This is a genomic window from Achromobacter dolens, assembly GCF_902859745.1.
Classification (GTDB): Bacteria; Pseudomonadota; Gammaproteobacteria; order Burkholderiales; family Burkholderiaceae_B; genus Achromobacter; species Achromobacter dolens.
Genome location: NZ_CADIJW010000004.1, coordinates 166380 through 222483, shown reverse-complemented (window position 1 = coordinate 222483; position 56104 = coordinate 166380). Strand labels below are relative to the sequence as shown.

Sequence of the window (56104 nt, the reverse complement as noted above, 5' to 3'; positions counted from 1 at the left end):
GGCTACAAGGCGGTGCGTCCCTATCTGCGCATTACGCCCCAACCGAATAAGTAAATAAGAAATCCGTGCGCAAGGCGGTGCGTCACCGCTTGCCCGGATTCTGGCGCCAGCCACCCGCAAAGCCGCGTATTCCCTGGGAATGCGCGGCTTTTTCACAGGGGGCGGCGGCCGCGCTATATGCCTGGGAGCGATGAGCAATCAAAGAATGATTCGTTCCGTTCAGAACAGGCCCCCGGCAAACTTGCTTCCACATTGCCAAACACGCGAAGGGAGCAGGGAATGTCTTTCAGGAAAGCCGGATGGTTGGCCGCCTTGGCCGCAGTGACGATGTCTCTCGCCGCGATCGCGCCGGCGCAGGCGCAGCAGAAGCAGACTCTTTTGAACGTGTCGTACGACCCGACGCGCGAACTGTATCGCGCCATCGATGACGCCTTCATCAAGCAGTACAAGGAAAAGGCCAACGTCGACCTGACCATCCGTCAGTCGCACGGCGGCTCCGGCCGCCAGGCGCGCTCGGTCATCGACGGCCTGGAAGCCGACGTGGTGACGCTGGCGCTGGCCTACGACATCGATGCCATCGCCGACCGCGGCCTCTTGCCCGAGAACTGGCAGGCGCGCCTGCCGCAGAACAGCTCGCCCTACACCTCGACCATCGTGTTCCTGGTGCGCAAGGGCAATCCCAAGCACATCAAGGACTGGGACGACCTGGTCAAGGACGGCGTGCAGGTGATCACGCCCAACCCCAAGACCTCGGGCGGCGCCCGCTGGAACTATCTGGCCGCCTGGGCCTACGCGCTGGAAAAGAACGGCGGCAGCGAAGAGAAGGCGCGCGCCTATGTCGGCGAGCTGCTCAAGCACGTGCCGGTGCTCGATACCGGCGCCCGCGGCGCCACCACCACCTTCGTCGAGCGCGGCGTGGGTGACGTGCTGCTGGCCTGGGAAAACGAAGCCTTCCTGGCGCTGGAGGAACTGGGTCCGGACAAGTTCGACATCGTGGTGCCGTCGCTGTCGATCCTGGCCGAGCCGCCCGTGGCCATCGTCGACAAGATCGTCGACAAGAAGGGCACCCGTGCCGCGGCCCAGGCCTACCTGGAATTCCTCTACACCCCGGCGGCCCAGGAAATCATCGCCAAGAACTACTACCGGCCGATCGACAAGACCGTGGCCGCCAAGTACGAAAGCAAGTTCCCCAAGGTCAAGCTGGTGACCATCGACGACAAGATCTTCGGCGGCTGGCGCAAGGCGCAGAAGGACCACTTCAGCGACGGCGGCACCTTCGACCAGATCTACCAGCCGCAGAAGAAGTAAGCGGACAACCAGCGGACGACGGCCATGACTTCAGCCTCGATTCCGACGGCAAAGGGCGCGCAGGCGCCTTTTGCCGTTCGGCGCAACAGCCCGGGCGTGCTGCCCGGTTTCGGCATTTCCATGGGCTACGCGGTGCTGTACCTGAGCGTGCTCGTGTTGATTCCCCTGGCGGCGCTGCCGATCAAGAGCGCCTCGCTGGGCTGGCAGGGCTTCTGGGACGCGGTTACGGCGCCACGGGTGCTGGCCTCCTATCAGCTCACCTTCGGCGCCTCGCTGCTGGCGGCGCTGGTGAACCTGGTGTTCGGCACCATCGTGGCCTGGGTGCTGGTGCGCTACCGCTTTCCCGGCAAGAAGATCCTGGATGCGCTGGTGGATCTGCCGTTCGCGCTGCCCACCGCCGTGGCCGGCATCGCCCTGACCGCGCTGTACGCCGAAAAGGGCTGGCTGGGCGCGCCGCTGGCCAACTGGTTCGGCCTGAAGGTGGCGTTCACGCCGCTGGGCATCGTGATCGCGCTGATCTTCATCGGCGTGCCGTTCGTGGTGCGCACGGTGCAGCCGGTGCTGGAAGACATCGAGCGCGAAATCGAGGAGGCCGCCGCCAGCCTTGGCGCAGATCGCTGGCAGACCATCCGCCGCGTGCTGCTGCCGACCCTGTTGCCGGCGCTGATGACCGGCTTCGCGCTGGCGTTCGCCCGCGCCGTCGGGGAGTATGGCTCGGTGGTTTTCATCGCTGGCAACATGCCGATGGTGTCCGAGATCACGCCGCTGCTGATCATCGCCAAGCTGGAGCAGTTCGACTACGCCGGCGCCGCCGCCATCGCCACCGTGATGCTGGTGCTGTCGTTCGTGCTGCTTTTCGTCATCAATCTGCTGCAGGGCTGGCAGGCCCGTCGCGGCCTGGGGAGACAGGCATGAGCTTTGTTGACCGTCCCGCCCACCTGACCGAGCCGCGCTGGGTGCGCGGCATTCTGCTGTTCCTGGCGCTGGGCTTTCTGGCGCTGTTTCTGCTGGTGCCGCTGGCCGCGGTGTTCTACGAAGCATTCCGCAAAGGCTGGGCGCTCTACCTGGAAGCGATCGTCGAGCCGGACGCCCTGGCCGCGATCCGCCTGACCTTGCTGGTGGCGGCGATCGCCTTGCCCGTCAATCTGGTGTTCGGGGTGGCCGCCGCCTGGGCCATCACCAAGTTCCAGTTCCGCGGCAAGCAGTTCCTCATCACGCTGATCGACCTGCCGTTCTCGGTGTCGCCGGTGGTGGCCGGCCTGGTGTTCGTGCTGCTGTTCGGCACCCAGGGCTGGTTCGGCGGCTGGTTGCAGGCGCACGACCTGAAGATCGTCTACGCCGTGCCCGGCATCATCCTGGCCTCGCTGTTCGTGACCTTTCCCTTCGTCGCGCGCGAGCTGATTCCGCTGATGCAGGCGCAGGGCAGCGAGGAAGAACAGGCCGCGCTGACGCTGGGCGCGAACGGCTGGCAGATCTTCTGGCGGGTGACGCTGCCGAACATCAAGTGGGGCCTGCTGTACGGCGCCATCCTGTGCAACGCGCGCGCCATGGGGGAGTTCGGCGCGGTGTCGGTGGTGTCGGGCCAGATCCGCGGCCTGACCAACACCATGACCCTGCATGTGGAGATTCTCTACAACGAATACCAGTATTCGGCGGCGTTCGCGGTGGCCTCGCTGTTGGCGCTATTGGCGTTGGTGACGCTGGTGGCCAAGAACGTGGTCGAGTGGCGCAACGCGCGCTACCTGAAGGCGGCGGAGCTGCCGGTCGAGTATCCCGGGCCGGCGACGGCCATCAAGCCGGCCGTCGCCTGACGCGGCCGGCCAGACGGAGACAAGCATGAGTATCGAGGTTCGCAATCTATCCAAGCGCTTCGGCCAGTTCCGCGCGCTCAATGACGTATCGCTGCACATCGAGACGGGCGAACTGGTGGCGCTGCTGGGGCCTTCGGGCTGCGGCAAGACCACGCTGTTGCGCATCATCGCCGGGCTGGAATCGGCCGACACGGGCAGCGTGCTGTTCGCCGGCGAGGACGCCACCGCGGTGGACGTGCGCCAGCGCCAGGTCGGTTTCGTGTTCCAGCACTACGCGCTGTTCAAGCACATGACGGTGTTCGAGAACGTTGCCTTCGGCCTGCGCGTCAAGCATCGCTCGCAGCGGCCGCCGGAAGACCAGATCCGGCGCAAGGTGCATGACCTGCTCAACCTGGTGCAGCTCGATTGGCTGGCCGACCGCTACCCGGCGCAGCTGTCGGGCGGCCAGCGCCAGCGTATCGCCCTGGCGCGCGCGCTGGCGGTGGAGCCGCGCGTGTTGCTGCTGGACGAGCCGTTCGGCGCGCTCGACGCCAAGGTGCGCAAGGAGCTGCGCCGCTGGCTGCGCCGCCTGCACGATGAGCTGAACGTGGCCAGCGTGTTCGTCACCCACGACCAGGAAGAAGCGCTGGAAGTGGCCGACCGCGTGGTGCTGATGAACGCCGGCAGGATCGAACAGGTCGGCACCCCGCGCGAGGTCTGGGAAGGACCGGCCACGCCGTTCGTCTACGGTTTCCTGGGCGACGTCAATCAATTGCAGGGCGTGGCGAGCCGCGGCGTCTGGGAAGGCGCCGGGCTGTCGTTGCCGGCGCCTGAACTGGCGCAGGCCGAGTCGCAACGCGCCACCGCCTACGTGCGGCCGCACGAATTCGATATCGAACGCTATCACGCTGGCGGCGCCGGCATCCCGGTGCGCCTGTCGCATGCCTACCTGGCCGGCCCCAGCGCCTACCTGGAATTGGCCAGCCAGGATTCCGACGCCGTCATCGAGGCCGAGGTGCCCGAGCATCTCTATCGCGAACTGGCGCTGCGCGATGGCGACATCCTGCTGGCCCGCCCGCGCCGGGCGCGTGTCTTCGCGGTGCAAGCATGACGGCCGTCGATCTCGCCGCCGGCCTGGCGCCGGCCCTTGCGGTTCGCTGGCACGAACTGATCGCGCGGCTGACGGACGCGCGCCAGCGCTATCCCGACGCGGCGCTGGCCTCGTCGCTGGCGGCCGAGGACATGGTGCTGACGCACGCAATCTACAGCGCCGGCCTGGACCTGGAGGTCTTCACGCTGGACACCGGCCGGCTGCACGCGGAAACGCTGGGCGTGCTGGACGCGGTGCGCGAACGCTACGGACGCGAGATCACCGTGTATCGACCCGAGGCCGGCGCGGTCGAGCGCCATGTGGCCGAGCACGGCGCCTACGCCTTCTACGAGAGCGTCGAGCTGCGCAAGGCCTGTTGCCAGATCCGCAAGGTCGAGCCGCTCAAGCGCGCGCTGGCTGGACGCGGCGCCTGGATCACCGGGCAGCGGCGCGCGCAATCGACCACGCGCGGTGAACTGCACCTGGAAGAGGGCGACGCCACCTTCGGCCTCTACAAGTTCAACCCGCTGGCCGAATGGAGCGAAGAGGATGTCTGGGGCGTGATCCGCGGCCTGGGCATTCCCTACAACCCGCTGCACGACCAGGGCTATCCGTCCATCGGCTGTGAGCCCTGTACCCGCGCCATCCGCCCGGGCGAAGACCTGCGGGCCGGGCGCTGGTGGTGGGAGTCGTCGGACTCCAAGGAATGCGGCCTGCACGCAGGCAACCGGGTCATTGGCATCGTCGCGGAAAACACGCGCGCCTGACGCCCATCACGTATCAAGAATTCGTTTTAGGGGAATACCTATGTCCGCAGTGATTCAACGCAGCCACCTGGACTGGCTGGAATCGGAAGCCATTTTCATCATGCGCGAGGTGGCGGCCGAGAGCGAGAAGCCCGTGCTGCTGTTCTCGGGCGGCAAGGATTCGGTGGTGCTGCTGCGCCTGGCCGAAAAGGCGTTCCGGCCGGGGCGCTTTCCGTTCCCGCTGATGCACATCGACACCGGCCACAACTTCGACGAGGTCATCGCCTTCCGCGATGCTCGCGCGGCCGAGTTGGGCGAGACCCTGATCGTGCGCAGCGTGGAAGACTCGATCAAGCGCGGCAGCGTGGTGCTGCGGCGCGAGACCGATTCGCGCAACGCGGCGCAGGCCGTGACGCTGCTAGAGGCGATCGACGAGTTCGGCTTCGACGCCTGCATCGGCGGCGCCCGCCGCGACGAGGAAAAGGCGCGCGCCAAGGAGCGCATCTTCTCGTTCCGCGACGAGTTCGGCCAGTGGGACCCCAAGGCCCAGCGCCCGGAACTGTGGAACCTGTTCAACACCAAGGTGCACCGCGGCGAGAACATGCGGGTGTTCCCGATCTCCAACTGGACCGAGCTGGACGTCTGGCAGTACATCCAGCGCGAACGGCTGGCGCTGCCGTCGATCTACTTCAGCCACGAGCGCGAGGTGGTGCGGCGCAAGGGCCTGCTGGTGCCGGTCACGCGCCTTACGCCGCCGCAGGACGGCGACACGGTCGAGCGCCTGTCGGTGCGTTTCCGCACCGTGGGCGATATCTCCTGCACCTGCCCGGTGGCGTCGGATGCCGCCGATACCGCCGCCATCATCGCCGAGACGGCGGTGACCGATATCACCGAGCGCGGCGCCACGCGCATGGACGACCAGACTTCCGAGGCCTCGATGGAGCGCCGCAAGAAGGAAGGCTATTTCTGATCGCACGAATGGCCGGCGCCACGCTGGCCGACAGGGGACGCATATGAACGCAGTAAACGACTCTTTTCTTTCGGGCGCCGGCACGGGCGTGCTGCGCCTGATCACCGCGGGTTCGGTGGACGACGGCAAGTCGACGCTGATCGGCCGCCTGCTGTATGACAGCAAGGGCGTGTTCGCCGACCAGCTCGACGCCATCTCGCGCGCCAAGTACAAGCGCGTGGCCGAGGGCGGCATCGACTTCTCCCTGCTCACGGATGGCCTGGAGGCCGAGCGCGAGCAGGGCATCACCATCGACGTGGCCTATCGCTATTTCTCGACCCCGGCGCGCAAGTTCATCATCGCCGACGCGCCCGGCCACGAGCAGTACACCCGCAACATGGTGACCGGCGCATCGACCGCCGACGTGGCCGTGATCCTGATCGACGCCACCCGCGCCGCCGATGGCAAGCTGCTGCCGCAGACCAAGCGCCACAGCACCATCGCCCGCCTGCTGGGCATCCGCCACATCGTGGTGGCCGTCAACAAGATGGACCTGGTGGATTGGGACCCGGCCGTGTTCGAGCGTATCCGCGCCGCCTATGCCGACCTGGCGGGCAAGCTCGGCATCGCTCACTTCGACGCGCTGCCGTTGTCGGCGCTGAACGGCGACAACGTGGTGACGCGGTCGGACAAGACGCCTTGGTACTCGGGGCAACCGCTGCTGACGTTGCTGGAGTCGCTGGATCTGAGCGGCGACGGCGGCGCGGGTCCGCTGCGCTTTCCGGTGCAGTGGGTGGCGCGCCACGATGGCAATCGCAAGGACGATTTCCGCGGCTATGCCGGCCGCATCGCCAGCGGCGTGCTGCGTCCCGGCGACGAGATCGCGGTGCAGCCGTCGGGCGTGACCGCGCGCGTGCAGGAAGTGCGGTTGTTCGATCGGGCACTCGATGAAGCGGTGGCGGGCGACTCGGTCACGCTGGTGCTGGACCGCGACGTCGATGTCTCGCGCGGCGACGTGATCGTGCACGCGGCGGCGCCGGCGCAGGTCGCGCGCGAATTCGAGGCGGAGCTGTGCTGGCTCGATGCGCAGGCGCTCAACCCCGCGCGCAAGTATCTGCTCAAGCATGGCACGCGACTGACGTCGGCGAAGATCCGCACGGTGCTCTCGCATCGCGACATCCACGAACTGCAGGAAGTGGAGAACACCGAAGGCACGCTGCGCATGAACGACATCGGTCGCGTTGCATTCACCACGCGCGAGTCGTTGGCGGTCGATCGATACGCCGATGTGCCCGCCACCGGCGCCTTCATCCTGATCGACGAAGCCACGCATCAGACCGCGGCGGCAGGCATGCTTCGGTAAACCGCAAGTCGGGGCGGGAAGGGCCCGCCCCGCACCGGTTTTTGGGTGTTGTTTTTATTCCAAACCCAATGCCGGCGCGGATTTCCGGGCGATATCGCAACATGAAATCGAATTGTCCGGACGCCGTCTTCGTCTTGCGGTAAAGTGGGGCTGTCTTACGAAAAGGCTTTTGGTGCTTGTCAAAACCACTGTGTTTTTGTACAGTTGTTTTCATGGCACGCACCGATCATTCTTTTCCCGCCGGTTCTGGGTCCCCGGCTGCCGCCCCCGCCGCCTTGCGCGGTCGGGGTGCGGTTACTAATGTTCGGCATCGCTTCCAGAAAGACGATCGCGTGCAGGTCGACGATGGCTGGTCCGCTTCGGGCCTCCCGGCCGATTTCGTTGATGCCGTCCCCAATACTTCCGTCATCCCCATCCTGCCCGACATCCGCCGGGCGCCCGCAGCCCCCAAGACCACCGTCACCGCCGAAGAAGCCCGCAAGATCCTGTCGCGCAACGATTCGCCCGACATCCCCTTCGACGTGGCCGTCAATCCCTACCGTGGCTGCGAGCATGGCTGCGTCTATTGCTACGCCCGTCCCACCCATTCCTACCTGGGCTACTCCCCCGGCCTCGATTTCGAGACGCGGCTGGTGGCCAAGGCCAACGCCGTAGAGGCGCTGCGGGCGGAAATCAGCCGTCCCGGCTACAAGCCGTCGCCCATCAACATCGGATCGGCCACCGACGCCTACCAGCCTATCGAGCGCGACTGGCGCCTGACGCGCGGCATGCTCGAGCTGATGCTCGAGACCCGCCACCCCCTCACCATCGTCACCAAGAACGCCCTGGTGGCGCGCGACCTCGACCTCCTGGCGGCGTTGGCCGAACAGAACCTCGTGGTCGTCTACATGAGCATCACCACGCTGGACGCCGACATGGCCCGCACGCTCGAGCCGCGCGCCGCGGCGCCGTGGCGCCGCCTGGAGGCCGTGCGCAGCCTGACCGCCGCCGGCGTGCCGGTCGGCGTGCTGGTGGCGCCCGTGATCCCGTTCATCAACGATGACGCCATGGAACACATCCTGCAGGAGTCCAAGGCGGCCGGTGCGCACTACGCCAGCTACACCGTCATCCGCCTGCCCTGGGAAGTCAAAACGCTGTTCGAGGACTGGCTCAACGCCCATTTCCCCGACCGTGCGCAGCGCGTGCTCCACCGTATCGAAGACCTGCGCAACGGCCGCCGCAACGATCCCAACTTCGGTTCGCGCATGCGGGGCACCGGCATCTGGGCCGACCTGCTGCGCCAGCGCTTCGCCGTGGCCACCCGCAAGCTTGGCCTGAACCGCCACCGGCTTGCCCTCGACTGCGACCGTTTCCTGGCCCCGGCGCCCGCCGGTGGTTCGGCCGCCTTGTTCCCGCCAGCCGCTGCCGGCGCTCCCGTTTTCCCATCCCCGGCTGACGCGAAAGCGTCTTCAGGGGTCCCTTTTGCCAGTGCCTTGCCGGTTGCCGGCGCCTACGGGCGCGGCGCGCGCCAGTTGCGCGCGATGGTCGCCGGGCAGTTGTCGTTGTTCGATTGACCCACGGCCCAGCCTTGGGTCGCCGCCGCGGCGTGTCGCCGCGGTTCTTGATCGCGTTATTAGGAGTTCCTCATGAACACCGCTCAGCTTTCCGTCCTGCCGGATGATCTCGCCGTTGTTTCCCTGACGCCGCTGCGCCGTGCGGCGCAACGCGCCCGCGCCATCTATGCGCGCTTCGCGGGGCTGGCCATGCCCGGGTCGGCCACGCCGGCGAGCAGCCATGCGAGGGGCGCCGTATCCATCGATCTTGCGGTGCCCGCCGCTGACGGTGTGGCGACGCCCGCGGAAGTCGAGCCGCGCAAGCGGGCGGGCACGCTGCCCGGCCGGTGGCCGTTTCCGCCGGCGGCGGTCGACGCCCTGCCGGTCGGCAACGTCGTCCAGGCGCCCCGCGAGCGCAGCCTGGGCAACGCCACGGTCGAACCGGTGTCGGATCAGGTCAGCGTGAAAAGCATGGTCGTGGACGTGGTGCTGGTGCTGGCGTGGGGCGCGATGATTCCCGCCCTCATGTGGTTGGGCGTGGCCGGCGGCTTTTGAGAGCAGGCCGGCGCCGGAGTCCGAAACCGGCAGGATGGCTGCACGGAAGGTGGCGCCGGTTCCAGCACCGGGCCGGGGCTTTTCAGGTCGAGCCCAGCAGCACGACGCCCGCCAGGATCGACAGGCAGCCCGCAAGACGGCCGGGGCCGACTTTCTCGCGCAGCAGGAACATGCCTGCCAGCGTGCCCAGCATCATCGACATTTCCCGCGCCGGCGCCACCAGGCTCAGCGGCGCGCCATTGCGCAGCGCATACAGCACCAGGATGTAGCCCAGTGGCGACAGCAGTCCCACCGCCAGGGCCAGATGCCAGTGGCCGCGCATCAGTTCCCACGCCTGCGCGCGGCGCTTTACCATGTGCGGGGTCATCATCGCGGTGCGGGTGACACAGGTGAACCAGTCGAACAGCACCGGGCTGATCAGCAGCACCTTGACGCCATAGGCATCCACCACGGTGTAGGCGGCGATGAACAGGCCGATCACCATGCCCCAGCGCACGCCCACCCAGGCCTGCGCGTTGCGGAAGATCGCCAGCCGTCCCTGGGTGGCGATCAGCAGCACCCCGATCACCACGCAGAGCATGCCGGCAATGCCGGTGGCGGTGGCCGGTTCGCGCAGCAGCAGGAAGGCGCCAGTCGTGGAGAGCAGGGGGCCGGTGCCCCGGGCGATCGGGTACACCACAGACAGGTCGGCCACCTGATAGCCGCGCTGCAGGCACAGGCTGTAGCCCAGATGCAACAGGCTGGATGTCAGGATCGCCCCCACCACGGGCCAGGTCCAGGTCATGCCGTCGTGCAGCAGCACCCAGATCACCCACGGCGCATACAGTACCGAAGCGCACAGGCCGTAGGCGAACACGAACGGAGCGCCCACCATGGCCGCGCGCTTGGCAAGCAGATTCCACGTTGCGTGGGCCATCGCCGCCAGGACGACCAATAACAGGGACGAGTACGACATGAGGGGAACAGCGTCTTATGACGTGTTTGTTACAGAAACCGCTAGGGTACCGCAAACCTGCGGGCAGGGCGCCATGTTACCTGAGGCATCCGCCAATTTTTGGTGTAGAATCATTGGTTTGCCAAATCTCATCCTCTGCTTGCGGTACATGGCCTGGCCTTTTTGGCAGGCGTGAACAACATCGAACGGCAAAGCGCTTTAGTCCGCAAAGGCATGATGATCTAGGAGTTCTCAATGAACCTTATCGCTATCCTGGAACAGGAAGAGATTGCCCGCCTGACCGGCGGCCAAGCCAAGCCTGAATTTGCTCCCGGTGACACCGTCATCGTGAGCGTGAACGTCGTTGAAGGCACCCGCAAGCGCGTGCAGGCTTTCGAAGGCGTCGTGATCGCCAAGCGCAACCGCGGCCTGAACTCCGCGTTCACCGTGCGCAAGATTTCGTCGGGTGAAGCCGTGGAACGTACGTTCCAGCTCTACTCGCCGCAAATCGCCGGCATCGAAGTCAAGCGCCGCGGCGACGTGCGCCGCGCCAAGCTGTACTACCTGCGCAACCGCTCGGGCAAGTCGGCGCGTATCAAGGAAAAGCTGGTCAGCAAGCAAGCCTCGGCGGCTTGATCGCTTATCGGCACACGGCCCCACCAGTGTCGGACGCACACGCCATCCAGCGTTTTCGTTCGGCACGGGTTTCCGGGTTAAAAAGGCACCTGCGAGGGTGCCTTTTTCTTTTTTGAAAAGCCGTATGTCTGATTCCTCGTCTTCCGCTCGGCCGCGACGGCCATTGGCGCGCCCCGGATTTGATCCGGCGTCGCAACCCTGGGTCGTCGCCAACGATTCCCTGCCGGCGGTGCCGTCCGGCCTGCTCACGCCCGACCAGCTGCGCGGCACGCTCAGCCAGCCTTCCACCTGGACGCTTGAGCTCTCGCGCGACAACGATCTGCGCTATCCCGGCCGCGAAGGCGCGCCGGTGCCGGCGGCCGTGCTGATTCCGCTGGTGACCCGTGATGACGGCGTGCACATCATGCTGACTCAGCGCGCGGCGCATTTGCATGATCACGCCGGCCAGATCAGCTTTCCGGGTGGCCGCATCGAGACCAGCGACGCCACCCCGATCGCCGCGGCGTTGCGCGAGGCACAGGAGGAAACCGGGCTGCCGGCCAACCACGTCGAGGTGTTGGGCAGCATGCCGCCGTACCTGACGGCCACCGGTTTCTCGATCATTCCCGTGGTGTCGCTGGTGACCCCGGGCTTCCAGTTGGCGCCGGACGCGTTCGAAGTGGCCGAGGTGTTCGAGGTGCCGCTGTCTTTCCTGATGGACCCGGCCAATCACCGCCTGTACGAGGCGCGGCTCGAGGATGGTCGGGTGCGCCACTATTACGGCATGCCCTATGGCCGCCACTTCATCTGGGGCGCCACCGCCGGCATGCTGCGCAACCTCTATCACCTGCTGCGCAACGGCTTGCAGCCGCGTTGACAAGGCGGGCGCGCGATTGCTGCGCCCCTCGTGCGCCGCCTCGCGGGTCGCTCAATACCGCTGTTGTCCCGCCAGGTTCTCGTCCAGGATGCGCAGATATAGCGCGTAGCGGGCCGGATCGATCGCGCCCGCGTCCAGCGCCGCGACCACGCCGCAGCCCGGCTCATGGCGATGGGTGCAGTTGTAGAAGCGGCAGGATTCGATCGGCTGGGTGAACTCCGGAAAGCCGCGGATGATGTCCTCGCGGCTCAGGTGTTGCAGGCCGAAGGCCTGGAACCCCGGCGAGTCGATCAGGTCGCCGCCCGGTGCGGGCAGGTGATAGAGGCGGGTGCTGGTGGTGGTGTGCTTGCCCATGTCCAGCGCGGTCGAGTGCTCGCGGGTGGGCGCGGCGGCGTCCGGCACCAGCGCGTTCAGCAGCGTCGACTTGCCCATGCCGCTCTGTCCCAGCAGCAGGTTGGTGCGGCCGGCCAGGCGCGGCGCCAGCAGCGTGTGGACCTTTTCGGGTTCGAGCGCGCTCAGTTCGATGATGTCCACGCCGAGCGCGGCGATTGGCGCCAGGCGGGCGCGGGCCGCGGGCAGGGCGTCGACGATGTCGGTCTTGTTCAGGATGATCAACGGCGCGATGCCGGCGCTCCAGGCGCCGGCCAGCGCGCGGCCGGTGAGATCGTCGGAGAAGGTCGGCTGCACCGCCACCACGATCAGCAACTGGTCGACGTTGGAGGCGAACTGCTTGGACCGCATTTCGTCGGAGCGGTACAGCAGATTGCGCCGCGGCAGGATCGCATCGATGGCGCCCTCGTCCAGACCCTGGGGCGTGATGCGGACGCGGTCGCCGACTGTCGCGCCGGCTTTCTTGCCGCGGGGGAAGCACTTGCGCAGGCTGCCATCGGCCAGCTCGACGGTGTAGTGACGGCCATGCGCCGCGATGATGCGGCCTTCGTTGGCGGCGTCGCCGCGCCCGCCCGCCTGGGGCGCGTCCTGGAAGGCGGTCTTGTTCCGGTCGTTCATGCTCATGCCGCGGGCGCCGTCAGGTGGCGGATGCGCACGGCGGCGGGGGGGTGGCTGTCGTAGAAGGCGGAGTGCACGGGATCGGGCGTCAGGGTGGCGGCGTTGTCGTCGTAGAGTTTGACCAGGGCGGAGACAAGGCGATCGGGCGAGCTCTGCTCGGCCGCGTAGCGGTCGGCCTCGAACTCGTCGCGGCGCGAATACCAGCTGGCCAGCGGCGTGAAGACGAAGGTGAAAACGGGGATGGCCAGGAAGAACAGCAGCAGCGCCATGGCGTCGTTGCGGCCGCCCAGTTGGGGCAGTACCCCCAGGCCGACGTAGAACCAGGGTTGCTGGGCGACCCAGCCCAGGATGGCGAAAAAGCCCAGCGCGGCAGCGAAGCTGAAGACGATGCGCTTGATGATGTGGCGCTTGGCGAAATGGCCCAGTTCGTGGGCCAGCACGGCCTCGATCTCGTCGGCGTTCAGGCGCGCCAGCAGCGTGTCGAAGAACACGATGCGGCGCGAGCGGCCGAAGCCGGTGAAATAGGCGTTGCCGTGGGCGGAACGGCGCGAGCCGTCCATCACGAACAGGCCGTTGAGCGCAAAGCCGCAGCGCTGCGCCAGGCGCTGGATACGGCCGGCCAGCTCCGGATCGGACAGTGGGGTGAATTTGTTGAACAGCGGCGCGATGAACATCGGATAGATGATGAGCAGCGCCAGGTTGAACACCGTCCACAGCGCCCAGGCCCAGATCCACCAGTACTGCCCCGCGCTGCCCATCAGCCACAGCACCGCGGCCGCCAGCGGCAGCCCCAGCACCGCCGCCACCAGCAGCCCCTTGGCCGCGTCGGAGATGAACAGCTCGGGCGTCATGCGGTTGAAACCGAAGCGGGCTTCCAGCTTGAATTGCCGCCACAGCGTGAAGGGCAGCCCCAGCAGGCCCAGCAGCAGCGCCACGGCCACCAGCAGCAACATCTGGCGCAGGAAGTCGTTGCTGGTAAGCTGGCCTACCCACAGGTCGATGACCTGCAGGCCGCCCATCAGCGTCAGGCAGATCAGCAGGATGGCATCATAGGTGCGTTCGAACATGCCCAGCCTGACCCTGGCGACCGTGTAATCGGCGGCGCGCTGATGGCTCGCCAGGCCGATCCGGTGGGAGAATTCCGGCGGCACCTGGTCGCGATGGCGCGCCACGTGGCGGATCTGGCGACTGGCCAGCCACATGCGCACGGCAATATCGGTCAGCAGGAAGGCAACGAACAGCAATGTGAACATGGGCGATGCGGCCGGCTCAAATGGGTATGTGCGAAAATCGCGGGTTTGAAAATCGCGTCTTTTATAGGCAAATTATATGGCTGTGAACGAAAACCGCCTGGTCTGGCTCGACATGGAAATGACCGGCCTGGACCCTGAAAAAGAACGCATCATCGAGGTCGCCGTGGTGGTGACCGAGGCCGACCTGACCGTGGTCGCCGAAGGCCCCGTGCTGGTTGTGCACCAGTCCGACAGCCTGCTCGACGCCATGGACAACTGGAACAAATCCACTCATGGCAAGAGCGGCCTGATCGACAAGGTCCGCGCATCGACGATTTCCGAGGCGCAGGCAGAGGATACGCTGTTGGCGTTTCTTGCGCAGCACGTGCCGGCCGGCAAGTCGCCGCTGTGCGGCAACACCATCAGCCAGGACCGCCGATTCATGTTTGCTTACATGCCGCGCCTGGAACAGTTCTTCCACTACCGCAACCTGGATGTCAGCACGCTCAAGGAACTGGCGCGCCGCTGGGCGCCAGCCGTGTACAAGGGTTTCGAGAAGAAGAGCCGTCACGAGGCGTTGGCCGACATCTATGAATCGATCGACGAACTGAAGTATTACCGCGAACACTTCCTGAAGGTGTAAACCGCCCCGACGTGGCGGCCTCGCCCGCCAATCGCCATGCCAAGCTCCCATCCCGTCGCCCGGATCCGGGCCGCCGAGCGCCAGGCATTGGCCGAGGGCCGGCGCCTGATGCCGCTGGCGGGCGCCGCCGCGGCCCGCTTCGTGGCCGCGCGCGTGCCGCCCGGCGCCTCGGTGCTGGCGCTGGCCGGGCCCGGCAACAATGGCGGCGATGCCCTGGTGGCGGCGACGGACCTGCGGCACATGGGGTTTGAGGTGCGGGTCGTGATGCCCAAGGGCGCGCAGGGCCTGCCCGCCGACGCCGCCCGCGCCTACGCGGGCTGGATCGCCGCAGGCGGTTCGACCGAAATCGCCCTCGACTCGCAGCGGGCGCCGGATCTGGTCATCGATGGGCTGTTTGGTATCGGCCTGAACCGTCCCCTGGGGGCTGATTGGCAGGCGCTGGTCGATCAGGTCAATGGCTGGGGAGTGCCGATCCTGGCGCTTGACGTGCCCAGCGGCCTGGATGCCGACACCGGGGCGAGGCTGGGGCGCCCGATCCTTGCTCGTTGGACACTATCTTTCATCGCCCGGGCCAGGGGCCTCATCCAGCCCGGCGCGGCGCTTGCCGTTGGCGAATCCCATGTTGACGCGTTGGGCGTGGCGATACCGCAAGCCGGCGACGGCGGCTGAGCCGCTGTCTTACGCCGGACGTCCGCCGAAGCGCGTGGCGATGTCGGCGGCCAGTGGCGCGTAGCGTTCGTTGTCGCGGCCGGCCAGGGCGCCCAGGTGGGCTTCCGAGGCGTCGAACACCTGCCAGTAGATGCGGCCGCAGAGTTCGCGCGCCGCGTGGCCGGGCCAGTTATCCGGCAGCATCGGGCCGGGTAGCTGCGGATCGTGCAACACGATCCGGCGCCAATTGTGCAGCAGCATGACCCGCGCGATGAACGCGTCGGAAGGCGTTGGCGGCGTTTCCAGCAGTTTTTCCAGTGGCCCGAAATTCCGGCTGAACTGCCGGTATTGCTCGGCCACGTCTTCCAGGTTCCAGCATTGCGACGCGAGGCTCGCGATCGGCAGGCCGCCGGCGCCCGCCAGATCGCGCGCCGACAGCACCAGCGCCTTGTCCGGAATGCCCAGCTTTTCGAGGATGTCGTGCGCCGCGCGCGCCTCGGTGTGCGGATGGGCGAACAGCCCGGGCGCGACCATGCCGAATCCTTCCCACACCAGCTCGCGACGCAGTTCCGCGCGCTCGGCCAGGCCATTGCCAGTGCGCGGTAGCGCCACCAGCGTCCATTCTCCGCTCCACTCCCGCGGCGCGCCTTCGTAAATGCGCTGCGACGCATGCGCCGTGTGGCGCAGGCCCTGCTCGGAGATCAGATACAGGCTGCGGCGGCCATGCCGTTCGGATTGCAGCCAGTTCTGCGCGACCAGCCGGAACACGCTGGTGCGCAGCAGGCGCTCGTTGATGCCCAGGGGCGCCAGCAATTCGATCAGGTCGCCGAGCCAGATGGCGCCGCCATGGGGCGCCAGGGCGTCCCCCAGCAAGCTGACACAAAGCGATTTGGCGCGCGGCGGATCACTCTTGATGAGGCGTGACAGGTAACGGTCCAGGGGCGACTGAGGGTTTGCCATAAGGGGGGCCGCAAGGGGCCGATATCGGGATCCTCAATATGATACATAAATCCAATGTGATACAGATTTGAGTTTGACAATGGATTTTTTGTATTAAATAATCCGCCTATGACATGACGGCCCTGCGCGGCGTTTGCTTTGCGCTATCGCAAACCGTCTCAAGGAGACAAAACATGTACGCTCAACTCGTCGAAACCGGCGTCAAGCAGGTCAAGACCGCGGACCAGCTCGAAGGCCGTGAACAGACGTTCCAGCGCCGCATCGACGAAGGCGTGCGGATCGAGGCCAAGGACTGGATGCCCGAGGCCTACCGCAAGACCCTGGTGCGCCAGATCTCGCAGCACGCCCACTCCGAAATCGTGGGCATGCTGCCCGAAGGCAACTGGATCACGCGCGCCCCGTCGCTCAAGCGCAAGGCCATCCTGCTGGCCAAGGTGCAGGACGAAGCCGGCCACGGCCTCTACCTGTACAGCGCCGCCGAGACCCTGGGCGTGTCGCGCGACGACCTGATCGACGACCTGCATGCCGGCCGCGCCAAGTACTCCAGCATCTTCAATTACCCCACGCTCAGTTGGGCCGATATCGGCATGATCGGCTGGCTGGTCGACGGCTCGGCCATCATCAACCAGATCCCGCTGTGCCGTTGCTCCTACGGTCCCTACGCCCGCGCCATGGTGCGCGTCTGTAAGGAGGAGTCCTTCCACCAGCGCCAGGGCTACGACCTGCTGATGCAGATGTGCCTGCACGGCACGCCCGAACAGAAGGCCATGGTGCAGGACTCGCTGAACCGCTGGTGGTGGCCGGCGCTGATGATGTTCGGCCCCTCCGACGCCGACTCCCCCAACAGCGCCCAGTCGATGGCCTGGAAGATCAAGCTGTTCTCCAACGACGAACTGCGCCAGAAGATGGTCGACCAGACCGTGCCGCAGGCCGAATACCTGGGCCTGACCATTCCCGATCCCGAACTGAAGTGGAACGCCGAGCGCGGCCACTACGACTTCGGCGAAATCGACTGGGCCGAGTTCTACGCCGTGCTCAAGGGCAATGGCCCTTGCAACCGCGAGCGCCTGGCGGCGCGCGTCAAGGCGCACGAAGACGGCGCCTGGGTGCGCGAGGCGCTGGTCGCCTACGCCGACAAGCAGGCCGAGCGCAAGGCGGCCTGAGCCTTGGCCGGGCGGCGCCCGGCCTTCCAACTCCTTACCCATCCAATACCCGGGGCGCCACGCGCGCCCGGAATCCGAGGATATCCATCATGAGCAAAGACTGGCCTCTGTGGGAAGTGTTCATCCGCAGCCAGCACGGCCTGGCGCACAAGCACGTCGGCAGCCTGCACGCGCCCGACGCCGAAATGGCGATCAACCACGCCCGCGACGTCTACACCCGCCGCAACGAAGGCCTGAGCATCTGGGTGGTGCGGGCTTCCGACATTTCCGCCAGCAGCCCGGGCGACAAGGATCCCTTGTTCGAGCCGGCCAACAGCAAGGTCTACCGGCATCCCACGTTCTTTCCGATGCCTGAAGAAATCAAGCACATGTAAGGCGGCGGGGGAGACATGGACAAGACTTTCTTCGAATACCTGCTGCGCCTGGGCGACACCACGCTGATCCTGTCGCAACGCCTGGGCGCCTGGACCGGCCACGGCCCGATCCTGGAAGAGGACCTGGCGCTGACCAACACCGCGCTCGACCTGCTGGGCCAGGCCCGCATGTGGCTGACGCTGGCCGGCGAGGTGGAAGGCGCCGGCCGCGACGAGGACGCGCTGGCCTATCTGCGCGATGCCCATCAGTTCCACAATGCGCTGCTGGTCGAACGGCCCAACGGCAACTATGCCGACACCATGGCGCGCCAGTTCCTGTTCGACGTCTGGCACTACTTCCTCTTGCAGCGCCTGGCGCAATCGTCGGACGAGCGCGTGGCCGGCATCGCCGCCAAGTCGCTCAAGGAAGTGACCTACCACGTGCGCCGTTCGTCGGACATGGTGGTGCGCCTGGGCGATGGCACCGAGACCAGCCACGCCAGGATGCAGGCGGCGATCGACGACGCCTGGCGCTTCACCGGCGAGCTGTTCACCGACGACGCGATCGACCAGGACATGGCGGCGCGCGGCATCGGCTGTGAGCTGGCCGCGCTGCGCGCGCCGTGGGAACAGCATGTGCGCGAAGTGCTCGAGGAAGCCACGCTGACCGTGCCGGACTCCGCGGCCGCAAACCATCCGGCCCACCGTGGCGGCCGCCAGGGCCGGCACACCGAGGAACTGGGCTACGTGCTGGCGGAAATGCAGTACCTGCCGCGCGCCTATCCGGGAGCCAAGTGGTGAACGCCGTCGCGCCCGCGTCCATCGAGCAGGTCTACGCCTGGCTGCAGGAGGTCCCCGATCCGGAGATCCCCGTGCTGTCGGTGGTGGACCTGGGCGTGGTGCGGGACGTCGCGTTCGAGGGCGACGCCTGCGTCGTCGTCATCACGCCGACCTACTCCGGCTGCCCCGCGATGCGCGAGATCACCGAAGACATCCGCCAGGTGCTGGCGCGCCACGGCATCGGCGAGGTGCGCGTCGAGACGCGCCTGTCGCCCGCCTGGACCACCGACTGGATGAGCGAGAAGGGCCGCGCCGCGCTCAAGGACTATGGCATCGCCGCGCCCGCGCAACAGGCCATCGACATCTCGGGCATCAGCCGGCGCAATGCCGGGCCCGCCATCGAGTGCCCGCGCTGCGGTTCGCGCGACACGCGCCTGGTCAGCAATTTCGGATCGACCTCGTGCAAGGCGCTGTACCGCTGCGTAAGCTGCCGCGAGCCGTTCGATTACTTCAAGACTCACTGAGAGTGGTTTCGAGAATGAGCCTGAACCAATTTCACCCCCTGAAAGTGGCCTCGGTGGCGCGCAACACGCGCGACGCGGTGGTCGTGACATTCGACCTGCCCGACACGCTGGCCGATGAATTCGCCTTCCTGCCGGGCCAATATTTGACGCTGCGCACGCAGCTCAACGGCGAGGAACTGCGCCGCTCCTATTCGATCTGTTCGGCGCCGCGCGACAAGCTGCTGCGCGTGGCGATCAAGAAGGTCGACGAGGGCGTCTTCTCCAGCTGGGCCAACCACGAGCTGCAACCGGGCCAGACGCTGGAAGTGATGGCGCCGGCCGGCAACTTCACCGTCGACTTTGCGCCGGAAAACCAGCGCCACTACGTGGCATTCGCGGTGGGCAGCGGCATCACGCCGGTGTTCTCGCTGGTCAAGACCGCGCTGTCGACCGAGCCGAACAGCAAGTTCACGCTGTTCTTCGGCAACCGCGCCTCGTCGGCCGTGCTGTTCCGCGAAGAGATCGAGGACCTGAAGAACCTGTACATGGACCGCTTCTCGCTGGTCTACGTCATGAGCCGCGAAACCCAGGACATCGAGCTGTTCAACGGCCGCCTGGACGGCGACAAGGTCGACCAGCTGATGTCGGCCTGGATGAGTCCCGAGGATATCGACTACGCTTTTGTCTGCGGTCCGCAGACCATGACCGAGAGCGTGGTCGAGCGGCTGCAGGCCCGCGGCATCCCGAAGGCGAACATCAAGTTCGAACTGTTCGGCGCCCCGAAGGGGCCGCGCGCGTTGCGCACGGGGCAGGACGCCCGCCAGGCGCCCGGCAAGGGTCAGTGCGAGGTGACCGTGGTGCAGGACGGCCACAGCCGCAAGTTCGTGATCGACAAGAACAAAGACAGCGTGCTGGATTCGGCGCTGGCGCAGGGCATCGAGCTGCCGTATTCGTGCAAGGGCGGAGTGTGTTCCACCTGCCGCTGCAAGGTGGTCGAGGGCGAAGTGGACATGGACGCCAATTTCGCCCTGGAAGACTACGAAGTGGCTCGAGGCTTTATCCTGAGCTGCCAGAGCTTTCCGGTCAGCGACCGCCTGGTGATCGACTTCGACCAGGAAACCTGACCCGGCGCGCGCCAGTCAGACCCCCATTCCATTTGGAGAGACGCAGTGTCCCAGAAATTCTTCGAACGCCATCAGCCCCTGCTGGAACAAGCCCTGGCCGCCGCCGCGCTGCGCGGCTACTGGAGCCCGTTCGCCGAGTCGCCCAGCCCCCGCAACTATGGCGAGACCGCCAATGACGACGGCCGCGCCGCCTTCGAGGCGCTGCGCGGCAAGCCGTTCCCGCTGAACCTGCATGACGCCGACGGCACCGTCGGCGGCGAAAAGTCGCCCTACGGCTTCGACCTGGGCATCACCTATCCGCACGTGCCCGCCGCCAAGCTGGTGGCCGCATCCAAGCGCGCGCTGCAGGACTGGCGCCGCGCCGGCCCGCAGGCGTGGGTGGGCGTGTCGCTGGAAATCCTGGCGCGCCTGAACAAGCTGAGCTTCGAGATGGCCTACGCCGTGCAGCACACCACCGGCCAGGGCTTCATGATGGCCTTCCAGGCCGGCGGCCCGCACGCGCAGGACCGCGGCTTCGAGGCCGTGGCCTACGCCTGGCAGGAAATGTCGCGCATCCCCGGCGTCGCCATCTGGGAAAAGCCGCAGGGCAAGAACGATCCCATCCGCATGGAAAAGCACTTCACCGTGGTGCCGCGCGGCGTGGCGCTGGTAATCGGCTGCTCGACCTTCCCGACCTGGAACGGCTACCCCGGCCTGTTCGCCAGCCTGGCCACGGGCAACACCGTCATCGTCAAGCCGCACCCGGGCGCGATCCTGCCGCTGGCGCTGACCGTCAAGGTGGCGCGCGAAGTGCTGCAGGAAGCCGGCTTCGATCCGGATGTGGTGCTGCTGGCCGCGCACACCGCCGAGGAAGACACCGCGCGCCAGCTGGCGCTGGATCCCGCGGTCAAGATCATCGACTTCACCGGCAGCACCGCCAACGGCGACTGGCTGGAAAACAATGCCCGCCAGGCGCTGGTCTACACCGAGAAGGCCGGCGTCAACCAGGTCATCATCGATTCGGCCGCCGACCTGAAGGGCGTGGCGCGCAACCTGGCGTTCTCGCTGGCGTTGTATTCGGGCCAGATGTGCACGGCGCCGCAGAACATCTACGTGCCGCGCGACGGCATCCGGACGCCGGAAGGCCGTGTCAGCTTCGATGAGGTGGCCGCCGCCCTGGGCGCCGCGGTCGACAAGCTCGGCGCCGACGCCGCCAAGGCCGTCGAACTGACCGGCGCGATCCAGAACGAAGGCATCGTCGAACGCATCGAGAAGGCCCGCGCGCTGGGCCTGCCGGTGGTGGCCGACAGCAAGACGCTGACGCATCCGCAGTTCGAGAATGCCCGCGTGCGCACGCCGCTGCTGCTGCGCGCCGAGGCCGGCAATCCCGCCATCAGCCAGGAATGGTTCGGCCCGATCGCCTTCGTGGTCGCCACCGATTCCACCGCGCACAGCATCCAGATCGCGCGCGACAGCGTGATCGAGCACGGCGCGCTGTCGCTGTCGGCCTACACCACCAGCAACGAGGTGGCCGAGCAGGTGCAGGAAGCGGCGGAAGAGTCCGGCGTGTCGCTGTCGCTGAACCTGACCGGCGCGGTGTTCGTCAACCAGACCGCGGCATTCAGCGACTTCCACGGCACCGGCGCCAATCCGGCGGCCAATGCGGCGCTGTCCGACTCGGCCTACGTGTCCAACCGCTTCCGCGTGGTGCAGACGCGCCGCCATATTTGAACGGTGGAACGGGACATGACCTATCAAGACATCCAATTCGAACTGGCCGACGGCATCGCCCGCCTGACGCTGAACCGTCCGGACAAGCTCAACAGCTTCACCGCCAACATGCACGCTGAAGTGGCGGATGCGCTGACCCGCGTCGAGACCGAGGGCGCGCGCGTGCTGGTGCTTACCGGCGCCGGCCGCGGCTTCTGCGCCGGCCAGGACCTGAGCGAGCGCAAACCCGCGCCCGACGGCACGCCGCCCGACCTGGGCGAGACCGTCGACAAGTTCTACGCGCCGCTGGTGCGGCGCCTGAACGCGCTGCCGATGCCGGTGGTGGTCGGGGTCAATGGCGTGGCGGCGGGGGCGGGCGCCAACCTGGCCTTCGCCGGCGACATCGTCATCGCCAAGGAATCGGCCAACTTCATCCAGTCGTTCTGCAAGCTAGGCCTGATCCCAGACACGGGTGGCACCTTCGTGCTGCCGCGCCTGGTCGGCCGTGCCCGCGCCATGGGGCTGGCGATGCTGGGCGACAAGCTCAGCGCGCGCCAGGCCGAGGCCTGGGGCCTGATCTGGCAATGCGTGGCCGACGACGCGTTCGACACGACCCTGGAAAACCTGGCGCAACATTTCTCGCGCGCGCCGACCAAGGGCCTGGCCTTCACCAAGCGCGCCTTGCAGGCCAGCCTGGGCAATGACCTGGCGACCCAGTTGGACCTGGAGCGCGACATGATGCGCGAACTGGGCCGCAGCGCCGACTACGCCGAAGGCGTGGCCGCGTTCCTGGGCAAGCGTGAACCGCAGTTCAAGGGGCAATGATGAGCAGCACGCACGTTCCGCCCGTGGAGGCGCCGACCGATCCGCAGGAACTGGCGCAGGCCGTGGGCACGGTGATGTATGCCGGCGACGCGGCCTCGCAAGGCCTGGACATGAAGGTCGAGGAAATGGCGCCCGGCTATGCGCGCCTGACCATGCGGGTCCGTCCCGACATGCTCAACGGCCACAAGACCTGCCATGGCGGCTTCATCTTCGCGCTGGCCGACAGCGCCTTCGCCTTTTCCTGCAATTCGCGCAACGTCAGCACCGTGGCGTCGGGCTGCACCATCGATTACCTGGCCCCCGGCTTCGAGGGCGACCTGCTGACCGCGGTGGCGCAGGAGCGCTCGCTGGCCGGGCGCACCGGGGTGTACGACGTGACGGTCACCAACCAGGATGGCCGCAATGTCGCCCTGTTCCGTGGCCGATCCTATCGCATCAAGGGGCAGATCGTCGGCACGCCGGCCGAGGCTTGAACGCGTCAACCAACCAGAGACAAGACCACCGGCCGAGGCGGGCGCGCGGCGCGCCCCCCGGATCGGAGGATGCATTCCAGGAGAGAGATAACCATGTCCAACACCATGAGCAAGCCGGGGCTGGACCCCATCGAGCATGCCAGCCAGGATGAGCTGCGCGCGCTGCAGCTCGAGCGCCTGAAGTGGTCGCTCAAGCACGCCTACGAGAACGTGCCGCACTACAAGAAGGCGTTCGACGAGATCGGCGTGCATCCGGACGACCTGAAGCAGTTGTCCGACATTTCGAAGTTCCCGTTTACCACCAAGAAGGAACTGCGCGAGAACTATCCGTTCGGCATGTTCGCGGTGCCGCGCGAGCGCATTTCGCGCATCCACGCCTCCAGCGGCACGACCGGCAAGCCGACCGTGGTGGGCTACACCCAGCGCGACCTGGACAACTGGGCCAACCTGGTGGCGCGCTCGATCCGCGCGGCCGGCGGCAAGCCCGGCGACACGGTGCACGTGGCCTACGGCTACGGCCTGTTCACCGGCGGCCTGGGCGCGCATTACGGCGCCGAACGCCTGGGTTGCACCGTCATCCCGATGTCGGGCGGGCAGACTGAAAAGCAGGTGCAACTGATCAACGATTTCCGTCCGGACATCATCATGGTCACGCCCTCCTATTTCTGCAATATTCTGGAGGAGCAGCGCCGCCAGGGGATTGATCCGCGTCAAAGTTCGCTGCGCATCGGCATCTTCGGCGCCGAGCCCTGGACCGGGCAGATGCGCGCCGATATCGAGGCCGAGGCCGGCATCGACGCGGTCGACATCTACGGCCTGTCCGAAGTGATGGGCCCGGGCGTGGCCAGCGAGTGCGTCGAGACCAAGGACGGCCCGGTGGTGTGGGAAGACCACTTCTACGCCGAGATCATCAATCCGGATACGGGTGAGCCCGTGGCGGACGGCGAGCCGGGCGAACTGGTGTTCACCTCGCTCACCAAGGAAGCGATGCCCATCATCCGCTACCGCACCCGCGACCTGACCCGCCTGTTGCCGCCCACCGCGCGCAGCATGCGCCGCATCGGCAAGATCACCGGCCGCAGCGACGACATGCTGATCGTGCGCGGCGTGAACATGTTCCCGACCCAGGTCGAGGAACTGGTGCTCAAGATCGCGCAACTGGCGCCGCATTATCAGTTGGTGCTGTCGCGCACCGGCAACATGGACGAGCTCGAGATCCTGACGGAAGTCCGCGCCGAGTTCTCGACCCTGTCGGACGCCGAGCGCGCCGCGCTGGGCAAGCAACTGCAGCATGCGGTCAAGACGCACATCGGCGTCAGCGCCCGCATCCAGGTGTCGGACGCCGGCCACGTCGAGCGCACGCTGACCGGCAAGGCCCGCCGTGTGATCGACAAGCGTCCCAAGGGCTGAGCGCGCTGCGGGTCCCGCCGCCGGCAACGGGCGCGGCGGCCACATCGCCATGAAAAAAGCAGCCCTCGGGCTGCTTTTTTTCGCGCCGTCGCTGCCCGTCGGGCGCGCCGTCAGGCCTGCCGCGCCACGTCGCGCACGATGTGGCGGTACCAGAAGTGCAGCAGCGTGGCCGACAGCGCCAGGCCGACCATGGCCATCAGCCACATGCTGCCCGCCCCCTGCGGCGAGCCGGGCACCAGGATCTCGCGCAGCCCGTCCAGGCCGCCGCGCCCCGGTCCGAAACCGAACCACCAGCCGCCGACCAGGCCGACGCCGGCCAGTGCCACCGTCTGCAGCAGCAGCGGCACCACCGCCACCTTGTAGGCCCGCAGCAGGTACGAGTTGATGCACTGCATGGAGTCGAACAGGTGGAACAGCGGCAGCACCGCCAGCAGCGTGGTCGCCACCGCGGCCACCTGGGAATTATCGGTGTAGGCCGCCAGGATCAGCGGGCGACCTGCCAGTAGTACTACCGCGGTCAGCAGGGCGCCCATCAGCCCCAGCGCCAGGCCCGCCATGCCGGTGCGGTGGGCATGCGCGAGGTTGCCCGCGCCGATCGCCTGCGCCGTCAGTGCGGCGGTGGCCACGCCCAGTGCCATCGGCATCATGTAGCACAGCGCGGCCAGGTTCGACATGATCTGGTGGCCGCCAGTCACGAAAGTGCCCTCGCGCGCCACCAGCAGGGCCATGAACGTGAAGGCCGAGACTTCCACCAGATACGAACCGCCCATGGGGATGCCCAGCCGCAGCAGTTCTTTCAGCGTCTTCCAGTCGGGCCGGCCGACGTGCAGGTGGAAGCGGCGGTAATAGCGGTCGTGGGTGATGACCCACAGGCCCAGCCCCAGGCTCATCCACGAGACCATGGCGGTGGCCAGCCCGGCGCCGGTGGCGCCCATCGCCGGCAGGCCCAGGCTGCCGTAGATGAACAGCCAGTTGAAGAAGGCCTTGAAGCCGATGGCGGTGAGATTGATCGCCATCACCAGCTTGGGCCGCGACACCGAGGTGCCGAGCGCGTAGATGGTGCGGAACACCAGCGCGGCCGGCAGTGCCAGGATCAGCGCGCGCAGGTACGAGGCGATGCGCTCGCGCACCCCGGGATCGACGTTGCCGGACATCGACAGCCAGAAGTTCGGGAACAGCATCAGGATGGCGCCCACCGCTGACAGGCCCAGCGCCAGCCACACGCCCTGGCCCCAACTACGGCCGACTTCGCGATTGTTGCCGGCGCCGAAGTGCTGCGCCAGGATCGGGATGAGGGCGTGGACCACGCCCATCAGGCCCACGAACACGGTGATGTAGATCGACGCGGACAGCGCCATCGCCGCCAGGTCGTTGGCGCTGGCGTGGCCGGTCATGGCGGTATCGAGGACGCCGAACGAGATGCCGGCCCATTGGCTCACCAGGACCGGCCACGCCTGTTTGGCGATGTTGCGCAGGGTGGCGCCGAAACCGGGCGCCGCCGGTTGGGCAGGCGTCATCGGGTGGGGCCGACTCGCAGCAGGCGGAACACTTCCTGGCGATCGGCGCGGCGCCCGCCTTGCCACAGCACGTCGGCGCTGTCGCTGTAGGCGGCGGTGTTGTCGCGCAAGCTCTGGTTGGTGGTCTGCTGCAGCACCAGCGTGCACTTCGAATCGAACGTGAACGTCAGGTTGTTGAAGATCAGGAACGAGGCGCGCTGCCCGCTGCCCAGGCTCAGGCCGCGCACGCATTCGCCCGGCCGGATGTTCTGTTCGATCGCCTGCGCCAGTTCGCCGGATACCGTGCGGTAGCTGCGGGCGTAGTCGACCGCCGGCTGCCACAGCAGCACCAGCAGGATCCAGGTGACGGTCAGGCCGCCGGCCGATAGCACGGTGCCGCGCCACAGCGCCTGGGGCTTGACCCGCAGGCGCCAGACGACCAGCGCGATCCAGCCGATGGTGAAGGCCACGCCCAGGGCGAAGGCGGTCCAGGAAATGACGGGTTCGTAGCCGGTGGTCTGGCGGCCGATGTTCCGGGCGATCTGCGCCGGCCAGTGAAAGTGCAGGGCGATCCAGCCGAGCCACGCGGTGGCGGCGGTCAGCGAAAAACACATCACGGCGAACCAGTCCAGCGTGTTGACCACGCCGCGCCGCAGGGTCGGCAGCGAGAACGCCCCCAGCACCGCGCAGGGCACGGCCAGCAGCACGTATTCGGAGTCGCTTGCCTCGTCCAGCCCGAACAGCACCAGGGCCGAGCAGATCAGCAGCATCAGCGGCACCCAGATGTGCGGCGCATAGATCCAGGCGCGCCAGCGCCAGATGGCCAGCAGGGCCAGCGGCCAGGTCGGCCACAGGTACCAGGGCAGGTCGCGCAGCGTGCGGCCCACATCGTGCAAGGTGGGCACGGCGAAGGACGCCAGGTTCCAGGTCTTCCAGTTGCGGATCCAGTATTCGCTGCTCTGGCTGGCCGGGATCCACCAGGCCAGGATCAGGACGGCGGCGACCAGCGCGGCCCAGGGCAGCCAGCGCTTGCATTTCCAGAGCGGCCCGCGCGGATAGAACGCGAACAGGGCGGCGACCATGATCGGCAGGGCGCCGATCCAGCCGCGCGTGAGGAAGCTGGCCGCCAATGCGATGCCCAGCGTGGTCGAGCCGGTGACGGGGCGGTCCACGGTGCGCGCCAGCGAATAGAAGGCCAGCGCCTGGCACGCCATGATGGCGGGCACCACCGTGGTTTCATGGGTGCGCTGCAGGATGCCGACCGTGGCCAGCAACAGCAGCAGGGCGGCGTCGGCCAGCATGCGGCCGTAGTCGCGCGGCTCCGGTTCGCCACCGAAGGGCAGCGCCAGCGGCTGGGCTTCGGCGCGGCGGCCGAGCAGGTAGGTGCCGTACCAGACGCTCATGGCCGTCACGCCAAACCACAGCAAATTGGGCAGGCGACCGGCGGTGATGTCGCCGATGAGGGGGCCGAACAGCCAGATGCTGATCGCGCCGATCCAGGTGATCAGCGGACCTTCCTCGGCATGCGCCAGGTGCCCCACTTGCGGCAGCAGCCAGGTGATCCCGCCTTCGCGGATGGCGGTGATCATCGTCGCCAGCCCGACCGCGTCGTCGGTCTTCCACGGGTCGCGCATGAACAGGCCGGCGACGATATACGCCAGGGCCAGCCCCAGCAGGATCAGCCTGGGCAGTTTCGCGGTGGCCACGGACGTCAGTCGGGCCGGAGTGGAAATGGAAAGTGGGGACACGGGCGTTAATGTAACCGAGAGATCGGGAAGCGCCAGCCCCCGGGTTGCCGACGGGCAGGGTCAGGGGAAAAAAAAGCAGCCCGGAGGCTGCCTTTTTGCTGTGACTCCCGTAGGAGCGACAGGATCAGGAAGCGGACTTGACCGTGCCGGCGGTGCGGGCGAAACGGGCGCGGAACTTTTCCACGCGGCCGGTTTCGACGATACGCGTCTGGGCGCCCGTGTAGAACGGGTGCGATTCGGAGGTCACGTCGCACTTGAAGAGCGGGTACGTCTTGCCATCGAGTTCGATGGTTTCACGCGTCTGGACGGTCGAGCGGGTGATGAACTTGCTGCCCGTTTGCAGGTCGGCGAAGACGACTTCGCGGTATTCGGGGTGAATGCCTTCTTTCATGGTGCTTTCCTAGGACTCCCAAGGGAGTCATGTCAAAAGTTAGGGTCGCCAGCACGAACCGCTTTCAGGCGTTCTTGCCACGTATCCGAAAAGTAACTGTGCATTCTAGCATGGGAATCGCCGGCAGCGGCACGCAATCCGGGCGCTCTGTCAGGGAGCGCCCGGCTTTTCATCTGGGGACGGATGGTATCGCCGATCACAGATCGGTGCGCAGTTTCCAGATTTCCGGGAACAGCACCACTTCCAGCATGCGCCGCAGGTAATCCACGCCAGAAGTGCCGCCGGTGCCGCGCTTGAAGCCGATGACGCGCTCGACCGTGGTGACGTGGCGGAAACGCCACAGGCGGAAGGCGTCTTCCAGGTCGGTCAGCTTTTCGCCCAGTTGGTACAGGTCCCAGTAGCGCTCGGTGTCGCGGTAGACCGTCAGCCAAGCCTGCTCGACGCCTTCCGAGGCCTGGTAGGGCTGGGTCCAGTCGCGCTCCAGGCGGTCGGCGGGGACCGCCACGCCGTGCCGCGCCAGTAGGCGCAGCGATTCGTCATATAGCGACGGCGCTTCATAGGCACGCTGCACCTGCGCCAGCAGGTCGGCGCGGTGCGCATGCGGCTTGAGCATGGCGGCGTTCTTGTTGCCCAGCAGGAATTCGATCTGGCGGTACTGGTAGCTCTGGAAGCCGCTGGAGCGCGCCAGATAGGGGCGCAGGGCGGAGTACTCGGGCGGCGTCATGGTCGCCAGCACGTCCCAGGCGTGGACGAGCTGTTCCATGATCTTGCTGACCCGCGCCAGCATCTTGAATGCCGGTTGCGGACGGTCCGCCGCCAGATTGGCGATGGCGCCGCGCAGCTCGTGCAGCATCAGCTTCATCCAGAGTTCGCTGGTCTGGTGCTGGATGATGAACAGCATTTCGTTGTGCTCGGGCGACAGCGGGTGCTGCGCGCCCAGCAGTTCGTCCAGGTGCAGGTAATCGCCGTAGGTCATGTCGCGCGTGAAATCCAGTTGCGCTTTTTCCTCGTGGACGATGTCTTCGGGGCGTTGGGCTTGGCTCATGCGAGGCCTCCCTGGCAGGGCGGGGCGGCGCGGCGGGCGGACGCGGGCAGGCTGCGCCAGCCGGTGAACGGCAGGCGGGCGCAGGCGAGCGCCATGCGCGGGTGGAGCGGTGTGGTCATGATCTTGCTTCTCGAATGGGGACGGCCGGGCGGGCGGCGTGCAGGTCGCGCCGCGTTGCGCACGGCCGGCCCGTGGCCGGTGTTTCAGCCCAATTCGCGCAGGACGGCGCGCACCGGGCTGGCATCAGCCTGGATCAAAGCCAGCGGCAGTGCGATCAGTTCGTAATCGCCCTGCGGCACATCGTCGAGCACCAGATTCTCCAGTACTCGCATGTCATGCCGCAGGATGGCGTGATGGCTGTCCAGGGTCTTGCTGGATGCGGGGTCGATGCTGGGGGTGTCCAGCCCGATCAGCATGACGCCGCGTTCGGCCAGCCATTCGATGGTCTGGGGCGCGTAGGCCGAGAAGTCGTCCGTCCACCATTCCTGCGCGGCGTGCTTGGCGGTGCGCACCAGGATGCGCGGGGGCAGGTTGTCGGCGGCGTGGAGCAGGTGCTCCGGGGTGATCAGCGGCCCGCAGTCGATGGCGTGGATGACGCGACAGGGGCCAAGAAAGGGTTCGAGCGAGACCGCGCCGATGGCGGCGCCGCCGTTCTGGTAGTGCAGCGGCGCATCGGCGTGCGCGCCGACGTGCGGCGACATCGTGATTTCGCTGACGTTGACGGGACAGCCGGGCTCGAGCGACCACTTCCATTGCTGGCGATACGGGGTATCGCCAGGAAACACGGGCGAGGCCGTGGAGACGGGAGGGGAGATATCCCACAGGCGTTTCATGGAAGGCGCGCGGTCGCGGAAGCGGAAATTAGGTTAAGCCTAAAACAATATCGGGCCGTAGTCTAACGAATTCCCGCCGCACGCGCAGCCCGTCAGAGGCGACCGTGTTCCGCCATCGAGGAGACGTCGTCGCCAGCGACGATCAGGTGGTCGACCAGGGCGATGTCGACCAGCGCCAGCGCCTGCTTGAGGTGGCGCGTGAACGCCAGGTCCGCCGCGCTGGGCTGGGCCAGGCCGGATGGGTGGTTGTGGGCGATGATGAGCGCCGCCGCGTGATGGCGAAGGGCCTCGCGCACCACCTCGCGCGGGTACACCGAGGCTTGGGACAGCGTGCCGCGGGCCAGTTCGCCGCTGGCGATCAGCCGCAACTGGCTGTCCAGGTAGAGCGCGATGCAGTGTTCGACCCGGCGGTGGGCCAGCGTAACCTTGCAATATTGTTTCACTCGCGACGGATGATCGAGGGTGCTGGCGAGCGTCAGTTCCTCCTCGATGGCGCGCTTGGCCAGTTCCAGGATCGCCGCCAGGGCGCAGGCCTTGGCCGTGCCCAGGCCGGGCACGGTCAGCAGCTCTTCCGGGGTGGCTCCCAGCAGCCCGCGCAGGCCGCGGAAGCGGTCCAGCAACTGGCTGGATAGATCCAGCACGTTCAGCCCGGGCACCCCGGTGCGCAGGGCGATGGCGAGCAGTTCGGTATTTTGTAACGCCGAGGCGCCCAGGCGCAGCAGGCGCTCGCGGGGACGGTCGTGTTTCGACACCCGGACAGACAATTTCATAAGAGGCTCTAAAATCAGGATTCACTTACTGTCTGAATACGGTGGCAGATCTTGAGCATCGCCTCTAACGAAATGAATGTTTTGGTCCGTCCGGACTCCTACCTGACGCTGCATTACCGCATCACCCTGGCTTCGGGGCCGGGCAAGGATTCGGTCTTCACCGATACCTTCGACGGTCGTCCTGCCACGCTGCAGATGGGCAGCGGCCAGTGGGCGCCGGGCCTGGAAACCGCCTTGCTGGGCAAGGCCGAGGGCGACCGCTTCAGCGTCACGCTGGAGCCCGCCGACGCCTATGGCGATCGCAACCCCGAGCTGATCCAGCGCGTCACGCGCAAGATGCTCGCCGAGCACGCGGGCGCCGACGCCACGTTCGAGCCCGGCGACCTGGTCGAGTTCGCGGCGCCCAACGGCGGCCGCTATTCGGGCGTCCTGAAGGAAATCAACGAGGAATCGGCGTTGTTCGATTTCAACCACCCGCTCGCGGGCATCAGCTTGCGGGTCGACGTGGCGCTGCTGGGAGTCCTCTGATGAGCCAGGCTGTCACCGCCGCCGGCGCCGAAGTCCTGCTGGCGCAGCCGCGCGGCTTCTGTGCCGGCGTCGATCGCGCCATCGACATCGTCGAGCGCGCGCTCGAACTGCACGGCGCGCCGATCTACGTGCGCCACGAGATCGTCCACAACCGCTACGTGGTCGAAGACCTGCGCGCCAAGGGCGCCATCTTCATCGACGAACTCGACGATGCCCCCACGGGCGCCATCGTGGTTTTCTCGGCCCACGGCGTGTCCAAGGCGGTGCGGGCCGAAGCCGAGGCGCGCGGGCAGCAGGTGTTCGATGCCACTTGCCCGCTGGTGACCAAGGTGCACATCGAAGTGGCACGCATGCGCGCGGCCGGCCGCGAGATCATCATGATCGGCCACAAGGGCCATCCGGAGGTCGAAGGCACGCTGGGCCAGGCCCAGGGCGGCATGTACCTGGTCGAGACCGTCGAGGACGTGGCCGGCCTGCAGGTCACCGATCCCGAGAACCTGGCGTACGTCACGCAGACCACGCTGTCGGTGGACGACGCCGCGGCCGTGTCCAAGGCGCTCAAGGCGCGCTTTCCCAGTATCGTCGAGCCCAAGAAAAGCGACATCTGCTATGCCACCCAGAATCGCCAGGACGCGGTCAAGGTGCTGGCGCCCGAATGCGACCTGGTGCTGGTGGTGGGCAGCCCCAACAGCTCCAACTCCAACCGCCTGCGCGAAGTGGCGGACCGCAAGGGCGTGGCGTCCTACCTGATCGACGGCGCGCATTCCATCGACCCGGCCTGGCTCGAGGGCCGCAAGCGCATCGGCGTGACCGCCGGCGCGTCGGCGCCCGAGATCCTGGTGCAGCAGGTGATTGCGCGGGTCAAGGAACTGGGCGCCGTGTCGGTGCGCACCATGCCGGGCCTGGAAGAGAACGTGGCCTTCCCGTTGCCCAAGGGCCTGTCGCGCAAGGCCGCGCAGACCGAATCGCTGGAATAGGCGCGACGCCCCTGGCGCGTCGTCCGGAACAAGAATCGAGGAGACTTCATGCAGTTGTACAGCTATTTCCGCAGCTCGGCCGCCTATCGTGTGCGCATCGCGCTGAGCCTGAAGGGTCTGCCGTACGAATACCTGGCTGTGCACCTGCTCAAGGACGGCGGCCAGCAGTTGTCGGCCGACTACCGCCAGGTCAATCCCACCGCCCTCGTGCCCACGCTGGTCGATGGCGACGCCGTCATCGGTCAGTCGCTCGCGATCATCGAGTACCTCGAGGAAACGCATCCGCAGCCCCCGTTGCTGCCGGCGGACGCGATCGGCCGCGCGCGCGTGCGCGACCTTGCGCTGGGCATCGCCTGCGATACCCATCCGCTGAACAACCTGCGGGTGTTGAAGTACCTCAAGCACACGCTGGGCGTGGACGAGGCCGCCAAGACGGCCTGGTATCAACACTGGGTGCGCCAGGGGCTGGAAGCCCTGGAAGCGCAATTGGCCGGCTCGGCCGCCACCGGCGCGTTCTGCCATGGCGACACCCCGACCATCGCCGACCTGTGCCTGGTGCCACAGGTGGCCAACGCCCGCCGTTTCGAATGCGACCTGAGCGCGATGCCCACGGTCGTGCGCATCGACGCCGCCTGCCGTGCCTTGCCGGCCTTCGAGGCCGCCGCGCCGGGCAGGCAGCCCGACGCTGAATGAGCCGCGGGCCGGCCGGGATGTCTTCCCGGCCGGCCCGCCGCATGCCTGTCGATCAGGCTCAGCCCAACTGCACCGGCACGAAGATCTTGTCTTCGCCGCGCTGCACCAGCAGCGCCACCGTCTTGCCAGCCTTGGACAGCGCGTCCTTGACCTGGCCGATGTTGTGCACCGGCACGCCATTGAGCGACAGCAGCACGTCACCCGGCTGGATGCCGGCCTTGGCGGCCGGACCCGCCGACTGCTCGATCAACAGACCCTGCGCGCCCGCCGCTTCCTGCTCCTGCGGCGAGAGCGGGCGCAACGCCAGGCCGAGCTGCCCCTTCTGCACGTCGCGGCTGTCGCCGGCGGTCTGGGTCCGGTCCTTCGGCACGCCGCCCAGCGTCGCCACGACTTCCTTGGGGGCGCCGTTGCGCCACAGGTCCAGCGTGATCTTCTCGCCCGGCGTGGCCAGCGTGATCAGCGACGCCAGGTCGCCGGACGACACGATGTTGCGGCCGTTGATCTTGCGCACCACGTCGCCCGGCTGCAGGCCGGCCTTCTCGGCCGCGCTGCCTTTCTCGACGCTGGAGACCAGCGCGCCGGACGGCGTATCGAGCTTGAACGAGTTGGCCAGGTCCTGGTTCACCTCCTGCACCGTCACGCCCAGGCGCGCATGCTGCACCTTGCCGTGTTCCAGGATCTGGTCCTTGATCTTGTACGCCACGTCGATCGGGATCGAGAACGACAGGCCCTGGAAACCGCCGGTGCGGCTGTAGATCTGCGAATTGATGCCGACCACTTCGCCGCGGTCATTGAACAGCGGGCCGCCGGAGTTGCCGGGGTTCACGGCCACGTCGGTCTGGATAAATGGCACCGATGTGTCGTCCGGCAGCGAACGTCCCTTGGCGCTGACGATGCCCGCGGTGGCGGTGTTCTCCAGGCCGTAGGGCGAGCCGATGGCCAGCACCCATTCGCCCACCTGCAACTGGTTGACGTCGCCGACCTTCACCACCGGCAGGTTCTTGGCGTCGATCTTGATGACGGCCACGTCGGTCTGCGGATCGGCGCCCAGCACCTTGGCGCGGAATTCGCGGCGGTCGGTGAGCTTGACGGTCACTTCCTTGGCGCCCTGCACGACGTGGGCGTTGGTCAGGATGACGCCGTCGCTGCTGACGATGAAGCCCGAGCCTTCGCCGCGGATCGGCACCTCGCGCGACGGCATGCCGCCGCGCGCGCCGGGGATCTGGCCGAAGAACTGGGCGAACGGGTCGTCGTCGTCATCGGACACTTTGCGGGTGCCGCTGATGCTGATGTTGACGACGGCGGGGCCATAGTCACGCGTGATCTGCGCAAAGTTGGGAGCGCCCATGGGGGCGCCCGGCGTGGAGGCTCCCGGTGCCGCGGTGGCGGCCACGGCGGACGGCGCGCTGGCCGCCATCGAAATGCCGCCGAACGCGGCGGTAGCGCCGGCGCCGCCAATGGCGCCGGCAGCCAGCAGCGCCAGCACCAGGCGCGAGGGGTTCATCTTCGAGGTCTTCATGTCGGCTCCTGCGTCATGTTTGGGGACATGGCGCTATCTTCGGGCCTGACACTTAGGTGAATCTTAAGTTGCCGACTGCGGCGGCGGAAACACCACCCGGGCCCGCAGGCCCGGACCGCCGGGAACGTCCTCGAGCGTGATGATTGCGTCATGGCGTTCGGCGATCGCGCGGGCGATCGCCAGGCCCAGGCCGCTGCCGGGCTGGGTGTTGCCGTCCAGCCGGTAGAAACGGTCGAACACGCGGGCGCGCTCGGCCGGCGGGATGCCCGGGCCATTGTCGTCGATCAGCAGCCGGGCGCCGTCCGCCGGCGTGTCGAGCCGGATCGCGATATGGCCGCCGGCGGGGGTGTATTTGATGGCGTTGTCGAGCAGGTTGCGCGCCAGCAGCACCAGGTCGTCGCGGCGTCCGCGCACCATGGCCTGCGGCGCGCCGTGCAGCTCGATGCCGATGTCCTTGGCGTTGGCCGCGGGCAGCGTCTCGGACAGGGCCAGGCGCACCACGTCGGCCAGGTCCACCGTCTCGGCGGGCGGCTGTTCGGCGTGGTTCTCGTGGCGCGCCATCGACAGCAATTGCTCCACCAGCCGCGTGGCGCGCTCGATGCCCGCCGCCAGCCGTTGCTCGGCGACGCGGCGGCTGGCATCGTCGCCCGCGCGGCGCAGCGATTGCAGTTGCAGGTTCAGCGCCGCCAGCGGCGAGCGCAGCTCGTGCGCGGCATCGCCGACGAATTGCTTCTGCTGCGCGAAGGCGCCGCGCATCCGTTCCAGCAGCAGGTTCAGTTCCTGCATCAGTGGCCGGATTTCATCGGGCAGGTCGGGCACATTGATGGGCGAAAGGTCCTCGGGCCGGCGGGCTGCCACCTGCGCCCGGGCGCGCTTGACGGGCCGTAGCGACCAGCTCACCACGCACCAGACGATCAGCATCAGCAGCGGCGCCGCCGCCGCGATCGGCGCGACCGTGCGCCAGGCCAGCGCGCCCGCCATGCGCTTGCGAACCTGCATGTCCTGCGCCACCTGGATCACCTGGAACGGCGTGGCCAGCGAGTAGACGCGATAGGTGCTGCCTTCGACTTCGGCGTCTGCGAAACCCAGGACGATCTGGTCGGGCAGGGGGCGGCGCGAGCGCGAATTGAACACGCGCACGCCATCGGGCGTCCAGATCTGGATGATGAGGTCGTCGGCCATCGGCGTGGCCGACCCCTTGGTGTGTGCCGGTCCCATCCGCAGCAGCCCGTCGCCAGTGCCGAGCGACAGCGCGGTGCGCTGCAACAGCGAATCGAAGATGTCGTCGGCCTGCTGCAGGGTGCTGCGATAGGCGATGACGCCCTGCACCAGGGCGCCGACCGCGATCGCGGCCAGCAGGAAGAACAGCAACCGGGCCCGCAGCGAATAGCTAAGCGGAATGCTCATGTTTTGGGAATGACATAGCCGACGCCTCTCACGTTCTGGATCAGGTCCTGACCGAGTTTCTTGCGCAGGCCATGAATATAAACCTCGACCGCGTTGCTGCTGACGCTGTCCTTCCAGCTATAAAGCTTTTCCTCGAGCTGGGCGCGCGAGAAGATCATGCCGGGGCGGGCGATCAGCGGCTCCAGCACCGCCCATTCGCGCGCGGTCAGCGGCACCGGCGTGCCGTCGACCGTGGCGGCGTGCGATTGCGGGTCGATGACGATGCCGTCGTGCTCGAACACCGGCTCGGCGCGCCCGGCGCTGCGGCGGATCAGGGCGCGCATGCGCGCCAGCAGCTCATCGAGATCGTAGGGCTTGACAATGTAGTCGTCGGCGCCGGCGTCCAAACCCGCTATGCGGTCGCTGACAGCGTCGCGCGCGGTGGCGATCAGGACGGGGGTGCGGTCCTTGCGGCCGCGCAGGTCGCGCAGCAGCGACAGGCCGTCGCGGCGCGGCAGCCCCAGGTCCAGCAGCACGAGGTCATAGGGATCGGTGCGCAGGGCCAGTTCGGCCGCATGGCCGTCCTTGACCCAGTCGACGGCGTAATGTTCGGCGCGCAGGCAGTCCAGCACGCTTTCACCGATCATGGTGTCGTCTTCGACGAGAAGGATGCGCATGATAGTCGTCGCCGTGTGGTGTCCAGCGGATTGGACGTGCGCGGCGAGGCCGGAGTTCCCGCAAGGGCGGGGCTGCGGGCCGAGGGCCGTTGCGCCGCGCCAGGCGCAAATGAAAAAAGCAGCCCGCGGGGGCTGCTTTTTGAATTCTGGTGCCGGCAATAGGAGTCGAACCTACGACCTTCGCATTACGAATGCGCTGCTCTACCAACTGAGCTATGCCGGCAAGACCATTTGCTTCGTTTCCGGCAAGCCAGAGCTTCAGCAAAACATCTTTTTCTTCGCCATTTCATGCCCTGTTTATGGGGCCTGATTTGGAAAGACCGAAATCATATCAGAGTTTCTTGGCGATGGGAAACTTGCGATGCGTGTGGCGCGAAAAAAGGTCCGATTTGCACACTTCGAATTTTTCCTTCATAATCTCGTTTCTTAGCAGTTCCCCGATAGCTCAGTCGGTAGAGCGACGGACTGTTAATCCGCAGGTCGCTGGTTCGAGCCCAGCTCGGGGAGCCAAAGAATTCAGGGCCACTCACGCAAGTGAGTGGCCCTTTTGGTTTTTATTGCTTTGGTTTTGTCGCGCGCGTTCGCGCGGGGTGCTGTGCTTGTTACCCGTCCTGATCGTTGCGGACTTGCTCCCGGAGGCGTGGCGCGCGTAAGATTTGTTATGTAATAACATTTCTTTTTGGTGGGTGTCATGCGGATAGGCAACGAAGAGGCGGGGCCGGGGCCCTGTGCGGGAGCGGATGGGCGGGCGGATGCGCGCTTGCCGGTGACCGTGTTGTCGGGCTTTCTCGGCGCGGGCAAGACCACCTTGCTCAACCATGTGCTGAACAACCGCGAGGGGCGGCGGGTGGCGGTCATCGTCAATGACATGTCGGATGTCAATATCGATGCCCGGCTGGTACGCGAGGGCGGCGCGGCGCTGTCACGGGCGGACGAAAAGCTGGTGGAGATGAGCAACGGCTGCATCTGCTGTACGTTGCGCGAGGACCTGTTGATCGAGATCCGCCGCCTGGCTGCCGAGGGGCGCTTCGATTACCTGTTGATCGAGTCCACTGGCATCTCGGAGCCGCTGCCGGTGGCCGAGACCTTCACCTTCCGCGATGAGGACGGCCTGAGCCTGTCCGATGTGGCCAGGCTGGACACCATGGTCACGGTGGTGGATGCCTTCAATTTCCTGCGCGACTACGCCAGCCATGACCGTCTGGCCGCGCGTGGCGAAACGCTGGGCGAGGAAGACGAGCGCACTGTTGTCGACCTGCTGATCGAACAGGTCGAATTCTGCGATGTCATGGTGTTGAACAAAACCGATCTCATCACGGCGGACGAGCTGGAGCGGCTCGAGGCGATCCTGCGCCAGCTCAATCCACGCGCCGACGTCGTGCGCGGCGAGTTCGGCCGGGTGCCGCTGGCGCGCGTGCTGGACACGGGGCGCTTCGATTTTGAGGAGGCGGCGCAGGCGCCCGGCTGGCTCAAGGTGTTGCGCGGCGAGCACACGCCCGAAACCGAGGAATACGGTATCGGCAGTTTCGTGTTCCGCGCGCGTCGCCCGTTTCACCCGCAGCGCCTGTGGGATTGTTTTCAAGAAGAGTGGCCCGGGGTGGTGCGCTCCAAGGGCTATTTCTGGCTGGTGACGCGGCCCGCGTTCGCGGCCTCCTGGTCGCAGGCCGGCCCCGTCTCGCGGCATGGCGCGGCCGGGTACTGGTGGGCCGCGTTGCCGCGCGATCGCTGGCCGGAAGACGCCGAGTCGCGCGCCCGGATCGTGGCCGATTGGGATCCCATCTATGGCGACCGCTGTCAGGAGCTGGTGTTGATCGGGATTGGCATGGATCAGGAGGCGTTGACGGCGCGGCTGCAGGCGTGCCTGATGACGCAGGAAGAAATGACCCGTCCGGCGACCGAATTGGCTACGATTCGGGATCCGTTCCCCGTCTGGGGCGCGGCGCAATAGCGAGGGCGGGCAAAAGTCCGTGGGGTGATGGCAGCGGAAGGCGACAAGCGCATCGGCGTGACGGTGATTTCGGGGTTTCTGGGCAGCGGCAAGACGACGCTGCTCAACCGCCTCCTGCGTGAGCCGGCCTATGCCGACGCCGTGGTCATCGTCAATGAATACGGCGACATCGGCGTGGACCATCATCTGGTCCGCCTGGCGCAGGACAACATCGTGCTGATCGAGGGCGGCTGCCTGTGCTGCGTGGTCAGCGGCGCGGTGGCCGACACCCTGCGCGAGCTGTTCATGCTGGCGCTCAATCGCCGTATCAAGCCGTTTCGCCGGGTGCTGATCGAGACCAGCGGCCTGGCGGATCCGGCGCCGGTGCTCTTCACGCTCAAGCACGACCGCTTCCTGGCCGAGCGCTATGCCTACCGGGGCGCCATCGTGGTGGTCGATGTGCGTCACGGGCCGCTGCAGATGGAGACTCAGCCGGAGGCGCTGCGGCAGTTGGCCTTGGCCGATACCGTCGTTCTCAGCAAATCCGATTTGGCGGATGTTGCGCAAACGCGCGCGGTGGAGCATGCCGTGGCCGCGGTCAATCCGGGCGCGCGGCGCTGCGTGCAGCGCACCGATGCGCCATTGGTCGGCGCGTTGCTGGAGGGGCCTGACACGCAGGCGCGGCGCGATGGCGCCGAGCTGGCGGGCTGGCTGCGGGCGTTCGCCAAGCCGATGGTCGGGCGTCATGCGCAGGTGGCGAGCTTTTCGCTGGCGCTGGTCGCGCCGATCGGCCGAGCCGCCTTTCTGGCGGGTGTGTCCCGCGTGCAGGAGCGGTTCGGCCCGGCGTTGTTGCGGATGAAGGGGCTGGTCTGCTTCGAGGGCGAGGCTTTGCCCTGCGAGGTTCATGGCGTCCATGGCGAGCTCTATCCGATCCGGCCGTTGCCGCAGTGGCCGGACGACGAGCGTCTGTCGCGGCTGGTCTATATCGTCAGGGGCGCGGACGTTGATGCGGTGCGGGCCGAAGTGTGCGCGGCGCTGGGCCAGTTTCCCGCATGAGGGGCCGGTCGCGGCGCTGCTTGCGGGCGGTGCTTGCCGATTGTCTTGAAAGGGCTGGGTGGCCGTCATTTCATTGCGGAAAATGCATGGAAATACGGTATAACCAGAAAGTCTGATGCAAGAATCGAGACAATCATGGACCGATTGAAAGCGATGCAGGTATTCGTGGAGGTCGCCGACAGAGGCAGTTTGTCGGCGGCGGCGGTTCATCTGGATATGTCGCGGGCGATGGTGTCGCGCTACCTGGCCGAAATGGAGCAGTGGGTCGGCGTGCGCCTGTTGCATCGCACCACCCGCCGCCTCAGCCTCACGCCTGCCGGTGCCGAGACGCTGCCACGTTGCCGGCAGATGCTCGACATGGTGGGCGACCTGCGCAGCGCGGTATCCACGCCCGAGGATACGCCGCGCGGCCTGTTGCGCATGACCACCAGCATGTCGTTCGGCTCGCGGCATCTGGCGCGGGTCATCACCGACTACGTCAAGTTGCATCCGGGCACCTCGGTCGACTTGATGCTGGTCGACCGGACGGTCAATCTAGTCGAGGAGCGGGTCGACCTGGCGGTGCGCATCACCAATGACCTGGATCCCAACCTGATCGCGCGCAAGCTGGCCGTCTGCCGTTCCATCGTCTGCGCTTCGCCGGACTACCTGCAGCGCGAGGGCGAGCCGGGGCGGGTCGAGGATCTGTCGCTGCGCAATTGCCTGACCCATTCCTACTTCGGCAAGAGCCTGTGGCGTTTCGAGCGCGAGGGTGTGCCGGTCGATGTGCCGGTCAGCGGCAATATCAGCGCCAACGAGGTATCGGTGCTGCTGCAGGCTGCGCTGGAAGGCGCCGGCGTCGCCATGTTGCCAACGTACTACGCCGCCGAGTATGTGGCGCAGGGGCGCCTGAAGGCCATCCTGCCGCAGGCCAGGCCACAGGAACTCGGCATTTATGGCGTCTATGCGTCGCGCCGGCAGATGCCCCTGATCCTGCGCTCGATGCTGGATTTCCTGGTGGAGCGTTTGGGGCCGGCGCCCTGGGATCAGTCCTAAGGTGTTATCGGGAGCCCGCGTTTGGCGGCGCTGGGTTGAGGGCAGGGTATATAGCGGTATAATTTGGCTGCTGCCTCGACGGACCGGGCGCTGTGCATCAGGGCCTTTGTCATCGTCCGCCAGCATGTAGTCTTGGAAAATATCTAAGAATCGTGGTTCCGGCGCATTGGGGTTCGGGCTTGTCAGGCCAGTGTCCTGCACGGCCGGGCGCCAGGAACACCAGGGGAGAGGCGCGCCGGATTTTCCGGATGGCGGCCGCAGGCGCAGTGTGCCATTGGCCGATGCCTGACGATTCAGGTCCTTGATCTCGAATACCGCAATATCGATTACCGCAATGTCGGTTGCCGCGGCTATAGCGCCAAATGATGGCGTGTTCCGCAGGCGCGTTGGCGCTTTTGCCAGCTTCCAGATTTTGCTTGAACAAGTCCGTCGCTGATGGATTTGTCCCCGCCATGGCCGGGGCGCTGCGCGCAGCCCTCTTGAATGGCGTGAGTATCGCCGCGCGAGCCCGCGGCGGTTGGTGGTAAATACAGGATTCTCGTGAGAAATACGCAAATCAGCGCTGTCTGTAGCCGTTCCGCCCATGGTGTGGTTCGGGTGGCTGCGCGGGCCGCCGCCTCGCGCGGGCTTGCCTTGGCTGATGACGCCCTGCATATCTTGAACGTATTTGTTTTCAACATGCCGGCCGCAAATGAAAAAGGCCCGGCGCATTCGCCAGGCCTTGATCAATTTGGTTGCGGGGGCAGGATTTGAACCTACGACCTTCGGGTTATGAGCCCGACGAGCTGCCAGACTGCTCCACCCCGCGTCTGAGAAATGAATAGTAGCCTTGTTTTCAACCTAACGCAAGTTAGCCCTTTTGAATTTGAATCTCGATGAACGATAGCGAGGCGATACTCGTGCTGGAAACCGCGCTGCTTTGCGCGGTGCAGCCGATGCAACTGTCCGAAATGCGCAAGCTGTTCGGGGACGATGAACAATTCGACAACAGCGCCTTGCGCACGTTGCTGGAAACGCTGCAGAACAACTGGGCCGATGGCGGCCTGGAATTGGTGCAACTGGCGACGGGGTGGCGTTTCCAGAGCCGCCCGCACATGCAGCGCTACCTGGAACGGCTCAACCCCGAAAAACCGCCGAAGTATTCCCGCGCGGTGATGGAAACACTGGCCATCGTGGCCTGGCGCCAGCCGGTGACGCGGGGCGATATCGAAGATATCCGCGGCGTGACGGTGTCGTCGAACATCGTGAAGGCGCTGGAGGATCGGGGCTGGATCGAGGTCATCGGCCACCGCGATGCGCCGGGCCGTCCGGCCCTGTTCGGCACTACGCGTCAGTTCCTCGATGATCTCGGCCTGCGCGCGCTGGACGAATTGCCCGCGCTGGAATCCACGCATGCCGCCGCCGCGCTGGCGGGCCTGGACCTGGGCGAAGTGCAGCAGTTGGCGGATGCCGCCGACGCCGCCGAAGGCGCCGATGCCGCCAATACCCCAGATCTCGTCGAAGGCGCGGAAACCGCAGGCGCAACGGAAGCCGCCGAGCATGCGGAAGGGCGGCAGGCGGTTGCCGAGGCCGATGTGCAAGCCAGTATTCCAGGGGCGGAATTGTCTGTTTCGGACGACGACGCCCCCATGGCGGCGGATGATGGCGTAGAATCCCCCCTTTCGCGCTCAGAAGAAGACGCGATTCCCGCCGACGATTCCACCGTCCGGGCGCAAGCCGAAAGCTTGTCCGATGCGCCATCCGTGGGCATCGAGAATGCCGGGCGCTTCGATGAAGCCGATGCGCCGGGCGTGGATGTCGCCCAAGAGGCGCATGGCGGGTTGTCAGAAAATCCCGCACAGACTGGCAGTTCCGACGCGCGCGCCGAATCCGGCGCCGCGGATGAACTTGTCGAGCACGCGGAAAGCGCGAAGCCGACCGAACCGATAGACGAGGCCGAACCCCTGGCGCCTGGCGCCGGGCCGTTTGAGCCTGATACCGGCTCCGCCGTGGCGGAGCCTGCCGAGCCGGATTCCGCTCAGCCCGAGGCTGAGCGCGGACCGGCTTCCCCAGATGATGATGCGCCTGCCCCCGGCAGGCCTCCCCAAGTTTGAAATTCGGAGCTGTCCCAGTGACAACGAATACAGCAATGCAGGACGACAATCCCCGTCCGGATGACGCCGTTTCCAATGCGCCCGCGGAAGCCTCCGCCAGCCGTGAGCCGGCCGCCGAAGGCGAGGCCCGCGGCCGTGGTCGCAAGCTGCGCACCCCGTTCCGGCGCCGTCGCGGCGACGCCGCCGCCGAGCAGGCGCCGGCTGCCGAAGGGCATGCCGCCGCGCCCGCCCAGGCTGCCGCCGACACCCCGGACAGTCGCGGGGGCGAACAAGAAGCCGAGCAGGCCCTGTCGTACCTGGACACCGCTGACCGCATGGAGCAGCGCCTGGGCAAGTACCTGAACAGCGAAGCGGTGATGCCGAAGCTGCACAAGGTGCTGGCCGATGCCGGTATCGGTTCGCGCCGCGAGATGGAAGAGCTGATCGTCGCCGGCCGCGTGTCGGTCAACGGCGAGCCGGCCCATATCGGCCAGCGCGTGGCCCCGAACGACCAGGTGCGTGTCAATGGCAAGCCCATCATGCGCACCAACACCAAGAAGCCGCCGCGCGTGATCCTGTATCACAAGCCGGCCGGCGAGATCGTCAGTCATGATGATCCGGGCGGCCGCGCCAGCGTGTTCGCGCGTCTTCCCAAGCTGCGCACCGGCAAGTGGCTGTCCGTGGGTCGGCTCGACCTGAATACCGAAGGCCTGCTGATCTTCACGACCTCGGGCGACATGGCCAACCGCATCATGCACCCGCGTTACGGCACCGAGCGGGAATACGCGGTGCGCGTCCTGGGCGAGATGGACGAGGCGCAGCGCCAGTCGCTGGTCGATGGCATCGAGCTGGAAGATGGCGTGGCCGCGTTCGGCGCGCTCGACTACCTGGGTGGCGACGGCAGCAACCGCTGGTACCGCGTGACCCTGCAGGAAGGGCGCAACCGCGAAGTGCGCCGCATGTTCGAGGCGGTGGGCGTGACGGTCAGCCGATTGATCCGCACCCGTTTCGGCGACGTGGTGTTGCCGCGCACGCTGCGCCGTGGCCGTTGGGAAGAACTCGACGCCTCGCTGGTCACTGCGCTGATGGTGCAGTTGGGCTTGTTGCGCGAAGACGACGAATCCGGCGGCAACCGCCGCCGTTCCAAGCAGCCGCAGTCGCATGACAGCGCCTTGCCCCCCGGCTTCGGCACGATGGAGCGCAATGGCATGAACGGCGCCCGTATTGGCCGCCGCGGCAAGATCCAGGGCGGCCGTGCCGGCAGCGCCGGCCAGGTGGCGGCGTGTCCCTCCGATCCTTTCGGCACCGGTCTGATGATCGCTGGCGGTTACGCCAACGGTCACCCCCTGGCGGGCGAATCCGCCGGCAACCGCAAGGGTGGCAAGGCCGCGGGTGGTCGCGGCGCGGGTGGTGGCGGCAAGCCGGGTGGTCGTGCGGGTGGCAAGGCGGGCAGCGGCAAGCCGCGCGGCGCGCGTGCCGCAGCCGCCAATGGTCCGGCCGCGGCAGCGGGTGGGGTGGATGCGCCTTCGGGTGCTGGTCGCAAGCCCGCGGGAGGCAAGCCTGGCGGCAAGCCAGCGGCCGCGCGTGGCGGCAATGCCGCTCGCGGCGGCAAGCCGACGGGTGCCGGCCGTGGCGGCAACAAGGCTGACGGCCCGCGCGCGGGTGGCGGTGGCTCGACCGGCGGCAACAAGGGCCCGGGCGCGGGCGGCAAGCCGCGTGCGGCCCGCAATGCGGCGTCGCCCCGTGGCGATGACTGGCAGCCTCGCGGCGCGTCGGCCCATGAATCGCGCCTGGGCGTGATGGGTGGCCGGGGCGGCCGGGGCCGCTAAACCCGCGCCGTAGCGGCGTCCGCGCGGCGCCGCTGGCTCGATCCGTCCCACATAAACGTAAGCCCGTGACGAATCAGGCGTTTTTCCAGTTTATCTGGTAAAATCAATGGTTTTCATGGCTTCGCGTCTGTCGGTTCGCGCCGTTGCTTTGCCGCTCATGCGGCGTTTTTCATGGATGCGCGGGTTGTAAGGCTATAGGGCTACGGGTCGCTGACGGGTCGTCAGGTGGGTCGTTGCCCGGTTTCATGGCGGGTCCAGGTGGTCGCGGTGGTTTGCGGCGCAGGTGGTCTCGGTGAAACAGGTGTGGGCTGGCTGGCCCTCGCGAAGTTGGCGGGCGCGCTGCAAGGGTGGCGCGAGCCGAAATTTAGGTCGCAATATAGGGCACTGCCCAGCATTGCTCCTTACGTGCAGTAGGGTGGCGGCTGGGCACTGTGCAATACGGTGGGCTGGGCGTGCAGCCCATTTTTTTTGAGTATATGGCTGATTTATTCGCATTGACCGAAGAGGCACTGGCCGGCATGGACGTCGAACTCGTTGACGTCGAACGTGCCGCGCTGGGCCTTTTGCGCGTCACGATCGATCGGGTCGGCGGTGTGCGCATCGAAGACTGCGAGCAAGTGTCCCGCCAATTGTCGCGGGTGTACGAGGTCGAGAACATCGACTACAAGCGGCTGGAAGTCGGTTCGCCGGGCGTTGACCGCCCGCTGCGCAACGAGGCCGACTTCCGCCGTTTCGCAGGCGAACGCATCGAGATCAAGCTGCGCGAGGCATTGGACGGACGCAAGGTCTTTTCCGGTACGTTGACCGTGCCCGAGGACGCGCCCGCGGCTTCGGACGCCGCGGCTGGGATGCACAAGACCGTGTTCGGTCTCGAATTTGAGGCAAAAAAGAACGAAGTCCAGGTGTTGAATTTCACGGTCGAGGATATCGAGCGTGCAAAACTGGATCCCGTTCTGGATTTCAAGGGCAAAAAGCGATGAGTCGCGAAATTCTTCTGTTGGTCGATGCCTTGGCGCGTGAAAAGAACGTCACGCGTGATGTCGTGTTCGGGGCGCTGGAAAGCGCGCTGGCCTCGGCCATGAAAAAGCGCTTCAAGGATGATGCGGACATTCGTGTTGCCATCGATCGTGAAACCGGTGACCACGAAGGTTTCCGCCGCTGGCTGGTGGTGCCCGACGAAGCGGGCCTGCAAGAGCCCGACAAGCAGGAAATGCTGTCGGACGCGGTCGAGATCGTGCCCAACATTCAGGTTGGCGAATACATCGAGGAACCCCTCGAGCCGATCGAGTTCGGCCGTATCGGCGCCCAGGCCGCCAAGCAGGCGATCCTGCAGAAAATCCGCGACGCCGAGCGCGAGCAGGTCCTGAACGACTTCCTGGATCGCGGCGAAACCATCGTGTCCGGCACCATCAAGCGCATGGACAAGGGCGACGCCATCATCGAGACCGGCAAGATCGAAGCGCGCCTGCCGCGCTCCGAAATGATCCCGAAGGAAAACCTCCGGGTCGCCGACCGCGTCCGCGCTTTTGTCCTGCGCGTCGACCATGCGGCCCGCGGCCAGCAGGTGATCCTGTCGCGCACCTCGCCCGAGTTCATCCGTCAGTTGTTCGAGAACGAAGTGCCCGAGATCGAGCAGGGCCTGCTCGAGATCAAGGCCGCGGCGCGCGACGCCGGCGTGCGTGCGAAGATCGCCGTGGTGGCATACGATAAGCGTATCGACCCGATCGGCACCTGCGTCGGCATGCGCGGTTCGCGCGTGACCGCCGTGCGCAACGAGCTGGGCGGCGAGCAGGTCGACATCGTGCTGTGGTCGGAAGATCCCGCGCAGTTCGTCATCGGCGCCCTGGCGCCGGCCAACGTCGAGTCCATCGTGGTGGACGAAGACAAGCACGCGATGGACGTGGTGGTCGACGAGGAAAACCTGCCCAAGGCGATCGGCGCCAAGGGCCAGAACGTGCGCCTGGCGTCCGAGCTGACGGGTTGGCAGATCAACATCATGACGCCGGAAGAAAGCCTGAACCGCCAGGAAGTCGAGCGTTCGGGCCTGCGCACCACGTTCATGAACAAGCTGGACGTCGATGAGGAAGTCGCCGACATCCTGATCGACGAAGGTTTCACCGGTATCGAGGAAATCGCCTACGTCCCCATGCAGGAACTGCTGGAGATCGAGGCGTTCGACGAAGACACCATCAATGAGTTGCGCGCCCGTGCCCGCAATGCGCTGCTGACCGAGGCCATCGCCCAGGAAGAGCGTCTTGAAACGGCGCAGGATCTGCTCGAACTCGAAGGCGTGACGCCCGAACTGGCCGCCAAGCTGGCCGAGCGTCAGGTGCACACGCGTGATGATCTGGCCGAACTGGCGACGGACGAGCTGGCGGAAATCGCCGGCCTGACCGAACAGGAAGCCAGCGACCTCATCATGCGTGCCCGCGCCCATTGGTTCGATGAAGAATAACCAAATGGACACGGGTCTGCGGCGGATGGCCGTCAAGTCCGCCGCAAGTTCACGTTGTTTGTAATAGCTGCATATAGGGAAGAGAGAGCCTAATGTCGAGTAACACCGTCGCCCAGTTCGCTACCGAGCTGAAAATGCCTGCCAATGTGCTGCTGGAACAGCTGCGCTCGGCTGGCGTTGACCTCAAATCGGTGGACGATTCCGTCACCGACAGCGACAAGGCGAAATTGCTCGAATCGCTGCGTCGCGCCCACGGCGCGACCGAAGGCAAGAAGATCACCCTGACGCGCCGCCAGACCTCCGAGATCCGCCAGGCAGATGCCACCGGCCGCTCGCGCACCATCCAGGTCGAGGTTCGCAAGAAGCGCGTGTTCGTCAAGCGTGATCCCTCCGAAATCGCCCTGGAGCAGGCCGCCAGCGCCCGCGCTGAGGAAGAATCGTCCGTCGAGGAAGCACAGCCGGTGTCCGCACCCGTCGTGCCCGAAGCGGCCAAGCCGGCCGAACCGCGCGAAGCCACGCCCGTCCAGGCGCCGGCTCCTGCCCCGGTGCAAGAGCCCGCTGCTGTCGAAGCGCCCGCACCGGTAGAAGCGGCCGCGCCTGTTGAACCCGTCGCGGCCGAAGTGCCCGCCCCCGTTGCGGCTCCCGCCGCCGAAGTCCAGGCCCAGCCTGAACCGGAACCGACGCCGGCGCCTGCTCCTGCCGAGCCCGTGGCCGAAGAGGCCAAGCCCGAAGTCAAGACTGAATCCACCGAGCCCAAGGCTGAAGAAGCCAAGCCGGAACCCGTTGTGCTAGCCAATAAGTCCGAACCATCGTCCTCTCAGGCCGCCGCGCCTGTCGCCCAGGTGCCGCCTGCCGCGAAGTCTGAACCCGTGAAATCCGCCGCCAAGCCGGTCGAGTCCGCTGCGCCCGCCGCCAAGGTCGGGAATCGCGCCGACAACCGCCGCGCCGGCCCGCCGCTCGCCGCCTCCGCCACCGGCGCTGGCCGCGACGAGGCCCGCCGTGCCGCCGAGGCCGAAGCCGCCGCCCTGCGCGAGATGCTGAACCGTCCGCGCAAGGTGCTGCGCGCTCCCGAACCGGAAGCGCCCGCCGCCGCGGCCGCCCCGATTTCGGGCACGCTGCACAAGCCGGCGGGCAAGGGCGCTGCCGCGCCTGGCGCCAAGAAGGATGCCAAGCCCGCCGCGCCCGGCACCAAGAAGACCATCAAGACCGCCGAAGTCGCTTCGACGTGGTCGGATGACGCGTCGCGCAAGAAGCCGGCCGACAAGCCGGCGGCGCCGGCCAGCCGCGACGGCTGGCGTGCCGGCGGCAAGGGCGGTGGCAAGAGTGGCGGCCGTGGTGGCCGCAACCAGCAGAACGACCGCCGCAACGAGCCCGCGCCGCAGGAATTCATCGCGCGTGAAGTGCACGTGCCGGAAACCATCAGCGTGGCCGACCTGGCCCACAAGATGTCCGTCAAGGCTGCCGAGGTCATCAAGCAATTGATGAAGCTGGGCCAGATGGTCACCATCAACCAGGTGCTGGACCAGGAAACCGCGATGATCGTGGTCGAGGAACTGGGCCACGTGGCGATCGCCGCCAAGCTCGACGACCCGGAAGCCTTCCTGGACGAAACCGCGAGCGTGTCGGAAGCCGAACAACTGCCGCGCGCCCCGGTCGTGACCGTGATGGGCCACGTCGACCACGGCAAGACCTCGCTGCTGGACTACATCCGCCGCGCCAAGGTCGCCGCGGGCGAAGCCGGCGGCATTACGCAGCACATCGGCGCCTACCATGTGGAAACCGAGCGTGGCATGGTGACCTTCCTGGATACCCCGGGCCACGAGGCGTTCACCGCCATGCGTGCCCGTGGCGCCAAGGCCACCGACATCGTCATCCTGGTCTGCGCGGCCGACGACGGCGTGATGCCGCAGACGCGTGAAGCCATCCACCATGCCAAGGCCGCGGGCGTGCCGATGGTGGTGGCCATGACCAAGATCGACAAGCCCAGCGCCAACCCCGAGCGCGTCAAGCAGGAACTGGTCGCCGAGGAAGTGGTGCCGGAAGAATACGGCGGCGATGTGCCGTTCGTGCCGGTGTCGGCCAAGACCGGCGAGGGCATCGACGCGCTGCTCGAGAACGTGCTGCTGCAAGCCGAACTGCTGGAACTGAAGGCGCCGGTCGACGCGCCCGCCAAGGGCCTGGTGATCGAAGCCCGCCTGGACAAGGGCCGCGGCCCGGTCGCGACCATCCTGGTCCAGAGCGGCACGCTGAACCGTGGCGACGTGGTGCTGGCTGGCGCCAGCTTCGGCCGCGTGCGCGCCATGCTCGACGAGAACGGCAAGCCGATCCAGGCCGCCGGTCCGTCGATCCCGGTGGAAATCCAGGGCCTGACCGAAGTGCCGGCCGCCGGCGACGAACTGATGGTGCTGTCCGACGAGCGCAAGGCGCGCGAAATCGCGCTGTTCCGCCAGGGCAAGTTCCGCGACGTCAAGCTGGCCCGCCAGCAGGCCGCCAAGCTGGAATCGATGTTCGACAACCTGGGCGAAGGCACCCAGACCCTGGCGCTGATCGTCAAGACCGACGTCCAGGGTTCGCAGGAAGCGCTGGTGCAGTCGCTGACCAAGCTGTCGACCGACGAAGTGCGCGTGCAAGTGGTGCACGCGGCCGTGGGCGGCATCTCGGAAAGCGACATCAACCTGGCGATCGCCTCGAACGCCGTGGTGATCGGCTTCAACGTCCGCGCCGAAGCCAGCGCCAAGAAGCTGGCCGAGACCAACGGCATCGACGTGCGCTACTACAACATCATCTACGACGCCGTGGACGAAGTGAAGGCAGCCATGTCGGGCATGTTGGCGCCCGAGAAGAAGGAAGAAGTCATCGGCCTGGTCGAGATCCGCGAGGTCTACAGCATCTCCCGCATCGGCAACATCGCCGGTTGCATGGTGCTCGACGGCCTGGTGCGTCGCGATTCGCAGGTCCGCCTGCTGCGCAACAACGTGGTCCAGTGGACCGGCCAGCTCGATTCGCTGCGCCGCTTCAAGGACGACGTCAAGGAAGTCAAGTCGGGCTTCGATTGCGGTCTTACGCTGCGCGGCAACAACGACATCCAGGTGGGCGACCAACTGGAAGTCTTTGAAATCAAGGAAATCGCGCGTACGCTGTAAGGCGTCGCGAGGCATTGCTTCTAATGAGCCGTCACAAGTCCAAAGCCATCCCCGGTCGCAATCTGCGACTGGCCGACCAGATCCAGAAGGATCTGGCCGGGATCATCCAGCGCGAGATCGACACGACCCGCGCTGGCTTGATCACGCTCTCCGGTGTGGAACTGTCGACCGACTACGCGCATGCCAAGGTGTATTTCACGGTCCTGGGCGCCGAGCCCGAGGCCGCGACCGCCTTGCTGAACGAGAAGGCCGGCTGGCTGCACTCGCAGCTGTACAAGCTGCTGCACATTCATACTGTCCCCACTTTGCGCTTCTTCCACGACGAGCAGATTGCCCGTGGTATCGAAATGTCGATCCTCATCGACCGCGCAAACCGGCCCGGCCCGCACTCGGGCGTGCCCGACGAACCTGAAGACCAGTCCTGATCGGGCTGTCGTCACTGCTTTAATTTCCGGATTCCGACGATGGCTAAACGACGCGGGCTTGCGCTCGACGGTGTGCTGTTGCTCGACAAACCCGTAGGTTTGTCGAGCAACCACGCCTTGCAACGCGCCAAGCGTGCCATGGACGCGGCGAAAGCCGGCCATACCGGCACCCTCGACCCCTTCGCCACCGGCCTGCTGGTGTGCTGCATGGGCCGGGCAACCAAGATTTCCGGCGCGATGCTTGACGCCGACAAGGCTTATCGCGCTACGCTGCAATTTGGCGAGGAAACCGATTCCGGCGACCTGACCGGCAACGTGGTGGCTACCGCCGCGCCCGGCTTCGTGGTCGAGGAACAGGCGCTGCGCGATGCGCTGTCACGTTTCTCGGGCACGATCGAGCAGATTCCGCCCATGTATTCGGCGCTCAAGCGCGACGGCAAGCCGTTGTACGAATACGCGCGGGCCGGCATCGAGCTGGAACGCCCGCCGCGGCAGATTACGATTTACCGCATCGAGCTGCTGTCCCTGAACGGGACGCAGGCAGAGATCGATGTGGCTTGCAGTAAAGGCACATACATCCGGACGCTGGCCCAGGACATCGGGCGCGCGCTGGGCTGTTACGCCCACCTGGCGGCGCTGCGGCGCACGCACGTCGGGCCATTTTCTCTGGAACGCGCCGTTGCGCTGGATGCCTTGCAGGCGATGCCAGACCCCAAGCAGGCATTGCTTGCACTGAACGAATTGCCGGCGGGCTTGCTGCCCGCCACCACCTTAAAGGACTCGCTATGACTCGCGCCTTGCGCAACGTCGCCATCATCGCCCACGTGGACCACGGTAAAACCACCCTGGTCGACCAGCTGCTGCGCCAATCCGGCACCTTCCGCGAAAACCAGGCGCTGACCGAACGGGTCATGGACTCGAACGACCTGGAAAAAGAACGCGGCATCACGATTCTGGCCAAGAACTGTGCCGTTGAATACGAAGGCACGCACATCAACATCGTCGACACCCCGGGGCACGCGGACTTCGGTGGCGAAGTCGAGCGCGTGCTGTCGATGGTCGACGGCGTGCTGCTGCTGGTCGATGCCGTCGAAGGCCCGATGCCGCAGACCATCTTCGTGACCCGCAAGGCGCTGGCCCTGGGCCTCAAGCCCATCGTGGTGGTCAACAAGGTCGACCGTCCGGGCGCCCGCACCGACTTCGTCATCAACGCCACCTTCGACCTGTTCGACAAGCTGGGCGCGACCGACGAGCAACTGGACTTCCCGGTGGTGTACGCCTCGGGCCTGTCCGGCTACGCCGGCCTGACCCCGGACGTGCGCGAAGGCGACATGCGCCCCCTGTTCGAAGCCATCCTGCAGCACGTGCCGCAGCGCGACGACGATCCCAACGGCCCGCTGCAGATGCAGATCATCTCGCTGGACTACAACAGCTACGTCGGCAAGATCGGCGTGGGCCGCATCAACCGCGGCCGCATGCGTCCCGGCATGGAAGTGGCCTACAAGTTCGGTCCCGAGGGCCAGGGCGGCCGCGGCCGCATCAACCAGGTGCTGAAGTTCCACGGCCTGGAGCGCATCGTGGTGGATGAAGCCGAAGCCGGCGACATCGTGCTGATCAACGGTATCGAAGACCTGGGCATCGGCTGCACCGTGACCGACCCCGTGACGCAGGACGTGCTGCCGATGCTGCGCATCGACGAGCCGACGCTGACCATGAACTTCATGGTCAACACCTCGCCGCTGGCGGGCCGTGAAGGCAAGTTCGTCACCAGCCGCCAACTGCGCGACCGCCTGGACCGCGAGCTGAAGTCGAACGTGGCGCTGCGCGTGCGCGACACCGGCGACGACACCGTGTTCGAAGTGTCGGGCCGCGGCGAACTGCACCTGACCATCCTGCTGGAAACGATGCGCCGCGAAGGCTACGAGCTGGCGGTGTCGCGTCCGCGCGTGGTGTTCAAGGAAGTCGACGGCGTCAAGTGCGAGCCGTTCGAGTCGCTGACCATCGACGTCGAAGACGCCCACCAGGGCGGCGTGATGGAAGAGCTGGGCCGCCGCAAGGGCGATCTGCAGGACATGCAGCCGGACGGCCGTGGCCGCACCCGCCTGGAATACCTGATCCCCGCCCGCGGCTTGATCGGTTTCCAGAACGAGTTCCTGACGCTGACGCGCGGCACCGGCCTGATGAGCCACATCTTCCACGAATACGCGCCCATCAAGGAAGGCTCGATCGGCGAGCGCCGCAACGGCGTGCTGATCAGCCAGGACAACGGCGACGCCGTGGCCTACGCGCTGTGGAAGCTGCAGGATCGCGGCCGCATGTTCGTGAACCCGGGCGATGCGCTGTACGAAGGCATGATCATTGGCATCCACAGCCGTGACAACGACCTGGTCGTGAACCCGATCAAGGGCAAGCAGCTGACCAACGTGCGCGCCTCGGGCACCGACGAAGCGGTGCGCCTGGTGCCGCCGATCCAGATGTCGCTGGAATACGCCGTGGAATTCATCGACGACGACGAGTTGGTCGAAATCACGCCCAAGTCGATCCGTCTGCGCAAGCGCTACCTGCAGGAAAACGAGCGCAAGCGCGCCGCGCGCGAATCCGCCGTGTAAGGCGGGGCGGGGTTCAGGCCCCGCGCGCCTGGCAATCGGAAAGCCGCACACCCTTCGGGGTGCGCGGCTTTTTTTCATTCGTGGCCGCGGGCTTGCCGGTGGCGCTGTTCAAGCGGTCGACGGCGTACACGCTGCCGACCAGGCGGCGCAGCGGCGGCCGCCCGTGCGCCGGCACGCGGCATCAGGCGTGCTGGTGCCGGTATTCCTGCGTCTTGCCGCCATAGCCATAGGCCGCCGCGCGCGCGTCGATCACGTGCACGTAGGAGCATTCGTGCAGCTCGCCAAGGATCTCGCCGAAGGCTGCGTAGATTTCCTGGATGAAGCGGGCTTTCTCGGCCTTGGTGTTGGTCTCGTCGGTGACGCTGATGTCCAGGTGGAAGGCGTTCCTGCCCAGTTCCGACAGCGGGCGCGCGCCGATGAACCATTGGTCGTGGGGGATGTGCTGCAGCGTGATGGCGATGACGGGCAGCTTCTTGCCGAGCACCGACTGGGTCAGGCCGACGACCGAATCGACGAGGCGGCGGTTGCGGGCGGCGTCGGGCTGGCCGGAAACGTGGACGACGATGTGGGGCATGACAGGCTCCTTGGGTGAGGGGAATGGAGCCAGTGTAGGGACGGCATTGACATCGGAAAAGCGGGAATTTACGATTCCTTCCATCGTTTAAGCCGTTGGATAAGCCATGTCCGGGTTCGATCTCGACCAGTTGCGAACGTTGGTGGCCGTGCTGGATGCGGGCAGCCTGACGGCGGCCGCGCCCAAGGTGTTCCTGTCGCAGTCATCCGTCAGCGAGCAGATGCGCAAGCTGGAGGAACGGGCTGGCCAGCCGCTACTGATACGCGGCAAGTCTGGCGTGGTTGCCACCCCCGCCGGCGAACGGCTGCTGGCGCATGCGCGCGCCATCCTGGCGCTCAGCGACGAAGCCTACCGCGACCTGCGCGGCGTGGCGCTGCGTGGAGAGTTGCGGCTGTGCATCACCGACTACTTCCGGCCTGGCGACGTGGCGCGTCTGCTGCGTCGCCTGAACGAGCAGTATCCCCAGGTGCGCATGCACGTCACCATCATGAAAAGCGGCGCGATCGAGGCCGCTTACGAACGCGGCGAAGTCGATGTCGGCATCTCGATGGTGATCCTGGAGCGCGGCGCGTCGAAAGGGCGGGCGTTGGGACCCTTGCTGCGGCGTGAGTCGCTGCTGTGGATGGGGGCCGAGGGCGCGCCGGCGCCGCCGGAGCCGTTGCCGTTGCTGGCGCTGCCCGAGACCTGCGCGTTGCGCCAGTACGCCGAGCGGTTGCTGGCGCGGCGCGCCGTGCCCTACGCGGTGGCGCACGTGGCCTCGGGCGTCGCGGGGTTGCAACTGGCGATCGGTGCGGGGCTGGGCGTGGCCTGCCTGAACGAGTCGGCGCTGGCGCCAGGCATCGGCCGCCTGCAGGCGCCCGGCCTGCCGCCATTGCCCGACGTCGAATTCCGACTGTTGCCGGCGCGGCCGGGCGAAGATGCCTTTATCGGCCAGGCGCGCGAGGCGATCGAGCGGGCGCTGCGGTGAGCCAGTCTGGAGGCGGCGGTCAGGAGGCTGTTTGTTGCGGGGCGCGCATCAGCCAGTGCAGAAAGTCGCGGCCCGGACCCGCCTGTCCGACGATGGCGCCGATGGGCTGGAAGGCGCCCGGTGATTCGATCCGCACGCGCTGAAAGTGGCCATGTTGCAGATACCAGCCGGCCAGCGTCAGCGGCACCATGGCCAGCGCCTGCTGTGCCTGCATGACGGCGATCAGCAGTGGCATGGGCGGCGCGGCGCTGGCCAGGCGGCATAGCCGCGGGACTACGTCGGCGCGTTCGAAGAAAGCGGTGAAGACGGCGTGGATCGCCAGTTCCGGGCGGGGCTGGATCCAGAGCTGGGTGGCGACCTGCGCCAATGTCGGCGCGGTGTCGCTGGCGAGCAATGGATGGCCGGGCGTGGCGACGATGACGGCGTCATCCCGTTGCAGCGGCACGAAGTCCAGGCCGGTCGGCACCGCCTCCGGGCGCCGGCACAGCAGCATGTCCAGATTGCCCGCAGCCGCCAGCGGCAGCAACTGTTCGCGGCTGCCTTCCTGCAAGTCCACCTGCAGGCCCGGATGGGCGCGCATGTAGGCGGGCAGGTGTTGCGCCAGCAGCCCGCTGCTCGCTGCCGGGATGGCGCCCAAGCGCAGGCTGCCGGAGGCGCCGCCGCGCAGGGCCGCGACCGAGTCGGTCGAGGCGCGCAGCGAGGTGAGCATGCCGCGTGCGCAATCGGCCATCAATTGACCGCAGCGGGTGGCGCGCATGCCGCGCGCATGACGTTCGAACAGCTCCACACCCAGCAGGGATTCGATGTCCGCCAGGGCATGGGTGGCGGCCGGCTGGCTCATGCCGATCTGAGCGGCGGCCTGCTGCAGGCTGCCCAGTTCGGCAACCCCGGCCAGCAGTTGCAGGTGGCGCAGGCGTCCCTTGGCCAGCAGCCGGGCAAGCAGGGTGGCGGGGGCGACGTCCATGGGTGTGGAATTCCGGATCTTGATATTCAAAATTCGAATATATGGGTCCGTTAATGTATTTGAAATAAGGATATGCCCTGGCCAGAATGACGTGACGCCGGCTACCGGTTTCCACGCAAGGATTCGCCGTTCCATGAAGTCCCGTCTGTTGCATGCTTTCGTCTGCGCCGCACTGGTCGGCGTTTCGTTCCTGGCGCACGCGCAGGGCGTCTATCCCTCACAGCCGGTGCGCCTGATCGTGCCGTTCGCTCCCGGCGGTTCCACCGATGTCCTGGCGCGGGCGGTGGCCGATGGCCTGCGCAAGGAACTGGGCCAGAGCGTGGTGGTGGAGAACCGCGCCGGCGCCGGCGGCCTGATCGGCACCGAGGCGGTGGCGCGGGCCGAGCCCGATGGCTATACGCTGGGCATGGCCACC

At 66.7% G+C, this 56104-nt stretch carries 55 protein-coding genes and 3 tRNA genes (2 of these 58 only partly in view); 40 read left to right on the top strand and 18 right to left on the bottom strand.

All coding sequences use genetic code 11. From position 1 onward, the window contains the following. The 10 genes from HV783_RS05900 to HV783_RS05855 form a co-directional block, all read left to right on the top strand. Positions 1–54, top strand: the 3' end of a protein-coding gene (locus HV783_RS05900; protein WP_006388282.1) for a peroxiredoxin. 588 nt of this gene lie to the left of the window's left edge; 54 of the gene's 642 nt are visible here — the last part of the coding sequence; its start codon lies off the left edge, out of view; the stop codon is at positions 52–54. A gap of 225 nt (positions 55–279) precedes the next feature. Then, entirely contained in the window at positions 280–1308 is a 1029-nt protein-coding gene (locus HV783_RS05895) for a sulfate ABC transporter substrate-binding protein (RefSeq protein WP_049072363.1), read from the top strand. Positions 1309–1332: 24 nt separating this feature from the next. Then, a complete protein-coding gene (gene cysT / locus HV783_RS05890) occupies positions 1333–2223 on the top strand; it encodes a sulfate ABC transporter permease subunit CysT (protein ID WP_064526926.1) in 891 nt (296 codons plus the stop codon). Then, on the top strand, positions 2220–3119 hold the full coding sequence (gene cysW, locus HV783_RS05885; protein ID WP_049072367.1) for a sulfate ABC transporter permease subunit CysW: 900 nt from the start codon (positions 2220–2222) through the stop codon (positions 3117–3119). The genes cysT and cysW overlap by 4 nt, the downstream gene beginning before the upstream one ends. A 25-nt stretch (positions 3120–3144) precedes the next feature. Then, a complete protein-coding gene (locus HV783_RS05880) occupies positions 3145–4209 on the top strand; it encodes a sulfate/molybdate ABC transporter ATP-binding protein (protein ID WP_049072368.1) in 1065 nt (354 codons plus the stop codon). Next, positions 4206–4955: a phosphoadenylyl-sulfate reductase gene (locus HV783_RS05875; protein ID WP_116792310.1), complete on the top strand. Its 750-nt coding sequence runs from the start codon at positions 4206–4208 to the stop codon at positions 4953–4955. Before HV783_RS05880 ends, HV783_RS05875 begins: the two co-directional genes overlap by 4 nt. A 40-nt stretch (positions 4956–4995) precedes the next feature. After that, positions 4996–5904: a sulfate adenylyltransferase subunit CysD gene (gene cysD, locus HV783_RS05870; RefSeq protein ID WP_144655011.1), complete on the top strand. Its 909-nt coding sequence runs from the start codon at positions 4996–4998 to the stop codon at positions 5902–5904. A 43-nt stretch (positions 5905–5947) separates the two neighbouring features. Then, entirely contained in the window at positions 5948–7246 is a 1299-nt protein-coding gene (locus HV783_RS05865) for a sulfate adenylyltransferase subunit 1 (protein ID WP_175188804.1), read from the top strand. 212 nt (positions 7247–7458) lie between these two features. Further along, entirely contained in the window at positions 7459–8799 is a 1341-nt protein-coding gene (locus HV783_RS05860; RefSeq protein WP_175188803.1) for a PA0069 family radical SAM protein, read from the top strand. Positions 8800–8871: 72 nt separating this feature from the next. Then, complete coding sequence (locus HV783_RS05855; protein ID WP_054501437.1) at positions 8872–9333, top strand: hypothetical protein; 462 nt, start codon at positions 8872–8874, stop codon at positions 9331–9333. 82 nt (positions 9334–9415) lie between these two features. On the opposite strand, the gene HV783_RS05850 is transcribed toward HV783_RS05855, so the two are convergent. Beyond that, on the bottom strand, positions 9416–10288 hold the full coding sequence (locus HV783_RS05850) for an EamA family transporter (protein WP_054501436.1): 873 nt from the start codon (positions 10286–10288) through the stop codon (positions 9416–9418). A gap of 234 nt (positions 10289–10522) precedes the next feature. Here HV783_RS05850 and rplS point away from each other — a divergent pair, with 234 nt between their 5' ends. Next, positions 10523–10903, top strand: coding sequence for a 50S ribosomal protein L19 (rplS, locus tag HV783_RS05845; protein ID WP_006218237.1), 381 nt, complete (start codon positions 10523–10525; stop codon positions 10901–10903). Positions 10904–11027: 124 nt separating this feature from the next. Further along, complete coding sequence (locus HV783_RS05840) at positions 11028–11759, top strand: CoA pyrophosphatase (RefSeq protein ID WP_054501435.1); 732 nt, start codon at positions 11028–11030, stop codon at positions 11757–11759. A gap of 51 nt (positions 11760–11810) precedes the next feature. On the opposite strand, the gene rsgA is transcribed toward HV783_RS05840, so the two are convergent. Together rsgA and HV783_RS05830 are read right to left on the bottom strand one after the other, a co-directional pair. Next, complete coding sequence (gene rsgA / locus HV783_RS05835; RefSeq protein ID WP_081273567.1) at positions 11811–12773, bottom strand: ribosome small subunit-dependent GTPase A; 963 nt, start codon at positions 12771–12773, stop codon at positions 11811–11813. Then, positions 12770–14020, bottom strand: coding sequence for a M48 family metallopeptidase (locus HV783_RS05830; RefSeq protein ID WP_175188802.1), 1251 nt, complete (start codon positions 14018–14020; stop codon positions 12770–12772). Before HV783_RS05830 ends, rsgA begins: the two co-directional genes overlap by 4 nt. Positions 14021–14096: 76 nt before the next feature. On the opposite strand from HV783_RS05830, the gene orn reads away from it, so the two are divergent. Together orn and HV783_RS05820 are read left to right on the top strand one after the other, a co-directional pair. Beyond that, entirely contained in the window at positions 14097–14642 is a 546-nt protein-coding gene (gene orn, locus HV783_RS05825; protein ID WP_026382789.1) for an oligoribonuclease, read from the top strand. 36 nt (positions 14643–14678) lie between these two features. Beyond that, a complete protein-coding gene (locus tag HV783_RS05820) occupies positions 14679–15311 on the top strand; it encodes an NAD(P)H-hydrate epimerase (RefSeq protein WP_175188801.1) in 633 nt (210 codons plus the stop codon). 9 nt (positions 15312–15320) lie between these two features. Here HV783_RS05820 and paaX read toward each other — a convergent pair whose 3' ends face one another. Further along, entirely contained in the window at positions 15321–16250 is a 930-nt protein-coding gene (gene paaX / locus HV783_RS05815; protein WP_054501432.1) for a phenylacetic acid degradation operon negative regulatory protein PaaX, read from the bottom strand. Positions 16251–16423: 173 nt separating this feature from the next. Between paaX and paaA the strand changes: the two genes are divergently transcribed. From paaA to paaK, 9 genes are all read left to right on the top strand, one after another. After that, positions 16424–17413 carry a 1,2-phenylacetyl-CoA epoxidase subunit PaaA gene (gene paaA / locus HV783_RS05810; RefSeq protein ID WP_049072388.1) on the top strand — a complete coding sequence of 330 codons (990 nt, stop codon included), beginning with the start codon at positions 16424–16426 and terminating at the stop codon, positions 17411–17413. 89 nt (positions 17414–17502) lie between these two features. After that, positions 17503–17787 carry a 1,2-phenylacetyl-CoA epoxidase subunit PaaB gene (paaB, locus tag HV783_RS05805; protein ID WP_006388300.1) on the top strand — a complete coding sequence of 95 codons (285 nt, stop codon included), beginning with the start codon at positions 17503–17505 and terminating at the stop codon, positions 17785–17787. Positions 17788–17802: 15 nt separating this feature from the next. Further along, entirely contained in the window at positions 17803–18567 is a 765-nt protein-coding gene (paaC, locus tag HV783_RS05800; RefSeq protein WP_020924565.1) for a 1,2-phenylacetyl-CoA epoxidase subunit PaaC, read from the top strand. Then, positions 18564–19070, top strand: a complete 507-nt coding sequence (paaD, locus tag HV783_RS05795) for a 1,2-phenylacetyl-CoA epoxidase subunit PaaD (RefSeq protein WP_144655014.1) — start codon at positions 18564–18566, stop codon at positions 19068–19070. Before paaC ends, paaD begins: the two co-directional genes overlap by 4 nt. Before the next feature lie 14 nt (positions 19071–19084). After that, the gene (gene paaE, locus HV783_RS05790) at positions 19085–20173 is read left to right on the top strand and encodes a 1,2-phenylacetyl-CoA epoxidase subunit PaaE (protein ID WP_175188800.1); all 1089 of its coding nucleotides are present in this window, start codon (positions 19085–19087) and stop codon (positions 20171–20173) included. A gap of 45 nt (positions 20174–20218) precedes the next feature. Next, entirely contained in the window at positions 20219–21883 is a 1665-nt protein-coding gene (gene paaN, locus HV783_RS05785; RefSeq protein WP_054501430.1) for a phenylacetic acid degradation protein PaaN, read from the top strand. 15 nt (positions 21884–21898) lie between these two features. Next, the gene (gene paaG / locus HV783_RS05780) at positions 21899–22687 is read left to right on the top strand and encodes a 2-(1,2-epoxy-1,2-dihydrophenyl)acetyl-CoA isomerase PaaG (RefSeq protein ID WP_054484665.1); all 789 of its coding nucleotides are present in this window, start codon (positions 21899–21901) and stop codon (positions 22685–22687) included. Further along, positions 22687–23160 (top strand): hydroxyphenylacetyl-CoA thioesterase PaaI, encoded by a 474-nt coding sequence (gene paaI / locus HV783_RS05775; RefSeq protein WP_049072392.1) that lies wholly within the window; start codon positions 22687–22689, stop codon positions 23158–23160. Before paaG ends, paaI begins: the two co-directional genes overlap by 1 nt. Positions 23161–23253: 93 nt before the next feature. Next, positions 23254–24570 (top strand): phenylacetate--CoA ligase PaaK, encoded by a 1317-nt coding sequence (gene paaK / locus HV783_RS05770; RefSeq protein WP_049072393.1) that lies wholly within the window; start codon positions 23254–23256, stop codon positions 24568–24570. A 110-nt stretch (positions 24571–24680) separates the two neighbouring features. Here paaK and HV783_RS05765 read toward each other — a convergent pair whose 3' ends face one another. From HV783_RS05765 to radC, 7 genes are all read right to left on the bottom strand, one after another. Further along, a complete protein-coding gene (locus HV783_RS05765; protein ID WP_064526915.1) occupies positions 24681–26087 on the bottom strand; it encodes an MATE family efflux transporter in 1407 nt (468 codons plus the stop codon). Continuing rightward, the gene (locus HV783_RS05760) at positions 26084–27814 is read right to left on the bottom strand and encodes an ArnT family glycosyltransferase (protein WP_175188799.1); all 1731 of its coding nucleotides are present in this window, start codon (positions 27812–27814) and stop codon (positions 26084–26086) included. The genes HV783_RS05765 and HV783_RS05760 overlap by 4 nt, the downstream gene beginning before the upstream one ends. Positions 27815–27938: 124 nt before the next feature. Next, complete coding sequence (locus tag HV783_RS05755; RefSeq protein WP_006388310.1) at positions 27939–28205, bottom strand: type B 50S ribosomal protein L31; 267 nt, start codon at positions 28203–28205, stop codon at positions 27939–27941. Between the two features lie 196 nt (positions 28206–28401). After that, a complete protein-coding gene (kynA, locus tag HV783_RS05750; protein WP_054501427.1) occupies positions 28402–29250 on the bottom strand; it encodes a tryptophan 2,3-dioxygenase in 849 nt (282 codons plus the stop codon). Then, the gene (locus HV783_RS29590; RefSeq protein WP_258955704.1) at positions 29247–29369 is read right to left on the bottom strand and encodes a hypothetical protein; all 123 of its coding nucleotides are present in this window, start codon (positions 29367–29369) and stop codon (positions 29247–29249) included. The genes kynA and HV783_RS29590 overlap by 4 nt, the downstream gene beginning before the upstream one ends. 84 nt (positions 29370–29453) lie before the next feature. Further along, positions 29454–30083: an arylformamidase gene (kynB, locus tag HV783_RS05745; protein WP_054501426.1), complete on the bottom strand. Its 630-nt coding sequence runs from the start codon at positions 30081–30083 to the stop codon at positions 29454–29456. Between the two features lie 92 nt (positions 30084–30175). After that, on the bottom strand, positions 30176–30853 hold the full coding sequence (radC, locus tag HV783_RS05740; RefSeq protein WP_054501425.1) for a RadC family protein: 678 nt from the start codon (positions 30851–30853) through the stop codon (positions 30176–30178). Positions 30854–30904: 51 nt separating this feature from the next. Between radC and HV783_RS05735 the strand changes: the two genes are divergently transcribed. Genes HV783_RS05735 through maiA form a run of 3 tightly spaced genes read left to right on the top strand, consistent with a single transcriptional unit; the run spans position 30905 to position 33051 of the window. After that, positions 30905–31381: an FKBP-type peptidyl-prolyl cis-trans isomerase gene (locus tag HV783_RS05735; protein ID WP_175142229.1), complete on the top strand. Its 477-nt coding sequence runs from the start codon at positions 30905–30907 to the stop codon at positions 31379–31381. Then, positions 31381–32358 (top strand): 4-hydroxy-3-methylbut-2-enyl diphosphate reductase, encoded by a 978-nt coding sequence (gene ispH, locus HV783_RS05730; protein WP_054501424.1) that lies wholly within the window; start codon positions 31381–31383, stop codon positions 32356–32358. Before HV783_RS05735 ends, ispH begins: the two co-directional genes overlap by 1 nt. Positions 32359–32406: 48 nt before the next feature. Then, positions 32407–33051, top strand: coding sequence for a maleylacetoacetate isomerase (gene maiA / locus HV783_RS05725; RefSeq protein WP_064526911.1), 645 nt, complete (start codon positions 32407–32409; stop codon positions 33049–33051). 58 nt (positions 33052–33109) lie between these two features. Here maiA and HV783_RS05720 read toward each other — a convergent pair whose 3' ends face one another. From HV783_RS05720 to HV783_RS05705, 4 genes are all read right to left on the bottom strand, one after another. Further along, a complete protein-coding gene (locus HV783_RS05720; protein WP_116792302.1) occupies positions 33110–34570 on the bottom strand; it encodes a DegQ family serine endoprotease in 1461 nt (486 codons plus the stop codon). 63 nt (positions 34571–34633) lie between these two features. Beyond that, positions 34634–35977 carry an ATP-binding protein gene (locus tag HV783_RS05715; RefSeq protein ID WP_175188798.1) on the bottom strand — a complete coding sequence of 448 codons (1344 nt, stop codon included), beginning with the start codon at positions 35975–35977 and terminating at the stop codon, positions 34634–34636. Continuing rightward, entirely contained in the window at positions 35974–36633 is a 660-nt protein-coding gene (locus tag HV783_RS05710; protein WP_054501420.1) for a response regulator, read from the bottom strand. Before HV783_RS05710 ends, HV783_RS05715 begins: the two co-directional genes overlap by 4 nt. A gap of 147 nt (positions 36634–36780) precedes the next feature. After that, a tRNA-Thr gene (locus HV783_RS05705) sits at positions 36781–36856 on the bottom strand. A 211-nt stretch (positions 36857–37067) separates the two neighbouring features. Between HV783_RS05705 and HV783_RS05700 the strand changes: the two genes are divergently transcribed. From HV783_RS05700 to HV783_RS05685, 4 genes are all read left to right on the top strand, one after another. Further along, positions 37068–37143 (top strand) — tRNA-Asn (locus tag HV783_RS05700). A gap of 181 nt (positions 37144–37324) precedes the next feature. After that, positions 37325–38581: a zinc metallochaperone GTPase ZigA gene (gene zigA / locus HV783_RS05695; protein ID WP_231133014.1), complete on the top strand. Its 1257-nt coding sequence runs from the start codon at positions 37325–37327 to the stop codon at positions 38579–38581. Positions 38582–38608: 27 nt separating this feature from the next. After that, positions 38609–39616 (top strand): CobW family GTP-binding protein, encoded by a 1008-nt coding sequence (locus HV783_RS05690; protein WP_082401857.1) that lies wholly within the window; start codon positions 38609–38611, stop codon positions 39614–39616. A 135-nt stretch (positions 39617–39751) separates the two neighbouring features. Continuing rightward, entirely contained in the window at positions 39752–40651 is a 900-nt protein-coding gene (locus HV783_RS05685) for a LysR family transcriptional regulator (RefSeq protein WP_116792300.1), read from the top strand. A gap of 731 nt (positions 40652–41382) precedes the next feature. Here HV783_RS05685 and HV783_RS05680 read toward each other — a convergent pair. After that, a tRNA-Met gene (locus HV783_RS05680) sits at positions 41383–41459 on the bottom strand. A 67-nt stretch (positions 41460–41526) separates the two neighbouring features. Between HV783_RS05680 and scpB the strand changes: the two genes are divergently transcribed. From scpB to typA, 8 genes are all read left to right on the top strand, one after another. After that, positions 41527–42744, top strand: coding sequence for an SMC-Scp complex subunit ScpB (scpB, locus tag HV783_RS05675; protein ID WP_054501417.1), 1218 nt, complete (start codon positions 41527–41529; stop codon positions 42742–42744). Between the two features lie 35 nt (positions 42745–42779). Next, complete coding sequence (gene rluB, locus HV783_RS05670; RefSeq protein ID WP_162876657.1) at positions 42780–44552, top strand: 23S rRNA pseudouridine(2605) synthase RluB; 1773 nt, start codon at positions 42780–42782, stop codon at positions 44550–44552. 476 nt (positions 44553–45028) lie between these two features. After that, on the top strand, positions 45029–45532 hold the full coding sequence (rimP, locus tag HV783_RS05665; protein ID WP_054501415.1) for a ribosome maturation factor RimP: 504 nt from the start codon (positions 45029–45031) through the stop codon (positions 45530–45532). After that, a complete protein-coding gene (nusA, locus tag HV783_RS05660; protein ID WP_006396231.1) occupies positions 45529–47007 on the top strand; it encodes a transcription termination factor NusA in 1479 nt (492 codons plus the stop codon). Before rimP ends, nusA begins: the two co-directional genes overlap by 4 nt. A gap of 92 nt (positions 47008–47099) precedes the next feature. Next, positions 47100–50150, top strand: coding sequence for a translation initiation factor IF-2 (gene infB, locus HV783_RS05655; protein ID WP_144655022.1), 3051 nt, complete (start codon positions 47100–47102; stop codon positions 50148–50150). 23 nt (positions 50151–50173) lie between these two features. After that, the gene (rbfA, locus tag HV783_RS05650) at positions 50174–50575 is read left to right on the top strand and encodes a 30S ribosome-binding factor RbfA (RefSeq protein ID WP_006388333.1); all 402 of its coding nucleotides are present in this window, start codon (positions 50174–50176) and stop codon (positions 50573–50575) included. A gap of 39 nt (positions 50576–50614) precedes the next feature. Continuing rightward, positions 50615–51364: a tRNA pseudouridine(55) synthase TruB gene (gene truB, locus HV783_RS05645; protein WP_006388334.1), complete on the top strand. Its 750-nt coding sequence runs from the start codon at positions 50615–50617 to the stop codon at positions 51362–51364. Then, positions 51361–53184: a translational GTPase TypA gene (gene typA / locus HV783_RS05640; protein ID WP_006388335.1), complete on the top strand. Its 1824-nt coding sequence runs from the start codon at positions 51361–51363 to the stop codon at positions 53182–53184. The genes truB and typA overlap by 4 nt, the downstream gene beginning before the upstream one ends. Positions 53185–53365: 181 nt before the next feature. On the opposite strand, the gene HV783_RS05635 is transcribed toward typA, so the two are convergent. Continuing rightward, entirely contained in the window at positions 53366–53758 is a 393-nt protein-coding gene (locus HV783_RS05635; RefSeq protein ID WP_116792296.1) for a tautomerase family protein, read from the bottom strand. A gap of 106 nt (positions 53759–53864) precedes the next feature. On the opposite strand from HV783_RS05635, the gene HV783_RS05630 reads away from it, so the two are divergent. Next, positions 53865–54725: a LysR family transcriptional regulator gene (locus HV783_RS05630; protein WP_054501412.1), complete on the top strand. Its 861-nt coding sequence runs from the start codon at positions 53865–53867 to the stop codon at positions 54723–54725. A gap of 19 nt (positions 54726–54744) precedes the next feature. Here the strand turns inward: HV783_RS05630 and HV783_RS05625 are convergent, their stop codons facing one another. Next, entirely contained in the window at positions 54745–55689 is a 945-nt protein-coding gene (locus HV783_RS05625; RefSeq protein ID WP_175188797.1) for a LysR family transcriptional regulator, read from the bottom strand. A 133-nt stretch (positions 55690–55822) separates the two neighbouring features. Between HV783_RS05625 and HV783_RS05620 the strand changes: the two genes are divergently transcribed. Next, a protein-coding gene (locus tag HV783_RS05620; RefSeq protein WP_054501410.1) for a Bug family tripartite tricarboxylate transporter substrate binding protein crosses the window boundary here: on the top strand, positions 55823–56104 show its 5' portion. Its footprint extends 702 nt past the window's final position; the window shows 282 of its 984 coding nt (coding positions 1–282); it begins with the start codon at positions 55823–55825; its stop codon lies off the right edge, out of view.

Coding starts and splice junctions, on each gene's coding strand:
- HV783_RS05895 (WP_049072363.1), top strand. CDS start 280: ATGTCTTTCAGGAAAGCCGGATGGTTGGCCGCCTTGGCCGCAGTGACG.
- cysT (WP_064526926.1), top strand. CDS start 1,333: ATGACTTCAGCCTCGATTCCGACGGCAAAGGGCGCGCAGGCGCCTTTT.
- cysW (WP_049072367.1), top strand. CDS start 2,220: ATGAGCTTTGTTGACCGTCCCGCCCACCTGACCGAGCCGCGCTGGGTG.
- HV783_RS05880 (WP_049072368.1), top strand. CDS start 3,145: ATGAGTATCGAGGTTCGCAATCTATCCAAGCGCTTCGGCCAGTTCCGC.
- HV783_RS05875 (WP_116792310.1), top strand. CDS start 4,206: ATGACGGCCGTCGATCTCGCCGCCGGCCTGGCGCCGGCCCTTGCGGTT.
- cysD (WP_144655011.1), top strand. CDS start 4,996: ATGTCCGCAGTGATTCAACGCAGCCACCTGGACTGGCTGGAATCGGAA.
- HV783_RS05865 (WP_175188804.1), top strand. CDS start 5,948: ATGAACGCAGTAAACGACTCTTTTCTTTCGGGCGCCGGCACGGGCGTG.
- HV783_RS05860 (WP_175188803.1), top strand. CDS start 7,459: ATGGCACGCACCGATCATTCTTTTCCCGCCGGTTCTGGGTCCCCGGCT.
- HV783_RS05855 (WP_054501437.1), top strand. CDS start 8,872: ATGAACACCGCTCAGCTTTCCGTCCTGCCGGATGATCTCGCCGTTGTT.
- HV783_RS05850 (WP_054501436.1), bottom strand. CDS start 10,288: ATGTCGTACTCGTCCCTGTTATTGGTCGTCCTGGCGGCGATGGCCCAC.
- rplS (WP_006218237.1), top strand. CDS start 10,523: ATGAACCTTATCGCTATCCTGGAACAGGAAGAGATTGCCCGCCTGACC.
- HV783_RS05840 (WP_054501435.1), top strand. CDS start 11,028: ATGTCTGATTCCTCGTCTTCCGCTCGGCCGCGACGGCCATTGGCGCGC.
- rsgA (WP_081273567.1), bottom strand. CDS start 12,773: ATGAGCATGAACGACCGGAACAAGACCGCCTTCCAGGACGCGCCCCAG.
- HV783_RS05830 (WP_175188802.1), bottom strand. CDS start 14,020: ATGTTCACATTGCTGTTCGTTGCCTTCCTGCTGACCGATATTGCCGTG.
- orn (WP_026382789.1), top strand. CDS start 14,097: ATGGCTGTGAACGAAAACCGCCTGGTCTGGCTCGACATGGAAATGACC.
- HV783_RS05820 (WP_175188801.1), top strand. CDS start 14,679: ATGCCAAGCTCCCATCCCGTCGCCCGGATCCGGGCCGCCGAGCGCCAG.
- paaX (WP_054501432.1), bottom strand. CDS start 16,250: ATGGCAAACCCTCAGTCGCCCCTGGACCGTTACCTGTCACGCCTCATC.
- paaA (WP_049072388.1), top strand. CDS start 16,424: ATGTACGCTCAACTCGTCGAAACCGGCGTCAAGCAGGTCAAGACCGCG.
- paaB (WP_006388300.1), top strand. CDS start 17,503: ATGAGCAAAGACTGGCCTCTGTGGGAAGTGTTCATCCGCAGCCAGCAC.
- paaC (WP_020924565.1), top strand. CDS start 17,803: ATGGACAAGACTTTCTTCGAATACCTGCTGCGCCTGGGCGACACCACG.
- paaE (WP_175188800.1), top strand. CDS start 19,085: ATGAGCCTGAACCAATTTCACCCCCTGAAAGTGGCCTCGGTGGCGCGC.
- paaG (WP_054484665.1), top strand. CDS start 21,899: ATGACCTATCAAGACATCCAATTCGAACTGGCCGACGGCATCGCCCGC.
- paaI (WP_049072392.1), top strand. CDS start 22,687: ATGAGCAGCACGCACGTTCCGCCCGTGGAGGCGCCGACCGATCCGCAG.
- paaK (WP_049072393.1), top strand. CDS start 23,254: ATGTCCAACACCATGAGCAAGCCGGGGCTGGACCCCATCGAGCATGCC.
- HV783_RS05765 (WP_064526915.1), bottom strand. CDS start 26,087: ATGACGCCTGCCCAACCGGCGGCGCCCGGTTTCGGCGCCACCCTGCGC.
- HV783_RS05755 (WP_006388310.1), bottom strand. CDS start 28,205: ATGAAAGAAGGCATTCACCCCGAATACCGCGAAGTCGTCTTCGCCGAC.
- kynA (WP_054501427.1), bottom strand. CDS start 29,250: ATGAGCCAAGCCCAACGCCCCGAAGACATCGTCCACGAGGAAAAAGCG.
- HV783_RS29590 (WP_258955704.1), bottom strand. CDS start 29,369: ATGACCACACCGCTCCACCCGCGCATGGCGCTCGCCTGCGCCCGCCTG.
- kynB (WP_054501426.1), bottom strand. CDS start 30,083: ATGAAACGCCTGTGGGATATCTCCCCTCCCGTCTCCACGGCCTCGCCC.
- radC (WP_054501425.1), bottom strand. CDS start 30,853: ATGAAATTGTCTGTCCGGGTGTCGAAACACGACCGTCCCCGCGAGCGC.
- ispH (WP_054501424.1), top strand. CDS start 31,381: ATGAGCCAGGCTGTCACCGCCGCCGGCGCCGAAGTCCTGCTGGCGCAG.
- maiA (WP_064526911.1), top strand. CDS start 32,407: ATGCAGTTGTACAGCTATTTCCGCAGCTCGGCCGCCTATCGTGTGCGC.
- HV783_RS05720 (WP_116792302.1), bottom strand. CDS start 34,570: ATGAAGACCTCGAAGATGAACCCCTCGCGCCTGGTGCTGGCGCTGCTG.
- HV783_RS05715 (WP_175188798.1), bottom strand. CDS start 35,977: ATGAGCATTCCGCTTAGCTATTCGCTGCGGGCCCGGTTGCTGTTCTTC.
- HV783_RS05710 (WP_054501420.1), bottom strand. CDS start 36,633: ATGCGCATCCTTCTCGTCGAAGACGACACCATGATCGGTGAAAGCGTG.
- zigA (WP_231133014.1), top strand. CDS start 37,325: ATGCGGATAGGCAACGAAGAGGCGGGGCCGGGGCCCTGTGCGGGAGCG.
- HV783_RS05690 (WP_082401857.1), top strand. CDS start 38,609: ATGGCAGCGGAAGGCGACAAGCGCATCGGCGTGACGGTGATTTCGGGG.
- HV783_RS05685 (WP_116792300.1), top strand. CDS start 39,752: ATGGACCGATTGAAAGCGATGCAGGTATTCGTGGAGGTCGCCGACAGA.
- scpB (WP_054501417.1), top strand. CDS start 41,527: ATGAACGATAGCGAGGCGATACTCGTGCTGGAAACCGCGCTGCTTTGC.
- rluB (WP_162876657.1), top strand. CDS start 42,780: ATGCAGGACGACAATCCCCGTCCGGATGACGCCGTTTCCAATGCGCCC.
- rimP (WP_054501415.1), top strand. CDS start 45,029: ATGGCTGATTTATTCGCATTGACCGAAGAGGCACTGGCCGGCATGGAC.
- nusA (WP_006396231.1), top strand. CDS start 45,529: ATGAGTCGCGAAATTCTTCTGTTGGTCGATGCCTTGGCGCGTGAAAAG.
- infB (WP_144655022.1), top strand. CDS start 47,100: ATGTCGAGTAACACCGTCGCCCAGTTCGCTACCGAGCTGAAAATGCCT.
- rbfA (WP_006388333.1), top strand. CDS start 50,174: ATGAGCCGTCACAAGTCCAAAGCCATCCCCGGTCGCAATCTGCGACTG.
- truB (WP_006388334.1), top strand. CDS start 50,615: ATGGCTAAACGACGCGGGCTTGCGCTCGACGGTGTGCTGTTGCTCGAC.
- typA (WP_006388335.1), top strand. CDS start 51,361: ATGACTCGCGCCTTGCGCAACGTCGCCATCATCGCCCACGTGGACCAC.
- HV783_RS05635 (WP_116792296.1), bottom strand. CDS start 53,758: ATGCCCCACATCGTCGTCCACGTTTCCGGCCAGCCCGACGCCGCCCGC.
- HV783_RS05630 (WP_054501412.1), top strand. CDS start 53,865: ATGTCCGGGTTCGATCTCGACCAGTTGCGAACGTTGGTGGCCGTGCTG.
- HV783_RS05625 (WP_175188797.1), bottom strand. CDS start 55,689: ATGGACGTCGCCCCCGCCACCCTGCTTGCCCGGCTGCTGGCCAAGGGA.